The organism is Corynebacterium sp. MSK074 (genome assembly GCF_030229735.1).
Classification (GTDB): Bacteria; Actinomycetota; Actinomycetes; order Mycobacteriales; family Mycobacteriaceae; genus Corynebacterium.
This window is the reverse complement of sequence record NZ_JASPIX010000011.1, coordinates 1-57,671: the sequence shown is the minus strand read 5'-3', so window position 1 is coordinate 57,671 and position 57,671 is coordinate 1. Positions and strand designations below refer to the sequence as shown.

Sequence of the window (57,671 nt, the reverse complement as noted above, 5' to 3'; positions counted from 1 at the left end):
GCTGCAAGCTCAGCGCCCAACCGCAGCAGTAGGCGATAAGGCCCAACTGGGGGAAGCCGAGGAAAGCGCCCACGATGGTGGCAACCACACCGACTGCGAGCAGCGCAAAGGAGGAGTGCATGTGGCGATTAATACCTTGGGTCCGCCAGATGGAGGGGAAAAGGATGGTGAGAGAACCGGCCGCGGCCAAGCCGATGAATCCTCCGATATTGGCAGCTATATGGGCAAGCAGGAGTGTGGGATGTCCGGGATAAACGGCCAGCAGCCCGCCAAGGATGGCACCCACCGGCAGGCACAGGGCGGAAAGTACATAGGCGCCCACTACGGGGCGGAAGCGCTTATCTTTGGCACCGCGCCATTGCTGGAAGAGCGATACCGCATGCCAGAGCATCATCAGTGCAATGAGCGTGGCGCCCACCTGGGTGACAATCCAGTGCTGGGACCAGAACTCCATGAGGATTTGGCCGATTAACGCGAGGATGATTCCGGCATTGAGGCCATAGATGCGGGCCAATTGGGTAGGTCGAGTGGATTCGGGGAGGCGCTGTTGGGTGAATTTCTCCGTGAGGTGCTGGGACCACACGATGATGCTATTGCTTACCAGTCCGAGGGTAAAGAGGTGGATGAGTACCCACCGGTAGTTCGGGACCAAGGTATGCGTTGCACCCACGAGGATGAAGACCATCATCCACAGGGATACGGGACGGGAGGCCTTGCGGTGCCATGTCCGCGCCGACCACTTATTCTCAGGCATAAAACCGATTTTAGTCGGTTTTAATCTTGGTCCAAGTCAGCGCAGTAAGGGCGAGGGCTACGGCGGTGAAGAAGCCAATGAAGAGGGGCCACGACAGGGCGTCGAAAAGCAAGCCGGCACATGCGCCCACCACAGAAGAGCCAAAGTAATAGCAGAACACGTACATCGAGGAGGCCTCCGCGCGGTCGTGGGTGGCGATCTGGCCCACCCACCCGGAGGCGGTGGAGTGTACGGCGAAAAAGCCCACGGTAAAGGCGATCATTCCGAGAAGCGTCAGCGGAAGGTTACCGGCACACAACGCGATGCCCACAGTAAAAAGCGCGGCCGAGCCGCACAGGGTTTTTCCGTGGCCGATTCGGGCCACTAGCGCTCCAGCCCGAGCCGAGGACCAGGTGCCAGAAAGGTAGAAGAGGAAAGCCAAGCCGGCTAGCGAAGGGGCCAGACCAAAATCATCGATGAGCCGGAAGGTTAAGAAGTTATACATGGAGACAAACGTGCCCATGGACAGGAATGCGGTGAGAAAGAGCAAAGCCAAATCCCGGTTGGTCCAATGGCCCAAGAGTGCCCGGCTTTCGGTCTTGAGATGGATGGATTTAGGCCGGAAATTGCGTTGGGTGGGAAGCAGCAGCCAAGCCGTAATGGCAAAGGCGAGTGAGACCAGCGCCGAGCCGAAAAGCGCCCAGCGCCAGGTGGAAATCTCCACCAGCCCGGTGGGAATGAGGCGGCCGGTAAGGCCACCGACGGAGGTGCCTGCAATGTAGAGGCCCATTGCCCGCGGCAGGGCTTTGTCATCGAGTTCTTCAGAAAGCCATGCCATTGCCGTGGCGGGGGCGCCGGACAGCAGCGCACCCTGCAGGCCGCGTACCACGATGAGCTGCCACCCCTCCTGGGCGAGGGGAACAATGAGCCCCACGCCGGTCGCGGAAACGGCCGAAATAAGCAGGATGCGTCCGCGGCCGAAGCGCTCGGAGAGGATCGATGCGGGCACCACGCATAGGGCCAGCGCGCCCGTGGCGGCCGATACGGTCATGGCCGCTTCGGCGGAAGAAAGGCCCATGTTGTCTACCAGCGTGGGAAGAATGGCTTGGGTGGAATACAGGCTGGAGAATATAGCCAAGCCCACAAGGAGCATGGCCACCGTAGCGCGCCGCGTTCGAGTCATATCATTTAGCCTGCCCGGACACGCAGCATGTGTAAAATGTGGAAAATTACACTAATCGATGCGGAGTATGCATGAATGTGGAGGATGTTCGCGGCTTCCTCGCCGTGGTGGATCATGGTCGCGTGGGCGCTGCGGCCGATGAACTGGGGATCTCCCAATCCGCGCTGACTCGCCGCGTACAGCGCGTAGAAGCTAGTCTTGGCGCCCGCCTTTTCGAGCGCACTGGGCGCACCCTGCACGTGAACTCGCGCGGGAGGGCCTTCGCTGCAGCCGGGCGGGAAATGCTCCGCGCCTACCAAATAGGGCGGGACGATGTTGCCCGCCTCATGGATCCAGAACGCGGCACCGTGCGCCTAGATTTCATGCACTCGCTGGGAACCTGGTTGGTTCCGGACCTGCTCAAGAGCTATCGCGCGCAGCACCCGCACGTGGATATAAGCCTGCATCAAGGCGCGGCGCAGGAGCTGGTGAGCAGGGTGGAAAACGGCGAATCCGACCTTGCCCTCGTGGGCCCGCGGCCTGATGCAGCTCTGGGCTGGCACCAAATTAAGGTACAGCGACTAGGCCTTGCGGTGCCGGAAGGCCACTGGGCAGCGAACCTTCGGGAGGTGGAACTAGCGGAATTCGCTGCAGAACCGTTCATCGGCATGCTCCCAGGCTATGGCACGCGCATGCTTCTCGATGCCCTTGCGGACGACGCTGGCTTTAGCCCGCACCTCGTCTTCGAGTCGATGGAGCTTACTACCGTTGCGGGGCTGGTAGCGGCAGGACTCGGGGTGGCACTTTTGCCGTTGGATGATCCTTATCTACAGGTGGGGAGTTTGATTCCCCTTACGCCGCCGGCGTACCGCGAGCTCGGTTTAGTGTGGCGCGCCGGGGACGACGCACCCCCAGTGCAGCAATTCCGGGAGTTTATCCGGGCATAGAAAAAGCCGCCCCGAAGGGGCGGCCGAAGTAACTAAAAGGAGTTACTTGGTGGCTGCAGCGAAGCGCTCAGCAACGTCATCCCAGTTGAAGACGTTCCATACGGCCTTAACGTAGTCAGCCTTAACGTTCTTGTACTGCAGGTAGAAAGCGTGCTCCCACATATCCAGCATTAGCAGCGGGGTGAAGTTGATGGAGGTATTACCCTGCTGGTCGGTCAGCTGCTCAATGATGAGGCGGCCAGCAATGTGGTCGTAGCCCAGAACGGCCCAGCCGGAGCCCTGCAGGGAGGTAGCAGCGGCGGAGAAGTGAGCCTTGAACTTCTCAAAGGAGCCGAAGTCGCGGTTGATAGCCTCTGCCAGCTCGCCGGTTGGCTCGCCGCCACCGTTCGGGGACAGGTTCTTCCAGAAGATGGAGTGGTTGGTGTGGCCACCCAGGTTAAACGCCAAGTTCTTGGAGAGGGCACGGATGCGATCTGGGTTAGCCTCGCCGTTGCGCTCTTCCTCGAGCGCCTCGAGTGCGGCGTTAGCGCCAGCAACGTAGGTTGCGTGGTGCTTATCGTGGTGGAGCTCCATGATCTCTGCGGAGATGTGTGGCTCCAGTGCGTCGAATGCGTATGGGAGGTCAGGAAGTTCGTAAACAGCCATTTGTTAAATCCTTTCTTCGGGTACGTGTCCCGATGATAGGCACGGTTGAAAGATTTCGCCATGATTAATTCGAATTGTGGAACTAGCGAGAATATTAACTGGCCGCGGAATAGCTTTTCGCAGTACAACGTTGGGAAGAAGGAATAAGGAAGGAGCTATACCTCATGTGGATGTTTAAGCCGGAGCCCAAACTCGTTGCTGCAGACGAGGCTCTGCCGGGACGAACGGAGCCGATTGTGGACCCCGCCCCGCACGCCGTTCTAGGAACACCGATTACCGGGCCGTGGAAGGACGGGCAGCGCTCCATTCTTATTGCGTTGGGATGTTTCTGGGGTGCGGAGAAGATGTTTTGGGAGACCGAAGGCGTGGAGTCCACCTCGGTGGGCTATGCGGGCGGTACCACCCCGAATCCCACGTACTATGAGGTGTGCCGTGGGCTAACCAACCATGCCGAGGCGGTGGAGGTGGTCTATGACCCGCAGCGCATCAGCCTGCGCGATCTTGTCGTACAAGCCCTAGAAGCGCACGATCCCACGCAGGGTTTTCGCCAGGGCAATGATGTAGGAACGCAATACCGCTCTGCTTTCTACCCACGCACGGAGGAAAAGCGCGCGGAAATCCAGGGCATCGTAGATTCCTATGCAGAGAAACTCAAGGAATTCGGATTCGGGGATACCACCACGGAGGTCAAACTCCTCTCCGAAACTGATTCTGGGGAGTACTACCTGGCTGAGGATGAGCATCAGCAGTACTTATATAAGGTGCCTAATGGGTACTGCCCGCACCACAGTACTGGGGTGAAATGTGACTAAGCGTCGCGCCGGATAAAGCGGGCAATCTTCTTGGCCAACTTCGGCGTGAGCGATTGGCGGGATTGGGATCCTAAGACCTCATCCCAATACCAGAGCATTTCCTCAAAATAGTTGTGTCCGTGCCCGCCAGGGACGTTGAGGGAATTGATCTGGTCCAAGCCAATTTGCCACCAAGTAATGAACGGAACCCAATGCAGCTGCCGGAAGGTATCCGCGTGCAGCGCTTCCGGCTGCGGTTCATGAATCCAGGTGGGCCTGCGCACGAGAAGGTTGAGATCCCACCACACGATGGCGTCGGAAGCGTGCTGGGCAATGAGCATGCGGGGGCGGCGCCAGGTATGGGCGTAGTCATTGCCAAAGGCGTCGTGCAGCGTATGGTCAGGGGCCGCCGCGTAGCGCACATGCTTGCCGCCATCGATAACGGGCAGGCGTTCTAGGGAACCAATATCCCGGCGCAGGCGCTGGGTAAAGTGCGTCATGCGCGGGGGCCCAGAAAAGACCGCGCCATTGCACGAGGAAAGTAGGTCTTCCGCATTATGGTAGTTATCCATAATGGCGTAGGCGCCAAGCGATTCACCTGCGAAATAAAGCCGCGGGCGGTTTTCTTTAGGCAGCCTATCTATTTCTTCTTGTACCACCCGAATCAATTCGCGGGCCGCTTGCTTCGGTGCATTCTTATCCACGAGGTAGGAAAAAACCGAAGGCAGGTAGGAATACTGCATGGTGACGGTGACGCAATCACCGCCGGTCAAAAACTCATAGGAGCACGCACCCCAGTTATTGATCCATCCCGAGCCGGCGGGCATTTGGATGACGATAGTTTCGCGCCGCAGGGCACCGGTGCGTTCGAGTTCGGCGCGGATCTTTTCCGCGGATTGCTGGAAGGAGCGCCCTGGTATGTATCCGGCGTAGATACGGATGGGTTCCTTTGCATCGGTTCCCGTTACTGTGCGGATATCGCGGGCGCGGGGGCCGTTGGAGACAAAGCGGCGTCCCTGCTGTCCCAGCGCCGACCACGGCTCGAGCGACCATGGGCTGCCGGAGCGCTCCGGTTCCCAGGGCATGGAGGTTCCAGGGAAAATCTGCTTGTTTATTCGCTGCGCTTGGTGCGATAGCGAGCGTAGCCAGCGTCGAAAGACCACGCGGTCAGAAAGTGCAAACGTCGTGAGGCTCAGTCCCGCGGTAACCACCGGCCAAGCAATGAGTGCAGGCACCCAGCGGCCTAGCTGGCGTGACAGTTTAGTGACGGCAAGCTGCGTGGCCTCCCCGATGAGTAGGAGAGTGCCGTAGCCCGCGGTGCCCGCGGCCAAGCCGATGGCCGCCGTGGCGGGACCGCGCACGAGCTGCTTATTGACCAACTCCGCCTGCTTTTTCTGGTTGCGCAGCGAAAGCACGGCATTAAATGCAGTCCCGGCGCCAATAGCAAGGTGCATAATTTGTCGATGTTGTGGGCCGAGGCGGTCCTGCGGGCGCTTGCCAATGCTATTGAGCACGAAGCTTGTTGACGCTGCACCTAGATGCCCAATGCCCTGCCCGATTGCCACGTTGGCAGCGGTCACCCACCACGGGCGGGGAAGTAAGGAGGGCGAAACAGCAGCCCACGTAGCTAATTCCGCACCCAAAATTCCAGCCGACATATTGGGTGGTAAGGTTTGCCGGCTGGTCATACGGACGATGGGCGTGAGATCCGCGGCTACGCCAAGAGCGATTAGTGCAGCGCGGCGGAGTGCGCGTTTCATAATGCCCGATTATCCCAGATTTCGGTGGGATTTTCAGTGTGAGATTTAGCCCGTGCAAAAATCTTCAAAGAGTTGCACAATGGGGTCATGGCAAATCATGTAGGAAACAAAGTAGTTCTCATTGGTGCCGGCGATGTGGGAGTCGCTTACGCCTTCGCTCTCATCAACCAAAGCATCGTTGACCACTTGGCAATCATCGATATCGATGAAAAGAAGCTAGAGGGCAACGTCATGGACCTCAACCACGGTGTTGTCTGGGCCCCCACCCGCACCCGCGTCACCAAGGGCACCTACGCCGATTGCGCAGACGCCGATATGGTCGTCATTTGTGCCGGTGCCGCACAGAAGCCGGGTGAGACCCGCCTGGACCTGGTGGGCAAGAACGTCAAGATCATGAACAGCATCGTCTCCGATGTCATGGCGAATGACTTTGATGGCATCTTCTTGGTTGCCTCCAACCCAGTGGACATCCTGACCTACGCCGTGTGGAAGGCTTCCGGCCTAGACCACAAGCGCGTCATCGGCTCCGGCACTGTGCTGGACTCCGCTCGTTTCCGCTACATGCTGGGCGAGCTGGAAGATGTTGCACCGAAGTCCGTACACGCCTACATCGTGGGCGAGCACGGCGATTCCGAGCTGCCAGCCATCTCCACCGCGAATATCGCAGGTGTCCCGATGTCCAAGAAACTGGCTACGGATCCGGAGTATGCAGAGCGCATCGAGAAGATCTTCGAAGACACCCGCGATGCCGCCTACTCCATCATTGACGCTAAGGGCTCCACTTCCTTCGGTATCGGCATGGGCCTGGCCCGTATCACCGCCGCCGTCATCCAGAACCAGGACGTGGCGCTGCCAGTATCTGCTTACCTGCAGGGTGAGTATGGTGTAGAGGATCTCTACATCGGTACCGCTGCCATCATCAACCGCTCCGGCATCGTGCGCGCGATTGAGCTGCAGCTCAATGAGCACGAAAAGGAGCGTTTCGATGCTTCTGCCAAGACCCTGAATGACATCAAGGAAGAGTTCTTCGGCTAGTGAAGATTGTCGCTCATAGGGGATACTCCGGAAAATATCCGGAGCTATCCCCTCTAGCTTTTGAAAAAGCCCTAGATTTGCCAATTCACGGCGTCGAGTGCGATGTGCGCTTGACGCGCGATGGAAAAGTAGTGGTTCAGCATGATCCCACGTTGGACCGCACCGCGGGGCGCCCCGGCCGCATTTCCAAGATGGACTGGGAAGAATTGCGCGGCGTTGACATCGGTTCGGGCCAGCGTATGATGCTTCTCGACGAACTCTTGGAACTACTTCAGGGCACACCGCACCACCTTTATATCGAGACTAAGCACCCCTCCGGGCAGGGTGACATCCTGGAGGAGCAAACGGTGCTGCGCCTGCGTTATGCGGGGCTTTTCGACGACCCCCGGATCCACGTCATTTCCTTTTCCCACCACGCCATCCGCCGCATGCAGAACTTGGCGCCGCACATGGACCGGATTTATCTTCGTCGCGATTGGGAGCGCCATGTCAACCGTCCCGATGTAATGCTGTCCAAGCCCACCGCGCTCGGCGTATCGTTGCTGCGCGCGAAGCTGCAGCCAGCAATTATCGGCGCGCAGGGATTGCCTACCTACCTGTGGACTGTAGACAAGCCGGAGGATATGAAGTGGGCGTGGGCTAACGGGGTAGATATGCTCGCTACCAACCAACCCGAAGTGGCCCTACATGCCATTGAGCTCTAGTAAGCAGGTATCTTGGAGGCATGGCCAAGAAGAAAAAGAACAAGGAACAGCTGCCTGAGGGCATGTCCCGCCGCCAGGCAAAGCTCGCTGCCCGCGCCAAGGAGCGCGCCGCCCTGGAAAAGGATCCCCGCCCCTACGGCGGACTTGCTGCGGAGGCCTCCCTGGTCGCCATGCAGGAGTTCGTCCCCTCTGCTTTTGCCAAGCTTGACGTTAAAGGCTGCGATAAGAACGTGTATGTAGCCACCGTCCTGCCAGGTGCTTCTGCTGCGCTTATTCGGGACACCGAATTTGGCGGCGATGCCTTCGTGGGCCTGCAGGTGCAGTCCCACACCCACAACCCGGGCCGCGATCTCGCCTTTGCCCTCAATTGGGTGAAGAATAATGAGCCTGGCGCCACCCTGGAATCCACCGCGGCCGACGGTTCGGAGCCGAAGCTGGAGGAGCTTATCGATTCCTCTGCTACCCTCGACGTGCAGGTTCACCAGGACTTCGAATGGTGGATTCCGGAGGGAGCACAGGTCACCCCGCAGATTGCACAGTCGCTACGCGCCGCTAATGATTCCGTCATTGAGTCCTACCAGGTGGGCGAGAACATTACCGGTGCGGCCTTTTGGGCAAATGCCGGCGGCGGCAAGGCCCACATCCGTTGGGTCCGCCCGAATGATGATGAAGCCGCATTCCTGAACGCTTTGGCGCGCGTCGCCGCCCGCGGCGAGCTGAACTTGGGCGAGGGCACCAAGTTCGCCGGTGTTTTCCGCACCCACGGTCTCATCGCTCCGGTCTTCGACTTGGATCCAGAGGTTGACCACGCTTCCTATGAGGATCACCTCACCCGCGTGGACAAGGCCTTGGAGGAAGAAATCTCTAATGATGCCCAGCTGAACGCCGATGAGCGCAAGCAGCTAGAAAACATTAAGTCCCGCCAGGTGACCTTGCGCTAAAGACAGGAAAATGGCCCTTCCCCGGTAGAGGAAGGGCCATTTTTGATCGCTATTTGAGGGAATCCCACAACCCGGCGGCTGCTTCATCGTCCCAGAGGACGACGTTGCCTACCTCGGTATCTTGGAAACCGCCGATGGGGACGGTCTCGGTGTCTACGCCGGAGCCCATGGCTAGTGCCACGCGGGCGAGGTGCCAGACGTGGTCGTCCTCACCCACGATGAACGAGGAGGCGGTGTGGTTGACCAAGGAGAAGGCGCGGAATGGGTTAATCAGGGTGGCCGGGGAAGCAACCTTATCCAGCAATGCGGAGAAGAATTCGCGCTGTCGCTGCACGCGGTCAAGGTCACCCATGGCGGTGGCGCGGGTGCGCACGTAACCGAGGGCGTCGCGGCCCTTGAGCTTCTGGCAGCCATCTTGGAGATCAATGCCGGCCAGCGGGTCATTGATGGGTTCCTTCACGCACACGTCTACGCCGCCGACGGAGTCGACCACATTCGCTAGGCCACCCATACCGATCTCGGCATAGTGGTCGATGTGCAGACCGGTCGCGCCCTCGACGGTTTGGGTAAGGAGCTGCGGTCCACCGTAGGTAAAGGCGGCATTGATCTTGTCCATGCCAAAACCGGGGACTTCCACGTAGCTATCGCGTGGGATGGAAACGAGCTTGGCCTTGCCGGTGCGGGGGATGTGCAGCAACATGATGGTATCGGTGCGGCCCTCGCCCACATCACCACCGGTGCCGAGCTCCGCCTGCTGTTCCTCGCTGAGTCCCTGGCGGGAATCGGAGCCGACGAGCAACCAATTGGTGCCGGCGGTATTAGACACTTGTTCTTCTGGCAGCGCCTCCACGCGGGTGAGGCGGGCATCGGTCCAGAACATGAAGACGAGATTGAATACCAGTAGGACAACGAGCGCCAAGCCAACGCACCCGAGGGCGCGCTTGGCCGGATTGACCTTCTTGCGGCGGCTGTGCGGGCGCTGCCGGGGCGCCGGGCGCGGCTCGGTACGACGAGGCGGGCGCTGCTGCGCGCGGTACTGGCTGGGGTAGCGGCTCGGCGTTGGGGGCGGAGTGCGACGCGGGGGCTGTTGCTGTGGCTGCGGAGCGCGAAAGGATTGTTGCTCGGGTTCCACGCGCCGCGGCGTCGGGCGGGCGGAGGAACGGCGTCGAATGGGGCGGCCGTATCGATCCTTGAGGGGACGTCCATCGGCCCCAAGGACGAATTCAGTGGAGGAGTCGTCGCCGGCGCGGCGGGCCTCCCGATGCGGATCTCGTCCTGATTCAGTCATGCGCTATACCTTACAAGGAGCAGGGAGCAACGCCTGCTTCGCGACGTCCCCTACAGGGATTTTCACAGGAAGGAATAACCCACGAAAGCGATGGCGTCGATAAGAAAATGCGCTATGACCAAAGGCCATACCCGCCCCGTGCGGTGGTAGTAATAGCCGTAAATTAAACCCATGATGATATTGCCAAAGCCAGCGGAAACGCCCTGGTAGAGGTGGTAAGAACCGCGGAGAATGGAGCTTGCGGCCAGCGCTGCTGGCAGCGACCAGCGGGCCTGGCGCAAGCGCGTCATAAGCCACATCACCACCACGGTTTCCTCCGCGAAGGCATTGGCAGCGGCCTTGAGGAGGGAAACGGGGATTTCCACCCAAGCATTGGCGAAGTCGCCGGGGATGACCTCCTTGCTCCACCCCAATTGCACCGCCGCGACATACAGGGCGAGCCCCGGGATGCCAATGAGGGCGGCAAGCCCTGCGCCTTCTAGCCAGTCGCGGGCGCGGTGGGCACGGGGCACTATGCGGTCCTTGGCCAGCAGGAAAAGCGCTAAGGCTCCATAGGAAAAGAGCACGGCGGCCGAGCACAGCTGCAGTCCCATATCCACCCAGGCAAGGGAGGATTGGCTGGAATTGAGTGTGACCGATTGCTCGTCGAGTCGCTGCGGTGCGGCCAGGGAATTGATGAGGTTCAACACCGCCCGCACCCCGGAAATGCCAAAGGTGAGGGTGAGGACGATGAGTAGCTCGGCGCGTAGGGATTTGGTCATGGGTGGAGGATGTGGGCGAGGCCGAGCAGGGCGGCGTCGGAAAGCGTAATGCCTCCCAGGTGCACGCCCACCGGCGGGTGATTGGGAACGGCCCATGGCACGGAAATGGCTGGCAGGCGGGCCATGTTGAAGAGGGAACCCCACGGAGACCACCGGGTCTGGGCCGCGAAATTCTCCGCATGGGGCAGGGAAAGGAATGAACCAATACGCGGCGGGTCCGTGGTCAACATTGGGGTGAGGATGGTATCGACTCCCCACTCTTGGGCCAGCAAGCCAGGTAGCTGCCGGACATGCGCCCGCGCCGCGGCCAGCTCAGCGGCGCTAACGCGCCGGCCCTGTTTAGCAATCCACTCCGCATAGCCCGCCGCCGGGTTAAGCCCCGCCAGGCGGGAGGTAAAGGTCGTGCGGAAATATGCAAAGGTAGCTCGGGCCTGCGGATACGGGGAAATGGGCACCACGGTGAAGCCGGCTGCCTGTAGGCGTTGGGCGGCCTCGCGGGCGGCGCGCAGGTGGTGGGCATCGACGTTGGCATCACAAAACAGCGGCTCTACCAGCAGACCAATGCGGGCGCGCGGGGTGATCATTCGGTGGCCATGCAGAAAGGCATTATCGGCCACGGTCCGGGTGATAAAGCCCTGCACGCCCAGTTCATCACCTGCCGGTTTAAAGCCCACCACGCCGCATGCCGCGGCCGGCACTCGGATGGAACCGCCGCCATCGCTGGCGTGCGCCGCGCGCAGCAACCCCCGCGCGACCTGTACCGCCGCTCCGCCCGAGGAACCACCCGGAGTGCAGCCGGGATAGAGGGGATTATCGGGATGGGGCAGGCCCACCGGCTCCGTATCCACGCGCAGACCCAACTCCGGGGTGGAGGACTTCCCGATGATGCGCGCCCCCTGCTTCTCCAAGGCCTCGATAAAGGCATCGCTGCGCTCGGGGTAGTAAGTGCGATCGACATTTCCCAAGGTAGTGGGCATGCCGCGGACATCGCAGAGATCCTTAGCGGAGAGGACCCAGCCGCTCAGCCGGCCTCGACCGGAGGGCTCGCGGTCTACATCCAGGTAGGTGAAACCGTGCTCCTCGGGGACAAGGCCGTGCAGATCCGCGCGGAGTTGTTCTACGGAAAAGTCCATGGGGCACCAGTCTAGTGGGCTAAGGTGACGTGCATGACTACCACCATCGCCTTCCTCGGTCCGGCCGGCACCTTTACGGAAGCGGCTGTGCATAAGTTTGCCGCGCACCTGCCGCAGGTAGAGACCATGCCGGTTGGCTCGCCTTCGGAGGCCGTGGCCGCCGTGCGCGCCGGGCACGCCGAGTACGCCTGCGTAGCCATTGAAAATTCCGTCGATGGCGCTGTCACCACTACCTTTGATGCGCTCGTTGAAGCCGAACCGGTGCAGATTTACCGCGAGTTGGATGTCCCCGTGGCTTTTAGCATCATGACCCGGCAGGGCGCGGGTGACATTGCGCGGCTGAGCACCCACCCGGTGGCATTCCAGCAAATCCGCGGCTGGGTAAAGGACAATTTGCCGGAGGTAGAGTTCGTGCCGGCCAGTTCCAATGCCGCCGCGGCCGAGGCTGTAGTCCGTGGGGAAGCGGATGCGGCCGCAGCGCCGGCGCGGGCCGCCGAGATCTTTGGGCTGGAGACCATCGCCCAGGGCGTGGCAGATGTCGAGGGCGCCGCAACGCGCTTTGTCCTGGTGGGGCGTCCGGGAAAACCCACTGCGCGAACTGGCCAGGACCGCACCAGCGTCATCTTCACCCTGCCAAATGAGCCAGGCAGCCTGGTGGGGGCGTTGCAGGACTTTGCGCACCGCGGGGTGGACCTGTCCCGGATTGAGTCGCGGCCGACGCGGGAGGCCTTTGGTACGTACCGCTTCTACGTGGACCTCATTGGGCACATTGACGATCAGCCGGTGGCGGAGGCACTGCGGGCCTTGTGGTTGCGGGCAGAGGACTTGCTTTTCCTTGGCTCCTGGCCGGCGGCAACCCCGGCGGGCAAGCCACCGCGCGATCTGGCAGCGGCGGATGATTGGGTAGCGCGGGCACGCAGGGGCCAATAATCTAGAAGCATGCCCGGAAGAATTATCCTGCTGCGCCACGGCCAGACCTATTCCAATATTTCCCGCTTCCTCGATACCCGCCCGCCCGGAGCGGAGCTTACCGAGCGCGGGCGTGACCAAGCCACGGAGGTAGGCCAGGAACTTGCGCAGTTGGTGGGCGAGCGCGAGGTGGAATTTAAATGCTCCATTGCCCTGCGCGCTCAGCAGACCGCGATGCTGGCGGCACGCGCCTTTGAGCAGGAGCGCGGTATGCCGGAATTTTCCCAGCGCGTTGACGTAATCTCCGGCGTGCACGAAATTTTCGCCGGTGACTGGGAGATGGACGGTAGCGAAGATGCCCATCGGTCCCACATGGTGGCTATGCGTGGCTGGTGCGATGGCGAGCGCGGCGCCGGGATGGAGGGCGGCGAGACCTTGGATGATGTGCTGGCGCGCTACCAGCCGGTGCTGGAGGGCATTGCGAAGCAGCTTGGCGACGACCACGATGTCATTCTCGTCAGCCACGGCGCCGCTATCCGCGTGGTCACCAAACACGCCACGGGTGTTGATGCCGACTTTGCCTATACCGGCTACCTGGCCAATTGTCGCTTTATGGTGATAGAACCGCGCGGCAAGGACTTTGGTGAGTGGACGTTAACTCGGTGGGCGGATACGGAGCTCTAGCCCCAGCCCAGGCGGTGCAGCTCCTCTTCTTCGAGGCCAAAGTAATGGCCGAGTTCGTGGAATACGGTGATCTTGACCTGCTCTGCTAATTCTTCCTCGCTGCCGGACCAGCGCTGCAGCGTGTTGCGGTAAATGAAGATCGCATCGGGCAGGAAACCGGTGTGATCGAAGGTGCGGTGCGGCAGTGCGACGCCCTCGTAGAGCCCTAGCAGCATAGGGTTATCGGGATTTTCATCTTCGACCAAGATGACGAGGTTGCGCATGCGGCGCACGAATTCCTCGGGGACTTGATCCAGCGCCTCGTTGACCATCTCATCGAAGCGCTCTTCTGATACCTCGACCATTAGGGCGCTGGGGCCGGTGCGTGGGCGGCGGACTCGGGTGCCGGACTATTGTCCTTGTCCTCACGCAGTGGATTGCGCTCGGGGCGTTCCTCCGGCGGTTGGCCGTCGATAGTCAGTGCTTGGCGGCCACCGGTAGCGGAACCGGTGATGGCAGAGAAACCGCCGCCTTCGCGGGCATGCACAAGGGAGCAATTGACGGACTTGGTGCCGCCATTCCACGAGGCCTCGGTGATAGAGCCCCAGAATGGTTGCAGCGTGGACTGGTAGAGCTGTTCCTCGCCGCCAAGGTAGTCCTCGGTGGCGGCGGTACACGTATCGGATAAGAACTTGTCCATATCCTTGCCATCCGGGTAGCCGTCAGGGAACTGCTTGCCCACATCAATGACGGAAACGGTCTCCATTTGGTGGGGCTTAGCGCAGTCAACGACGTGCGGAACCTGCTTGTCATCGATGGCTAAGCACTCGCCCGGCTTGGCGAGGTTTGCCTGCTCGGAGGCCTCGACGTTGCCGACGGTAAGCTGCGGTACGCCGTGATCATCGGTGGTTTGCAGGCCGCACAGCAAGGTGCGGTCGCCGCGATCCCAGGCGGACTGCGGCGGCAGAATGGACGCCACATCGTACTTACCATTCGGATCCCACTTACCGTGCAGGTAGCCCACAGTGGCGGATTCGCACAGCTCATCGCGCAATTGGTGTTGGCGGGTTAGCGCTGGGCGGGTGGCATCAGGGCCGAATTCGCTAGTGGGGTAGATGCTTAGGTCTTCGGTCTTGGAAACCTCGAAGCGGTGCTGTTCCGAGCACGGCACTTCCTTGAACCCAGTGGCGGAGCCATCCTGGGCGATGTCCCACGTCAAGCAAGCGCCGGCGGCCGCAGCGGTGAAAGGCTCCGGTTTAGGAGCGGCGGTTTCTGAAGTATCCCCGCTATTGTGCTGCTGGGCGGCGGTAGTATCGTCGCCACCAGATTTGTGGGAGCTGATAACGCCATAGATGCCCATGAAAACGGCCGCCGCGATTGCCGCAATCAAGACAATCTGGACGGCCACAGCGGAACGCCACGCAGGTGATTTCTTCATAAGGCCCTTAATCTTACCTGTTAAGCAGGGTGCTGGCTAGATACTGTTCTCCCTAGCCACCCGGGTAGTCAGGCGGTAGCGGTCGGTGCGGTAGACGGAGGAACACCACTCCACCGGCCTATCGCCCGAGCGGGAGTAGCGCACGATGTGCAGCAGTGGGGTGCCCAGGGGGACGTCGAGAAGCGGAGCAGTGTCCGCATCGGCTGAAATCGCGGAGACCGTTTGATCCGCATCGGTGATAGGGACGTCAAAGACGGAGTCGAGAATGGCGTAGACCGAATTGTAGGTGTCATTTTCTAGCAGGCTGGGCGCATACGTGGAGTTATACCAGCCGTCATCAATGGAGTAGGGCTCGCCATCGCCCAAGCGCAGGCGGCGCAGATGAATATGTTCGGTTTGGGCAGGGGTATCAAAAAAGAGGGCGGCATCCTCCGGGGCGCTGCTGCGTCCGCTGGTAAGGATTTTGGAGGAGGCAGTGACGTCTTGTGCGCCCATCTCATCCGAGAATGAGGCGAGGTGGAGCCGGGAGACAAGGGGATTGGGCGCTACGAAGGTGCCCTTTCCGCGGACGCGCCGCAATTTTCCGGCCGCGACAAGATCTCCGATGGCGCGGCGTACCGTGATCCGTGACACGCCATAGGTTTCTTCAAGAAGCCTCTCGCCAGGCAGGATATCGCCGGGTTTGAGGGTCGTGCGGCACAATTCTTCGAGGATATCGTGCAATTGGGTGTGTTTTGGAACGGAACCGTCCGTAATTGTGCGGGCGGGGAGCTGAACGGCGGACATAAAGCCATCATAATTCGCTGGTTATTACCACCGCAAGATGTTGCCAATACGCTAAACTTACATTCGTGATTGATCTCAAGCTACTCCGCGAAAACCCCGACGTTGTCCGTGCTTCCCAGGTGAACCGAGGTGAGGATCCCTCCCTCGTAGACCAGCTCTTGGAAGCTGATGAGCAGCGCCGCGCTGCTATCCAAAAGGCCGACGAACTGCGCTCTGAACAGAAGGCTTTTGGCAAGAAGATTGGCCAAGCCTCCCCAGAGGAGCGTCCGGCACTGCTGGAGGGCTCCAATGAGCTGAAGGCCAAGGTCAAGGAGGCGGAAGAGGCACAGTCTGCCGCTGAGGCCAAGGTGGAAGAGCTGCAGTACAAGCTCGATAATGTGGTCGAAGGTGCCCCGGCCGGCGGCGAAGATGACTTCGTAGTGGTAGAAGAAGTAGGCCAGATTCCTGAGTTCGACTTCGAGCCAAAGGACCACCTCGAGTTGGGCGAGTCCCTCGGCCTCATTGACGTCAAGCGCGGCGCTAAGGTAGGCGGCGCTCGTTTCTACTACCTCACCGGCGATGGTGCCTTCCTGCAGCTGGGAATGCTGATGCTCGCGGCGCAGAAGGCACGCGAAGCTGGCTTCAAGCTGATGATCCCGCCAGTCCTGGTTCGCCCAGACATTATGTCCGGCACCGGTTTCTTGGGCCAGCACTCCGATGAGGTTTATTACCTGCCGGCCGATGATATGTACCTCGTCGGTACCTCTGAGGTGGCCCTTGCCGGTTACCACAAGGATGAGATCATCGACCTCTCCAACGGCCCGCTGCAGTACGCTGGCTGGTCCTCCTGCTTCCGCCGTGAGGCTGGCTCCCACGGTAAGGACACTCGCGGCATCCTGCGCGTCCACCAATTCGACAAGCTGGAGATGTTTGTCTACTGCAAGCCGGAGGACGCGGAAGAAATGCACCAGCGCCTTCTGTCCATGGAAAAGGACATGCTTGCAGCCATGGAACTGCCCTACCGCACCATCGATATTGCCGGTGGCGACCTCGGTTCTTCGGCGGCCCGCAAGTTCGACAATGAGGCTTGGGTTCCTACCCAAGGCACCTACCGTGAGCTAACCTCCACTTCGAACTGCACCACCTTCCAGGCACGCCGCCTGTCCACCCGCTACCGCGACGAGAACGGCAAAACCCAGACCGCAGCTACCCTGAACGGCACGCTGGCGACTACCCGCTGGCTCGTAGCCATTCTGGAAAACCACCAGCAGGCCGACGGCTCCGTCGTTGTCCCTGAGGCCCTGCGCCCCTTCGTGGGCAAGGATGTCCTGACCCCGCAGTAAGTCCGCCGTCGTCCTGGAGAGTTATGAACGCTGCGACGAATTTCCTGTACCGCCAGATCACCCACATTGGCAGGGGGGTGACTCTGGCACAGGGGTTAAAAATGCGCCTTTCGGGGGAAGAAAATATCCCCGATCAGGGCGGCGCGGTGTTGGTCTGCAACCACACCGGCTACATGGATTTCCTCTTCGGCGCCTTTTTGGCCTATCGCAAGAAGCGTCTGGTGCGCTTCCTGGCTAAGGCTGGAATCTTTAAAGCACCGGTGGCGGGTCCGTTGTTAAAGGCCATGCACCACGTGCCCGTTGACCGTATCGATGGCAGCGCCTCCTTCTTCCAGGCGGTACAGCTGGCCAAGGACGGCGAGCTCGTGGGCGTGTTTTCTGAAGGCACAATTTCCCGCAGCTTTGAAATCCGCAGCATGAAAAGTGGCGCCTCCCGCATTGCCTATGAGGCGGGGGTGCCAGTAATCCCACAGGTCATTTTTGGTTCGCAGCGCCTGTGGACCAAGGGGCACAAAAAGAACCTGGGACGGACCAAGACCCCTGTCTTTATTACCGCCCTCGAACCGTACTATCCCACCGGCGATGCGGAGGCTGACACCGCGGAGATTCGACGCCGCATGCAAGAGGCGTTGGAAGGGCTATGGGAGCAGTACGAAGCCGAATTTGGACCCATGCCTGCCGGTGAATACTGGGTGCCCGCCCGTAAAGGTGGTGGGGCCCCTACCCTTGAAGAGGCAGAAGCCCGCGATGCTGAAGTGGAAACCGAACGCCACCGCGTACGCCGACTGCGCGACGATCTAGTGGGCCTCAAAGAACGCGTCTCCGTTACTACGGTTGACTTGGTGCGCAACCACATGGCCGCCGCCAAGGGAAAAGACGGGGAGGAGCCAAAGAATAAGGCGCGTACCGCTCCGGAGACCCTGGAGTGGATCAAGAACAACCTCAACGCCGTGGTAGAAGAGGCAACCCGCGGCTTGGATGAAGGTCGCGATAAGGTCGCGGATGTCATGGCGCAGCTGAAGTCGGAGGTCGCGCAAACCCAAGCGTCCATCGCGGCCAGCAGTAAGGAGATATGGGCCGGTTCCGTAGTAGAGCAGGGCCTGTTGGCGGCAGCTACCCAATCCCGGCTTATCGTCTCGCGCTTGCCGCACCGCGTGAAGGCGCAATTCTCTTCCATACCCCGCGTGGTGGTGGCGCAGAGCAGCGCGCTGAATTGGGAGGATGGCGCGCTGACTCCGCGATTGCACAAGGCTTTGGCAGATATCTACCCGGCAGCCGAAGTCCTGATTGTGATATCACCCGCCGGTGAGGTGGAAGTTCCGCAAGCCGTGTGGAGCGTTGTCCTTGATGAGGGTGCTGTGCAGCCGCGTCTCGATACCGCTGCACTGTCCGTCACTGCCGCGACCGCGGTACAAGGCGTGGAGCGCATCCTCGAGGATCTGCAAGCTAAGCCGGAAGAAGTTTTGGTCTTTGCTAACGAGCAAGGGGATGAGGATTTCCTCGACTGGATGTCGGTAGTGGCTTTGGAAACTGCCCCTATTGAGGTGGTTAAGGGTGCCCAGGCGGTCACTTATTCTGCCGAGAAAGCCGGAATGTCCGAAGTGCTTGAAGCAATGGCGCGGTTAGCGCAGAAATAGCGCGGGCTTTCCGTCCGCTTTACACCCCCGCGAGGGGGTGTTTTTTCTTTTTGAATGTCTAAGTATTTTAGGAAAACTGACTGCTTACGGGCCTGAAACTTACGTGTGAGTAACCACATGTGTAACTCACGTCCGTGACCCCTAACATAGATTTCAGGAGATAAAGTCTCTGCAGTCGCGGTGCGAATCTTTCCACCGAAACCACAATTTAACTGCTTTTAGCTGTGCTTTTGCCATCTCATTCATGGATTTATGGCGCAGGCACATGCTAGCACCAAGGAAGGAGATGCGGTCAGCAATGACCCAGCAAAGCAACCAATCCTTTAACCCCGAATACTTTGAAAATCTATGGAATGGGTACGCGGATGAGGAATACGACGTAGTCATCATCGGTGGCGGTTCCGTAGGCGCCGGTGCGGCAGCGGACGCCGCTACCCGTGGCCTCAAGACCGCCGTCATTGAGGCGCGCGACTTCGCCGCAGGTACCTCTTCCCGTTCTTCCAAGATGTTCCACGGTGGCCTGCGCTACCTGGCCATGTTTGACTTCCGCCTGGTGGCAGAGTCCCTCAAGGAGCGCGAGCTGAACATGTCCACCCTGGCACCCCACCTGGTGAAGCCGCTGAAGTTTATCTTCCCGCTGACCCACCATGTATGGGAGCGCGTGATGATGTTCGGTGGCTTTACTCTTTATGACCTCATGGGTGGCTCGAAGAGCGTCCCAATGCAGAAGCACCTCACCCGCAAGGGCGTGCTGAAGGTGACCCCGGGTCTGAAGGACGATGCCATTGTGGGCGGCGTGCGCTACTACGACACGTTGGTTGATGACGCCCGCCACACCATGACCGTGCTGCGTACCGCCGCCGAGTATGGCGCCGATGTACGTACCAATACCGAGGTCATTGGCTTTGACAAGGACCGCGGCGGCCGCATCGTAGGTGCCAAGGTACGCGATACCGCCACCGGCCGCGAGACCACCGTGCGTGGCAAGGTCTTTATCAACGCCACCGGTGTGTGGAATGACAAGATTCAAGAGATGGCCGGCGTGGAGGGCAAGTTCACCGTTCACGCCTCCAAGGGCGTGCACATCGTCGTGCCGAAGGATGCGCTCGATGCAGAGGCAGCCCTGTGCTTCGTCACCGAAAAGTCCGTTCTCTTCGTTATCCCGTGGGGCGAGTACTGGATTATCGGTACCACCGATACCGATTGGGAAAAGGGCCTCTCCTTGCCAGATCCGGCACCAACCAAGTCCGATATTGACTACATCTTGGATCAGGTTAACCAGCGCGTGCGCCGCAAGATCACCCGCGATGACATCGTGGGCGTCTACTCCGGTCTGCGCCCGCTGTTGTCCGGCAAGTCCGATTCCACCACCAACCTTTCCCGTAACCACGCGGTTGCACGCGTGGCCCCAGGCATGGTTTCTGTTGCCGGCGGTAAGTACACCACGTACCGCGTCATCGGTAAGGATGCCGTGGACCTGGCAGTGGAGGAGCTGGATACCAAGGTCCCGGAGTCTATCACCGAGCAAACCCCGATCCTGGGCGCCGCCGGCTACCACGCCTTGGCCAACCAGGTCCCTTCCTTGGCTCGTCGTTACAACCTGAGCGAGAAGTTCATTGAGCACCTGCTCGGCCGCTATGGCTCCCTGCTGGGCGAGGTTTTGGCACCGGCAGCTGAGGACGCCTCCCTGCTCGAGCCAGTTCCTGGTGCCGAGTCCTACCTGTGGGCCGAGGTCCGCTACGCCGTCACCCACGAGGGTGCATTGCACTTGGAAGACATCCTGTCCCGCCGCCTGCGCATCGCCATCGAGTTCGGCGACCGCGGTGTGAACGCCGCCCCGGCCGTTGCTGATTTTGTGGCACCGCTGCTGGGCTGGAGCGACGCCGACAAGGAGCGCGAGGTATCCCAATTCAAGGCCCACACGCAGGCCGAACTTGAAGCAGAAGCTGCGGTAACTGACCGCGAAGCCAATGACATTTTGGTGCGCGCAGGATCCGCCCGACCCACCCAAAACGAGGTATAAGTTATGACCGGATTTGATGCATTCCTGTGGGAGTTTATCGGCACTGCGTTGCTGCTCCTTCTAGGCAACGGCGTATGTGCACTGGTAAACCTGCGCACCTCTGGCGCACGCGGCTCCGATTGGATAGTTATTGCCCTGGGCTGGGGCATGGCGGTTTTCGTCGGCGCGAGCGTGGCCGATCCCACGGGCGGGCACCTTAACCCCGCCGTCACCGTAATGTTGGCCGTCAATGGCTCGCTCGAGTGGTCCCTGGTTCCGTACTACTGCCTGGGCCAGATCCTCGGCGCTATCCTCGGTGCCATCCTGGCGTGGGCTGCCTTCAAGCAGCTTTTCGACGCCAATAATTACGACGACGCCGGAAACGTCACCGGCGCCAATAAGGACACCAACGGTATCTTTTTTACCAAGCCGGCCCACCCTAAAAATGGCTGGAATGCGGTGACGGAGTTTATCGCTACCTGTGTGCTGCTGATGTTCATCGCCTTCGGCCCAACCGGCGGTGAGCTAGGCCCAATGAGCTACTTCGCTGTTGCCTTCGTTGTTGTGGCAGTCGGTCTGTCCCTAGGTACCCCCACGGGTTATGCCATCAATCCGGTCCGTGATCTGGGCCCGCGAATTGCCTATGCATTCATCTTGCCCATCCAGGACAAGGGCAGTGCGAACTGGGGCTATGCTTGGGTCCCTATCGTGGCCCCGTTGGTCGCGGCTGTAGCCGTTGGCCTGTTGTCCGTTGCGCTCTAATTCCATCTTCGTATAGGAGACTAGACACATGACTAACAAGATATACGTCGCCGCTATCGACCAGGGAACCACGTCGACGCGCTGCATCATCTTTGATCACAACGGCGAGCAGGTTGCCGTTGGCCAGCTCGAGCACGAGCAGATCTTCCCGGAAAAGGGCTGGGTAGAACACGACCCAGAAGAAATCTGGAGCAATACCCGTCGCGCCGTCGGTGAAGCACTTGCAAACGGCGATATCACCGTGGAAGACATTGACTCGGTAGGTATCACCAACCAGCGTGAGACCACCGTGGTGTGGGATAAGCACACCGGTAAGCCGGTCTACAACGCCATTGTCTGGCAAGATACCCGTACCACCGCCATCTGTAAGGAACTCTCGGGCGAGGAAGGGCCAGAAAAGTGGCGCCGTCGCACCGGTCTGATTATCAACTCCTACCCGGCGGGACCGAAGGTGAAGTGGATCCTCGATAACGTCGAAGGTGCCCGCGAGCGTGCTGAGGCAGGCGACCTGCTCTTCGGCACCATTGATAGCTGGCTGCTGTGGAACCTCACCGGCGGCGCCGAGGGCGATGCCGGCCGCGAAGCGTTGCACGCCACCGACGTCACCAACGCCTCCCGCACCTTGCTGATGGACATCGAAAAGCTGGAGTGGGATGAGGAACTGTGCAAGGAAATGGGCATCCCGATGTCCATGCTGCCGGAGATTCGCCCGTCCCTGGGCGATTTCCGTACCGTGCGTGAGCGCGGCTCGCTTTCCGGCGTGCCTATCCGAGCCATCCTGGGTGACCAGCAGTCCGCGATGTTCGGCCAGGGTTGCTTCCGCGCAGGTTCCGCAAAGAATACCTACGGAACCGGCCTGTTCCTCCTGCTGAATACGGGTACCACCCCGAAGTTCTCCGAGAACGGCCTGCTGACCACCGTCTGCTTCCAGCGCGAGGGCGAGCGCCCCGTGTATGCCCTCGAGGGCTCTGTATCCATGGGCGGTTCCCTGGTGCAGTGGCTGCGCGATAACCTGCAGATCATTCCCAACGCTGCGTCCATCGAAAACCTCGCGCGTGAGGTTAAGGACAACGGCGGCGTCTATATCGTGCCGGCCTTCTCCGGACTCTTCGCTCCGTACTGGCGCCCGGATGCCCGCGGCGTCATCGTGGGCCTGACCCGCTTTGCTAACCGCAAGCACTTGGCTCGCGCCGTGCTCGAATCCACCGCGTACCAGACGCGCGATGTTGCCGACGCGATGGTGGCGGATTCCGGCGTGGAGATTACCGAGCTGCGCGTGGATGGTGGCATGACCATGAATGAACTGCTGATGCAGTTCCAGTCCGATATCCTCGGCGTGGAAGTACACCGCCCGAAGAATATCGAGACCACCGCCACCGGTGCTGCCTTCGCGGCAGGCCTGGACCATGGCTTCTGGGATGACCTCAGCGTCCTGGGTAGCCAGGCCGGAGACATGAAGGTATTCAAGCCGAAGCGCGATAAGGAAGAGGTAGAGGGGCTCTACCGCGATTGGAAGCGCGCAATTAAGCGCTCCCTGGAGTGGGAGGATAACGAGGACGAGGACCTGAACTTCTAAGTCCTGACGTAAACTCGCGGGTATGGAGAATTTCCCAGCCCGCGCGCCTCGCCTCATCGCGAGCGATATTGACGGCACTCTGCTGGACCGCAACCACCGCGTCCCGCGTCGCAACCGTGACGCCGTGGCGCGGGCAGTCCAACAGGGTGCCTATTTTGCGCTTTCTACTGGCCGTCCGTTTCGCTGGATAGCCCCGGTGCTGGAGCAGCTGCCCGTGCGGCCGGTATGCGTGACCTCGAATGGTGCTGTGTTGTATGACTCCGCGGAGGATCGGGTGATGTCCGCCCATGAGCTTTCGCCCGCCGCGTTGGCGGAAGTGGTGGACGTGGCCCAGACCGTACTGGGCACCGTGGGCTTTGGCGCGGAGCGGGCTGGGGGCTCGCTTGCCGACGCCGTCGAGGACCTCTTCGTAGTCGAGCGCCACTACTCCGAAAACGCCCTGTTTGAGGGCTTTGGCGTGGTCAGCATGGGCGAACTTGTAGGGCAGCCGGCGGTAAAATTCCTCATCCGCAATACCGATTATTCCGCGCCGGAACTCTACGACCTTATTTCCCCGCACATTGATCCAGAATTGGCCCATGTGACCTACTCGATTAATGAGGGCATGTTGGAAGTTGCCGCACCGAAGGTCACCAAGCGTCGCGGGGTGGAATGGCTCGCGGATCATGCAGGCGTGGATCAGACCGAGGTCATCGCCTTTGGGGATATGCCCAACGATATTGAGATGCTGACGTGGGCCGGCTGCGGAGTGGCCATGGAAAACGCCCACCCGGAGGTTAAGGCGGCCGCGGATGCGGTCACCGTGGCTAACCACCAGGCGGGCGTCGCTAAGGTGCTAGAGCGCTGGTTCTAGTCGGTGAAGATGTCTACCTTTTCCGTTTCGGTGTTGTAGACAATCTCGCCACCCTGGAACTTCACGCGGATTTCCTTGCCATTCTTTTCCTCGTTGGAGGTCGGCAGGCCGAGCTTGGAGGCATTATCGCCCTCGGACCACTTCTTGGCAATCTCACCCGTCAGCGCCTTGGTGCCGGACTCCTTGGAGGAGAGCACCACGCCATTCTGGAAGAGCTGGTAGAGGATTTTGCCGCCATCGGTGGTGTCCGGGCCGCCGACTGCCAGGCCTAGGACTGGGCCGAAAGCGTTGAGGACGGAGGTCCAGGATTCCTTCAAGCCCTCGTTGTTGGAGACTTGGACAACCTTGTTGACAATCTCCGGGATATCCCCGGTGGTCAAGTTGCCCGTCACCTTCTGATCGGTATCAGGCTTCTGCAGGCGGTCGTTGGCGATGAGCACCCCGAAGACGGCGGCAGCGATTCCAGCGAGGGCGGAGATGGTCGAGACTGGGACCTCGACGTCGCCAAGCGAGGACATGATTTCTTCGCCCGTCTGCTGCGGGGTCTTGGGGGCATTGGGCTTGGGAGACTTTTGCCAGTTCAGATCCGTACTGTTTTTACCGGACTTGATGGAATCCGCCTTGCGCTTGGTGTTCTTACGGATTTCATCCCAATGACGCGTGGTGTATTGGCCCGGGCAGGCCGTGTAGTGAAAATCATTATGGCCCGCGAACGCCGGCACGGTGGCCATGGTTCCCGCAGGGAACTTGGAGCCGTTGAATCCGCCGGAGTACAAGCTGGCCTTGCCCATTGGATCGATGCCAGAAATAGCGGCCTTCCAGCCAGCAATCTCGGCCACGGAGTTGAGCATCTCGCGGGAAGGCTCAGCCTGCTCGTAGTTGCCAATCGTGGAAATGCCCCAGTTATTGGAGTTGAAGCCACCCACGTGGGCACCTTGTACGGCCTTGTCCAAGCCGCCGTAGCGGCCTTCATAGATGGTACCGAACTTATCTACCAGTACGTTGTAGCCGATATCGCACCAGCCCAGGGTCTGCGCATGGTAGTCGTAGGCACCGCGTACCTGTGCCGCCGCCTGCGCGCGGGTGTAGTTATTGCTACCCGCGGTGTGGTGCAGGGTCATGGCCTTGATGCCATCGTCGTAGGTTGGCTGCTGGCAGCGCTTAGATTCGTCTGCTCCCCAGCCGGCGCGGGTGACTACCTTGGGCATGCCCGCGGTTTCTGCGGTGGGCTCGATGGCTTCGCCTTCTTGGGCGTTGCCGTCGATAAACACGGCGTCGAGATCCGCAACCTGGGTGCGCTCATCGGCCACGGGGGAGATATCGCCGACGTTGTACGCAAGCGGCGCGGGGCGGTTGGCATCAGCGCCCTTGGCGGCCTTGTCCAGGAGGGAGTCTTCCTTCTTGTCGAGGTTGGAACCGGTCACGAGGTCAACGTTGGCCATAGAAACCTGCACATCGTTGGTATCGCCCACGAAGATGAGTTCGGTGCCGTTCTTGCCCTCGGTGTAATTCATTGCATCCATGGGCAGCCACTCGCTCCAGGAGCCGTCCTTCTGCTTGGAGCGCACAAAGGAGTTGACATCGCGCTTGCCTTCCCACGTGATGGCGAACATGTTGAAGGTATCGTCGCGGTGGAATTGCTTGACCGCGCGGCGGCCTTCGCCGTCGCCCTGCGCGGCTACGGCGGGGTCATCGACGACGATGGATTCACCATCGCTGAAGCTAGCGGAGGCGTTTTTGACCTCAATGGGCCCGCCATTGTTGGAGTCCTGGGTCTTAAGCACCTGCTGGCCGCCGAATGCGGCGGTCGCGGCGAGCGCGATAGAGGTGACTGCCGCGATGACCGGGGTGGACCACTTGGACCTGGTGGGTACTAGTCGACGTCGTTGTTGCACTGTTATCTCCCTGGGGTTGTGCAGCTGTAAAAACGGTTGCCAAAAGTTAAGAATTGATTGTGATGGTACGTTTGTGACTTCTGTGAAACTTGTTGCGACACGCCGTAGTACCGTGTCGGTTGCCGAAGTGCAATAAACTGGGGCCATGACTTCTTATGATCTCATCGTTGTTGGCTCTGGATTTTTTGGTCTAACGGTTGCCGAGCGTGCCGCTAGTCAGCTGAATAAGAAGGTGCTCATTGTGGAGCGCCGCAATCACCTCGGCGGCAATGCCTACTCCGAGGCCGAACCCACCACCGGAATCGAGGTGCACAAGTACGGCGCGCACCTCTTCCACACCTCTAATAAGCGCGTGTGGGATTACTGCAATAAGTTCACCGACTTCACCGACTACCAGCACCGCGTGTTTGCCATGCACGATGGCACCGCCTACCAATTCCCGATGGGCCTGGGTCTTATCAACCAGTTCTTCGGCCGCTACTACTCCCCGGATGAGGCCCGCCAGCTCATTAAGGATCAGGCCGGCGAATTCTCCCCGGAAGAGGCGCAAAACCTGGAGGAGAAGGCCATCTCGCTCATCGGTCGCCCGCTGTATGAGGCCTTCATTCGCGATTACACCGCAAAGCAGTGGCAGACCGATCCGAAGGAGCTGCCGGCCGCGAATATCACCCGCCTGCCGGTGCGCTATACCTTCAATAACCGCTACTTCAACGACACCTATGAGGGCCTGCCTGTAGACGGCTATGCGGCATGGCTAGAAAACATGGCCGACCACGACAATATTGAGGTCCGCTTGGATACCGATTGGTTCGAGGTTCGCGAGGAGCTGCGTGCCGAGTCCCCAGATGCGCCCGTGGTCTACACGGGCCCACTGGACCGCTACTTTGATTTTGCCGAGGGCGAGCTGGGCTGGCGCACCCTCGACTTTGACTTGGAGGTGCTGGATACCGGCGATTTCCAGGGCACGCCGGTGATGAACTACAACGATGCGGACGTGGACTATACCCGCATCCACGAATTCCGCCATTTCCACCCGGAGCGCAAGGATAAGTACCCGAAGGATAAGACGGTCATCATGAAGGAGTATTCGCGCTTTGCCGATAAGGGCGATGAGCCGTACTATCCAATCAATACCCCAGAGGACCGCACCAAGCTGGAGGCTTATCGCAAGCTCGCCGCCCAGGAATCGAAGGAGAACAGGGTTCTCTTCGGCGGCCGCTTGGGTACCTACCAGTACCTGGATATGCACATGGCTATTGCCTCCGCGCTGAGCATGTTCGACAACAAGCTGGCTCCGTTCTGGAACGAGGGCAAAGCGCTTGAGCAGGAGCGAGGCCACTAAGAGCTATGCTTAATCACCTCTGAGGAAAGGAGGTGACGGCATGGCTGACCGCCGCATGTGGAAAATGTCGCCGGAGCGGCTGCAGGAGCATCTGAAATTGCGTAGCCGCGCATCGCGCATTCCCGATAAAAAGAAGGAACAGTCCAAGAAGGCCTGCCGGAACTCCCGGCGGGCCTTTCCGCTTTTTGGTGCAGAAACTATTGGGTTATTCCCAACCGTTTGACTTAACCCAACATTAACTATTAAAGTTAACTGTAGGTTAACAATTAGCAAACGGGACAATAATCCGAGAAAGGGGATAACAATGAACCAGTTTGAAACCCTGCGCCAGGATCTGCACGAGAACTACGGCCACGAGTACACGGCCGTGGAAATCGATGCCAAGCTCGATGAGGTTATTGCCAAGCACACCAAGAAGGCGGAGCTCGATGAATTCGTGCCGCTTTTGGTGGAGCGCGAGGTGCGCGAGTACTTCGGTAATCACCGCATTCACGTCCGCTTTGCTGCTGGGACGAATAGTGCTCTGGCCCAAGCGGCAGCGGAGCTCACCCGCAAGCACGCCGGCGACGCCCTCTTTGTAGATACCGCCGTTGCTCACCCAGAAAACGAAGCGGAAGGCCACCTTGCCCACGTCATGAACGAGCGCGGCATGGGTGAGGCCCCGAATAAGTACCTCGATGAGGTGCGCACGGTAGCGATGCCGGATTACATCGTGTTCTTGGGCCGCGAGATCGAGCGCGATGAGGCGGGCAAGGACATCAAAATCTGGGATATCCCTGCCGCAGATACCGTGGAGGAGGCGCGCGAATTGGCTGATGACCTCGAAGCCCGCGTGCTCTACATGCTCAATAAGCTGGGCATTGATCCGGTAGCCGAACCGGTCAACGCCTAGAAGCGGTACGGGTTGGGCAGCTGGGAGGAGACGTTATTATTGGCCACCCAGAAGCCCGCAAACCTATAGGGCATGTAGTGCGTGCCCATGCCGGGGCGCCATTCCCGCGTGCCCAAAAGTGGGGGAGTTTTGCGGTCGCGCTGCGGATATAGCCGTTCTGGCAGCGCGCCCACCATGGGGTGGTAGTCCTCGAGGACGCGAGCGAAGGCGGAGTCGAAGTCTTCCCGCGACAGATCCTGAGACAGGTCATTAATGCGCTGCGTTATCTGGCGCAAGCTGGCGTTGTCGGGCTGGCGGGAGAGCGCCGCTTGGGCGTCACCAAGCAGCCATTGCACCTCGCCTGCGCGCACCGCGGTATCGCCGGCGCAGAAATTTTCCAGGGAATCTATCTGCGCTGCGGCCGTATTGATCTGCTTGAGCGCTTTGTAGGCCTCCTTGATGGAGGCAGCGTGCAGGGAATAGTCCTGGATGTTCTCCAGTGCCTTGAGCGTCGGCCGCGCATCGGTGTACTGATTGACCAGAGAGCGCCACTGTACCTTCAGATAGTCGCCCGCCAAGGGGGAATGCAGGGCGTCAATCCGTGCCTCCGTGCGCTTGATGAGTTCCTCAGCCCCGTCGCGAGCGCCCTTAATATAATCGAAGCGCGTGCGCACTCGGGCGCGGCGGATGAACAAGTAAGTAATGAGGCCAACCGCACCAAGGACCACGATCGCTAACGTAGCAGCAATGAACACGGACCACGTGGGCGCATTCTGTGTATATTGCCGGCGCACGGTGGTATCCGCGGCGGCGCGCGTCGCCAAGATCATGCCGACGGTATAGTCATCGTCCGCCAGCGCCGGCCGCATCTGGTCCAAGATGCCGTCCATGCGGCCCTCGTCATAAATCTTGATGTCTTGGCACACCTCTGTGCCGCAGTGCACAGCCATACTATTGGGCTCAAAACCTACCGCGATGACGAGCACATTTTTCTGTAACTCACTTCCGCTGATGAAATGTGGATGCTCGCGGGCCAAGTCTTGGAATAGAGTCCGGGAAAAATCCTCGCCTGAATTCGGATACGTAGCGTAGAGAACCTCGTGCACGGAATCCGGCAAATGCATGGACTGTGCTTGCGATTTAATGGCGTCTTCGTCCGAATTGCTGAGGATTTGGGCGTGGTCCAGAAACTCCACCGCGGGCTTTTCCTCTGCGATAGCGGCGGGCGCGCTGGCTACAGTGAGAAGACCTACTGCTGCCACGCAAGGAACCCATCTCATGAGGTTCCATCATACGGGCTCCGCGTGTAAACCGTAGTACTTATGCAAAAGCAACTACGCTAAATCGCTGACTACTGTTTATACCGTTTGGAGAATCGAAGCTATCGTGACTGCCAACAACACCCAGGCCCATGAGCCCCTGCAGCGCATCCTGCTGCCTAAGCGCGGCGAGCCCTTTGATGTGCGGATGCTCTACCTCATCGAGGCCGAGCAAAACCGTGAACGCCTTAGCTGGTTTGACCGCACGTCCGTAACCATCCCTGCCGGCGAGGAAGCCTCTTTTGAGACCTACTTCAATGCCTTCCCGGCTTCTTATTGGCGCCGTTGGTCGCAGCTGCGCTCCGTCATTCTCAGCCTAGACATTGAGGGCCAGGCAAATATTTCCCTCTACCGCTCCAAGCAGGATGGCCAGCGCATTTCCGTGGCCAACCACCTAGTGGGCTCCGGTCACCACGAGTTTGAGCTGCCGCTTAAGAACTTCGAGGACGGCGGCTGGCTGTGGTTCGATATCACCGCCGAGCAGGAAACCACGCTTGCCGACGCCGCCTGGTGCTCCCCCCACGCCCCCGGCCCACAGCTGCTGCCGGACGGCACCGAGCAACCAGCGCAGGACAAGCGCGTGGCGGTTGGCATCCCCACCTTTAACCGCCCGACCGATGCCGTGGCAGCGCTCAAGACGCTGGCCGAGGACCCGGTGGTAGATGAGATCATCGAGTTCGTCCTCATGCCGGACCAAGGCAACCAGCACCCGGCCGATGAGCCGGGTTACGACGAGGCGGTGGCCCACTTTGGCGACCGCTTCCGCGAATTCCGCCAGGGCAACCTGGGCGGCTCTGGCGGCTACTCCCGCATCATGTACGAGGCGCTGGAAAATACCGATTCGCCCTTCATCCTGTACATGGACGATGACATCGCTATCGAGCCGGACTCCGTACTGCGTGCGGTTCAGGCGGCCCGCTACGCGGCCAAGCCCATTATCGTCGGCGGCCAGATGCTCAACCTACAGGAGCGCTCCCAGCTGCGCACCACCGGCGAGCAGGTCAACCGTGCCGATTTCATGTGGGGCGCGGCGCCGCACGCCGTCTACGACCACGACTTTGCCAAGTACCCGCTGCGCGCCATCGGCACCCGCGAAACCCACCTGGATCCGAAGAAGTATGATTCCCGCGCGCTGCACCGCCGCGTTGACGTGGAGTACAACGGCTGGTGGATGTGCCTCTTCCCGCGCATCGTGGCAGAAACCAACGGCCAGCCGCTGCCGCTGTTTATCAAGTGGGACGATACCGAGTACTCCCTGCGCGCTGCGCGCAATGGCTTCCCCACGGTGACCTGGCCGGGCGCCGCTATCTGGCACATGGCCTGGGCCGACAAGGACGATGCCATTGACTGGCAGGCCTACTTCCACCTGCGCAACCGCCTCATCGTTGCCGCGATGTACCATGAGGGACCGGCCAAGGGCATTACCAAGTCCATCTTTAAGTCCACCCTCAAGCACACCATGTGCATGGAATACTCCACCATGGCCATCCAAATTGAGGCCATGCGGGACTTCCTGGCCGGGCCGGACCATCTCTTCGACATCCTGGAGTCTTCGCTGCCGCGCATCGCACAGATCCGCAAGAACTATTCCGATGCCGTCATCCTGGAATCCGCCGATGAGCTGCCGGCTCCCACCGGCGCGCCGGGCGTGCCCACCCGCAATATCGGCGGCCGTCTGGCCAAGATTAAGAAGATCCCGTGGGCCATTAAGGGCCTCAAGCATCTCGTCAGCAAGGAAGACGCTGCGCACCATGAGGCGCCGCAGCTCAACCTCACCCCGGACGAGGCCCGCTGGTTCACCCTGTCCCGCGTAGATTCGGCCACCGTGTCCACCGCGGGTGGCACCGGCGTGGCCTTCCGCAAGCGGGATCGCGACCTAGCCAAGGACCTCGTGACCCAGACCCGCGAACTGCTGAAGGAAATCGAGGAGAACTTCGACGACCTGCGCGCCGAATACCGCGCGGCACAGCCGGAGCTGACCTCGCGCGAGTCCTGGAAGAAGGTCTTCGATGCCCAATAAGCTTTCCGTAGCAGAATCGCGCGTCCTCGAATCCATCCAGGGTGCGGCCTTCGACGTGCCCGGCGTGCTTCCCACCGCCCGCGGGCTTAGCCACTGGGGCGAGCATGCCTTGGGCTGGATGGGCAGCGCTGCGGTAGGGGCGGGCGTCGACAAGCGCCGCCGCGAAGGCTGGATCCGTGTTGGGGCCGCCGCCTTCCTCGCGCACGCCGCCAGCGTGGTGCTCAAGCGCATCGTACGCCGCAAGCGCCCGGATTATCCGTACGTGCGCGTGGGGGTAAAGACCCCCTCCAAGTTGTCCTTCCCCAGCTCGCACGCGACTTCGACCACCGCATTCCTGGTGGCGGTAACCCGCCTGACCGGCCGCAAGGCGCCCCTTCTCGGCGTGCCGGTAATGATGGCATCGCGTATGGTGCTCGGAGTGCACTACCCAACAGATACGGCCGTGGGTGCGGCCATCGGCGCTGCTACCGCGGAGGTCGTGATGAAAGGAATGAAGCATGAGTGATGATGGAAACCAGCACTTTTTCCATTCGGAACCGCACACCTCTGGCGTAGATACCGGCCGCAAGCGCAAGCCGCCGAAGAATCTTGTCGATGGCATGATTAAGGCCCTGCGCCCCAAGCAGTGGGTCAAAAACGTCCTGGTGCTGGCCGCCCCCGCTGCGGCCGGCGCCGAGGCGCTGTTCCATGGCCGCGTGCTTCTCGACGTCCTCTTGGCCTTCGTCGTCTTCTGCCTCGGCGCTTCCTCCATCTACCTGATTAACGATGCGAAGGACTGGCGCGAGGACCAAGAGCATCCGACCAAGCGCTTCCGCCCGATTGCCTCGGGCGTGCTGCCGATTAAGCTCGCCTATGTCATGGCCGTAGTGCTCATCGTCCTGTCCATCGGCCTGTCTTTCCTTGCCACTGCCGGCCCGCAGCTGGCTATCGTGATGGCGATTTATATCGCGTTGCAGTTGGGCTATTGCTTTGGCTGGAAGCATATGCCGGTGATCGATATTGCGCTGGTGTCCTCCGGTTTCATGCTGCGCACTATGGCCGGTGGCGTAGCCGCAGGCATCGAGCTGTCCCAGTGGTTCTTGCTGGTGGCGGCCTTCGGTTCGCTGTTTATGGCCTCCGGCAAGCGCTACTCGGAAATCCTGTTGGTAGAACAGACCGGCGCGAAAATCCGCAAGTCCCTCGAGGGGTATACGCCCACCTACCTGCGCTTCGTGTGGACCCTAGCCGCCACCGCGGTGGTCATCTGTTACACCCTGTGGGGCTTCGAGCTCGCTAACGACGCCCAGACCGGTGGCGTGTGGTACCAGATTTCCATGGTGCCGTTTACCATCGCCATCCTCCGCTATGCGGCCGATGTGGACCGCGGCCAGGGCGGCGCACCGGACGAGATTGCACTGGAGGACCGCACTTTGCAAGTCCTCGCCTTGGCCTGGCTCGCCTGCATTGCCATGGCGGTTTATATCATGCCGTTGATCTAGACACAGCGGAATCGATGTAGAAATTTTCTGCGGGGCTGATAAACTTTCTCCCCGTGCTTAACATCGACCACAAGAGTATCGCCCGCTGGAGTACCCCAGCGGCCGTTCTTGTGATCGGTGTTTTATCTTTCTGGGGCGGCTTCGCTCGCCGCTGGATTTCCGATGACGGCCTCATCGTCCTGCGTACCGTGCGCAATCTCGAAGCTGGAAACGGGCCCGTGTTCAATATGGGCGAGCGCGTGGAGGCCAATACTTCCACGCTATGGCAGTACCTCATCTTCCTCGTGCGCTGGGTCTCCCACGCAAACCTGGAAGGCATCGCCATTTACTTGGGCCTCTTCTTGGCGGTAGCGGCAATGGTTGTCGGCACGGGGGCGTCGGCAAGCATGCGCTCTGGCGCCGTCCTTCCGGCCGGCGCACTTGTGTATTTGGCCCTGCCACCGGCCCGGGATTTCTTTACCTCCGGCCTGGAATGGGGCCTGTGCATCTTCTACCTTGCGGTGCTGTGGTGGCTGTTGCTGCGGTGGTCGCGCCCGCGCCGCCACTCCGGGAGCAATAGCGACGCCTATTGGCTCGCCTTCTGGGCCGGACTGTCCTGGCTGGTGCGCCCAGAGCTCGCCCTGTACGGCGGCCTGGTGGGAATCGTGCTGCTCGTATCCCACCGCTGGTGGAAGATACTTGCCGCCGCAGTGCCGTTGCCGTTGGCCTATGAGATTTTCCGCATGGGTTACTACGGCTTGTTGACCCCGCACACGGCCGTGGCCAAGTCCGCGGCGGGTTCCGAATGGAGCAAGGGCTTTAGCTACTTAGCTGATTTCGCCGGACCGTACTGGCTCTTCCTGCCGCTTGTCGTGCTTGCCATTGCGGGTCTGTGGAAGGCGGACCTGCGCCCCACGGCTCTGCGATCCACCGCCACTGCCACGTATCTTTTTGTGGGCGCGGCGCTCATCCATACGCTTTACGTCTTGCGTGTGGGTGGAGACTTTATGCACGGCCGCATGCTGCTGCTGCCACTTTTTGCGTTTCTGCTTCCGATTTTTGTCGTTAGCGTACGCATGTGGATCGTCTCCGTCCTCTGCGCGGTGTGGGCGCTGGTTATCGTTCTGCGCGGCCATCCGGTGGATCGCAGCGTCTATGCGGATGAAATTTCCATCGTGGACGAGCGCGATTTCTGGACCTATGCCACCCAGCGTCAGGATCCTCCTATGCGGGCCGAAGAGTTCCTTGGTGCCAAGTTTATGGAGGACTACCAGGAGGGCATCGACGAGCTAGAGGCCGGCGACGCCATGACCTTCCGCTATATCAAGGGTGAAGATAGGTTCTCGTGGATGGCCACGCCTGCGGACCCTTCGCGCACCGATCCGCCGACCGTTTACCTGCTCAATTTGGGTCTGTCTTCCATGAATGCGCCGCTGGATATTCGCGTGCTGGACAATATCGGCCTCAGCAACCCTTTGGCGGCGCGCCAGCCGCGCATCGTGGGCGGGCGCATTGGGCACGACAAGAGCTTGGATATGTCGTGGCAGGTGGCAGATTCCGCGGCCGATATCGACGAGATCCCGGCGTGGATTGATAAGCACGAGGCGGCGAAGGCTCGCGCCGCGCTTGGCGACGCCGATTTTCAGAAACTCTTCGCCACATACAGGGAACCCCTAACTTGGGACCGTTTCTGGAAAAATATTAAATTCTCCCTGACCGACGGCCGGACCCTCACTTTTTCTTCTAATCCCTCTGACTACCTGCATTAATCCCTTCAAATGCAGACTTTAGGGGGAACCTAAGTTACACTATTCTGTGACATTGTTATCGATCCGTGACGTTAACGGTATACAGGTTCCGGACGATAGAACTTAGTGACAATCACCGAGTAGTTTGAAGGAGAAAGATGACTGCATCCATCAAGGGTCGCGTCCTTTCAGTCATCATGGCAGTTGCCGTAGCTTTGGGCCTAGCCGTCGTGGCGGGGTCCCAGCCGGCAGAGGCAGCCAACCGCGATTGGCTGCGCCGTGACGCCACTGGTACATGTGAGTGGGACAAGGTCGGCTGGTGGGTCCAGCGTTGCGACGTTTGGTCCCAGGCTATGGGCCGCACCATTCCGGTGCAGGTTCAGCCGGCAAAGCGTGGCGGCAATGCTGCCCTTTACCTGCTGGATGGTCTGCGCGCTACCAATCGCACCAACGCGTGGGTAAACGACGTCAATGCTGCCAAGACCTACGAGCCGCATAACATCACCCTCGCTATGCCCGTCGGTGGTGCTGCTTCCTTCTACGCTGACTGGCAGGGTCCTGCTACCTACGACCTGGAAAATCCGGTCAACTACAAGTGGGAGACTTTCCTGACCAGCGAGCTCCCTGGCTACTTGGAGCGTAACTTCGGTGTTGCCCGCAACAACAACTCCATTGCTGGCCTGTCCATGGGCGCCGGTGCTGCTCTGACCCTGGCCGCTAAGCACCCGAACCAGTTCCGTCAGGCGCTGTCCTACTCCGGCTTCCTGACTACAACTGTCCCCGGTGCACAGACATTCATGCGTCTAGCCATGTTGGATGCGGGCGGGTTCAATATCAACGCTATGTACGGTTCCCTGTTTAACCCGAAGCGTTTCCAGAACGATCCGCTGCTGCTTATCCCGAAGTTGCGCAATACCAACCTGTACATCTCCGCAGCCTCTGGTGTCCCAGGCGCCGGCGATAGCCACTACCTGCCGGAGCACCAAGCGGCAGGTGCCGCACTTGAGGTCGGCTCCAATATCACCACGCGCGTGTGGGAAGGCGCCGCTCGCCTGCAGGGTCTCAATCCAACCGTGAGCTACCCGGCCCAGGGGCTGCACAACTGGGAGCAGTTTGGCTACCAGCTCAACCGCTCTAAGCCACAGGTGCTTAACGTTATGAACGCCTGGTAATTCTCGCGGCCTGATCCTCCTTCCTGATGGAAGGGGGATTTTCTTTTGCGCTGTATATCGCACAAAGATTCGTCTAACTATTGCAGGTGTCTCGGCATTGCGGTATTCTATGGGTGTCAGTTCGATTGGGTGTGCGAAACTATTTAGAGGGGGAGCTTTTGTGACTACTGCTACCGCACCACCAAAACAGGCGTATTTTTCTACCAATGACCTGGAAGACGCCGTGTGTGTCATGGCCATGGTGCAAAGAATTCAATCATGGCAACTGTTCCAGGCAGTGTTGCCACAGTTGGAAGACGACGTTGATTGCACACTGGCTGTATTGTCTAAGAAGCTCGGTCTTTCGCGGTGGCGGGTATCAAGTGCGATCCAAGCTCACTTTCGGATGCGCGAGCTGCCGCTTACTACCGCAGTGCAAACGGAACATTGGATTTTGGACCTTCCGCGGCTCCAAGTCATTGACGCGGAATTGCGCCCCCTCGGCGAGGATGAAGCGCAGATCCAACTGGTTGATGCGGCCTTGGCAGATTTCCTCACGCCCAAAGATCCAGGACAGCACGTGCCGACGGAACCGGAAATCCGAAATTTCCTGCGCGGATTCATTGATGGGCTGCTGAAGCCAAATTTGTCGGCGCAAATTGAGCGTGCGGTGTCGGTGTCCTATTCGGGTGGACAGGCCACGGTCGTGTTGAAGACAGATAAGGCCACTGCGGCGGCAATTTCTAGACATATTGATAAAGCGGCAGCACAAGAGGGAGTTTCAAAGGCGGAGGCGCTGGAAAGTCTGATCTTCAACCGCACTAGTACCAAGGTGGTGATTAACACCTATCGCACCGGGGAGGATCCTTCCCGCGTCTTTATTCCTAGCGCAGGATGGTGCGATCTGGGGGAGGACTTAGCACATGACTCTGCGGTGCGAACTCTAATCGCCGAGGACGTCAAAAAGTATGTCCCCTCAGAGGAAATCCGTGCCTGGGTGCAGGGACGGGACGCGACCTGCCGGTGGCCAGGGTGCTCAATGCCAGCGCACTATTGTCAATTGGATCACCGCGTGGAGTACGGCGACAAAGGGCCTACCAGTGTGGGAAATCTGGTGAGCTTGTGTCAGCATCACCATAACGTGAAGACGGATGGTCGGGTGCGATACATCATGGACCCGTTTACCGGAGATATTGTCTGGATGTTTGAGGATGGTACTTATGAGGTGGACCGAGCGGCAGGTCCTCTGGCGCCCCGGAATATTCATTGGAAGCTGACGTGGGAGCGATTCCTCAAGCTTAGGAGGGGATGATTGCAAGGCTTGTGAGTTGGGACTATACAGGGGCGCATGTTCGCTATTGAGAATCCAAACACAGGCAAGAGTGAAGACCAGTTTGAACGTATCGATGATTCGCAGCGTGATGACATCCTAGACCGCTCCACCGCGGCCTATGATGCATGGCGGACCACTCGCATCGAGGAGCGTGCTGCGGTTTTGTCCCGCGCGGCTGATCTTTATGAAGAGCGCATTGATGAATTGGCCGATCATATCGGCCGCGAGATGGGCAAGCTGACCCGTTGGGCCAAGGCTGAGGTACAGATTGTTGCCGATATTTACCGCTATTACTCCGAGCACGCGCACGAGCTGCTTGCCGACGAGTACCTGCCGGCACAGAATGCCGACAAGACCGTAGTGCGCAAGGAGCCGATCGGTCCACTGCTGGGCATCATGCCGTGGAACTTCCCGTACTACCAGGTAGCCCGCTTCGCGGCGCCTAATCTGCTGCTGGGTAACACTATTGTGCTCAAGCACGCTTCCATCTGCCCGCTGTCTTCCCAGGCGTGCCAGGACATCCTGGAAGAGGCTGGTCTACCGAAGGACGCGTACATCAACATCTACGCTTCCGGTTCCCAGATGGATGCCTTTGTAGCGGATAAGCGCATCAAGGGTGTTTCGCTGACCGGTTCGGAGGCTGCAGGCTCTGCCGTGGCCAAGACCGCCGGTGAAAATTACAAGAAGTCCGTGCTGGAGCTGGGCGGCAACGATCCGTTCCTGGTTATTGATGATGAGAACTTGCAGTGGGTACTGGATCAGTACAACCTGATCCGCATGTACAACACCGGCCAGGCCTGCAACGCGCCAAAGCGCCTCATCGTTCTGGAGGACTTCTACGACCGCACCGTGGAGTACCTGGAAAAGAAGATTGGGGACATGAAGGTCGGCACTTATGACGACGAGAATGCCGACATTGGTCCGCTGTCCTCCATCGATGCTCGCGATGAGATTGTGGAGCGCCTGGAAAAGGCCGCGGCCAATGGTGACGCCAAGATTCGCGTAGGCGGTAAGAAGATTGACCGCGAGGGGGCCTACATGGAGCCTGCACTGCTTACCGACGTCGACCCATCCACCGACGTTGGCTGTAACGAGATCTTCGGCCCTGTGGCTATTGTCTACAAGGCCAAGGATGTTGAAGAGGCTATCGAGATTGCCAATAACTCGGAGTATGGTCTGTCCAGCTCCGTGTGGGGTACCGACCTGGATGCCGCATTCGAGGTAGCAAACCAGCTCAACGATGGCATGACGTTTGTCAACGAGGCGTCGGTAACCGCAGCAGGCCTGCCATTCGGTGGTGTGAACCGCTCCGGCTACGGCCGCGAGCTGGCACGCTGGGGCGTCGGCGAGTTTGTTAACGAGCACCTGTACCGCGTCAGCGGACAGGATAACCCGGGCAACTCCCCGGCAATGTAGCGGCGTGTCAGTCTAGCGTAAGTCTCAAGTTCAACTTAAACTTGAGCACACGATAGACAGCTCACGCCGCAGGCATCGGTCCGGGGGAGGGGAACCCTCGGAAAGGTACCGCGGCAAATCTTCAAGGATGTTTACCTATGCGCAAAAGCACTTCCCCGAGCAAAGCTCGCAAGGGCCTTGCAGTGGCCGCAGTACCTACCGCTATTGCCGTGGGTTTGGCTCTGCTGCCAAACGCCACCGCACAATCTTCCGTAGGTGATCTCTCTTCCGCAATCGGCGGCGATTCCAGCCTGTCCGATCATTTCGCGCCCAAGGAGCCGCCCGCTCGCACCCCGCTGAACACCGAATACCCGGATGTTAAGGGCCTGCCGGAGGGCGTGAAGATCAACCGCGTGGAGTACCTGACCAACCGCCACCTGATGGTCTACATCAAGTCCGCGGCTATGCCGGACAAAGAGCAGAAGGTGCAGATCCAGCTGGCTCGTGACTGGTACTCCCACCCGGAAAAGAAGTTCCCAGAGGTATGGGCGCTCGACGGCCTGCGTGCACGTGACGATGAGTCCGGCTGGACCATCGAGACCAATATTTTGAACCAGTACGCTGACCGTAACGTCAACCTGATTATGCCGGTTGGCGGCGAGTCTTCCTTCTACTCGGACTGGGAGCAGGCAGACCGCGGTAAGCGCTACATGTGGGAGACCTTCCTGACCAAGGAACTAATCCCCATTTTGGACAATGAGTACCGCTCGAATCACAAGCGTGCGGTCACCGGCCTGTCCATGGGCGGCACCGCCGCGATGAACTTGGCTGAGCGCAACCCGCACCTGTTCAACTTTGTGGGTTCCTTCTCCGGTTACCTGGACACCACTACGCGCGGCATGCCGGAAGCCATCATGGCTGCGCAGCGCGATGCCGGCGGTTATGATTCCCGCAAGATGTGGGGTGAGCCAGGTTCCCAAAACTGGATCGACCACGATCCGAAGCTGGGCATTGAAAACCTGAAGGACATGAAGGTCTATGTCTCTGCAGGTTCGGGCAAGGACGATTTTGGCAACGCCAACTCCGTAGCCAAGGGCCAGGCCAATCTCGCCGGCGTAGGCTTGGAGGTCATTTCCCGCATGTCCACCCAGACCTATGTGGACTACGCAAAGCGCGCCAAGATTAACCCAGTGATTAAGTTCCGCCCATCCGGCGTGCACAGCTGGGAATACTGGCAGTTTGAGATGCAGCAGGCATGGCCCTACATCGCAGATGCCCTCGAGATGGACAAGGCTGATCGCGGTGCGGACTGTGAGGCCATCGGCGCCATCGCCAAGGAGACCAAGAGCGGCGTCATTGGCTCTTGCTTGAATAACGAGTACGACGTCGCCAAGAAGGGCAAGGCCCAGGACTTCGAGTCTGGTACCGCTTACTGGTCCCCGGATACCGGTGCGCACGCCCTCTTCGGCCGCATTGGTGCTCGCTACGCCGAGATCGGCGGGCCCACCTCCTGGCTGGGCTTCCCTAAGACCGGTGAGTCTAAGACCCCGGACGGCAAGGGTCGCTTCGTGCACTTCGAGCACGGCTCCATCTACTGGTCCCCGGAGACCGGTGCTTGGGAGATTACCGGCGATATGTTCCAGGCCTGGGGCAAGAACGGCTACGAAAAGGGCGACCTGAAGTACCCGACCGGCCCAGTCAAGAAGGTCGGCGAGGGCTACATGCAGGAATTCCAGGATGGCATCCTGACCCGTAATCCGGATGGCTCCAACCAGGTAGTCCACGGTGCTATCGGCGCCAAGTACAAGGACATGGGCGGCGCTGAATCTGCGCTCGGCTTCCCGACGTCCGGTGAGAACGCCGTCAATGGCGGCTTCTTCCAGACCTTTGAGAAGGGCAGCATCTACTGGTCCCCGAAGACTGGCGCGCACTACATTCTGAAGAGCAAGATCATGGACCGCTGGGGCCAGGCTGGTTGGGAGCAAGGCGAGTTCGGCTGGCCTACTTCTGACTATTCTGAGATTGCCGCTGGCGGCCTGAGCCAGGAATTCCAGCACGGCAAGATCAGCGAGGTCCTCGGCCAGGTTCGGGCCGAGAAGAAGTAGCTATGCGCAAGCTAGTAGTTGTGGGCGCGGCGCTGTGCCTGGGTCTTGCGGGCTGCGATTCCGCCACGGTGGATAGCGAACCGCCGCAAGAGACCGAGGTCGCGCCCCTCGAGCGGGAGTCCGAGACCCCTTCCTCTTCTTCGGAGACGGCCACCTCTAAGTCGCAAGAAGACCGCGGTGCGCGCGAGATCTCTGAAATCCCGTCCGCTGAGGTGCCGGAACAGGATGCCAAGTACTTGGACAAGCTCAAGGACGCCGGCGTTGACGTCGATGGCGTAGAGGATCAGCTCCTTGGAGCCGGCAAAGCGGCTTGTGACGAGAATGAGGTCACCATTTCTGCGGTTGCTGGCCAGCTCATCGAGCAGCAGCGCGCCACGCAGAGTTTTGAGGAGCTTTCCCAGCTCATCAAGGATTCCGCACGTTCAGGGATTTGCTAGGTTTACCTGGTACAACTAATCCATGCGAAAAACTATTACCGTTGTCGCGGCCCTCGTCGTTTTAGCTGTCATCGGCGTGGGCGCGTCGCGTTACCTCAACCAAGGCACTGATTCCCCTGCTCCGCACACCACGGAGCAGGCTGCGCCGCCGCAACCGCAGCAGCCCGAGTGGTGCCCCCGTGTGGAGTTCATTTCTGCCCCGGGTACCTGGGAGTCCGCGGCTGACGACGACCCCATTAATCCTTCTGCGAACCCGCGCTCGTTCATGTTGTCTATTACGAAGCCGCTGCAGGAGGCCTACGGGGACGACGTGAAAGTCTGGACTCTTCCCTATACCGCGCAATTTAAAAACATTAATGCGCAACATGAGATGAGTTACGACGATTCCCGCAATGAGGGAACCGCCAAGATGAATGACGAGCTGCGTAGCGTTCACCAAAGCTGCCCAGCTACCAAGTTCATTGTGAGCGGCTTTTCTCAGGGGGCCGTGATTGCTGGCGACGTTGCCGATGAGATTGGTGGCGGCCAGGGCGTGGTTCCGGCGGAAAACATCGCAGGCGTGGCCCTTATCGCTGACGGCCGCCGTCAAAATGGCGTCGGGCAAAACCCAGGCCGCAAGGTGGGCGGCGTGGGTGCTGAAATCGCCCTTCAGCCGGTATCCGGATTGGTTCAGCCCATCGTGCCGGGGGCTTCCATGCGTGGTGCGCGCCAGAATGGGTTCGGTAGCCTCGCGGATCGCACTTTCCAGATTTGTGCGCCCAATGATTCGGTGTGTGATGCCCCGCCAAACGTGACTAATGCGCTAGAGCGCGCGCAGGGGTTGATTGCCGCGAATGGCGTGCATGCGCAGTACGCCTCTAATAGTGGCGTTATCGATGGCACGACTGCCAACCAGTGGGTCGTGGGCTGGGCCCGCCAGCTTATCGACGCCGCGTAACAACCATTCCCCCAACTCCGATAGTTTTATTACCGAAACCATTTACCTAAGGAGAATCGATGGATCTAAAAGCGCAGATGGGGCAGTTCTTAGCGCCCGAGTTCACCTTGGCCCAGTTGGCAGAGAAGCTCTTCCAAGCGGAGACCGACCCAGACCGCGTGGTGATGCGCCAGTGGATCTACGGTGAGGAAGAAACCTGCCGGGAGCTCACCCGCGCACAGGTCAATAACCGCATCAAGGTGGTGGCGGCGCGCCTGCAGCAGGTGGCAGAGCCTGGTACCCGCGTGGCTATCTTGGCTGGTAATTCACCAGAATACGTCTTCGGCTTCTTGGGCGCTCTATACGCGGGCATGGTGCCGATTCCGCTATATGACCCCAACGAACCGGGGCACTCGGACCACCTCAAGGCCGTATTTGGTGACTGCGAACCGTCCATCGTGGTGACTAACCGCGTATCGGCGGCGGCAGTGCGCACGTACTTTTCCGCTCAACGCGAGCGCCCGCGCATCATTTCCCTCGACGCCCTTCCTGATTCTTTGGCTTCCTCCTGGACTCCTGTGGAGGGAACCGCAGAAGACACTGCCTTCCTGCAGTACACTTCCGGTTCCACCCGCACCCCGGCCGGCGTGGAGCTCACCAATCGCGCGATTATTACCAACGTGGCGCAGATCTTCCAGGCACTGCAGCTGCAGATGCCTGCCCGCATCGTTTCTTGGCTGCCGATGCACCACGATATGGGTATCATCCTTGCCGTATTCGTCACCATTTTGGGCCTCGACTTCGAGATGATGACCCCGCGCGATTTCATCCAGCACCCGGATCGCTGGGTCCGGCGCCTCACCGCGGGCAAGCAAGCCACCTATGCCGCCATCCCGAACTTTGCCTTGGAACTCGCCGCTCGCCATGCCAAGGATGCAGATTTCTCGCACGTGGGCGGCATCATTATCGGTTCCGAGCCGGTGACCGAATCGGCCGTGGACTCCTTCCTCGAAGCCTTCAGCGTGGACCGTTCCGTACTGCGCCCGTCCTATGGTCTGGCAGAAGCGGCGCTTATTGTGTCTACCCCGCAAACTGACAAGCGCCCGGTCATCTCGCACTTTAACCGCGCGGAGCTAGCCGCAGGTCGCGCCGTCATCGAGGATAAATCCGATGACACCGTCGCTTACGCCTCCAATGGACAGTGCGTTCCGCACCAGCACCTCGCCATTGTGGATCCGGAAACGCGCGCCGAGGTAAAGGACGGCGTTATCGGAGAAATCTGGGTCCACGGTCCCAACATGGCCACCGGCTACCTCAACCGCCCAGAGGAAACCGCTGCGACCTTCCGCAATACCCTGGGTGAGCGTCAACAGGATGGCCTGCCGGAAGACGATTACTGGATGGCCACCGGAGACTTGGCGGCCATCGTGGATGGGGAACTGTATATCACCGGCCGCCTGAAGGATCTCATCGTCATTGCTGGACGCAACCATTATCCGCAGGATATTGAGGGCACGGTGCAAGCCGCTTCCACGCAGGTTCGCCCGGATTCCGTCGCAGCCTTCTCCGTGGAAGGCAATGACTCTGAGTCCCTCGTCCTGCTGGTGGAGCGAGCCGATGATGCGCAGCCGTCCGGCGATGCCGAGGCCACCGAGGCCATTCGCACCGCGGTCACTGCCCACCATGGCATCACTCCGGATGACATCGTGTGGAAGGCGCCTGGCGAAATCAACCGCACGTCCTCCGGCAAGATTGCGCGCCGCGTAGCCAAGAAGAACTATGTGGGATTCTGATATATCGCTAACAAAGTGACAAAATATAGCGATATACCCCTACGCCATTTAGTATTTTTCCGTAACGAAAGACCTTTTTATGACCATCGAGCAACTGCGAGCATGGCTGCGTGACTGGGTCGCCCAGGCCACCGGTGTTTCCGCCGAAGAGATCCTAGATTCCAAGCCTTTGGAAAATTATGGCCTCTCCTCGCGGGATGCTGTAGTGCTATCCGGCGAGCTGGAAAACCTTCTGGGCACCCGCCTCGATGCCACCGTGGCATATGAGTATCCCACCATCGAGCTGCTGGCGGACCGCCTGCTGAACGCACCTGCGGCGCCCCAACCAGAAGAGCACGCCCCGCGGATCGCGCAGGGATCCGACGTTGCGGTCATTGGTCTTTCCGGCCGCTTCCCGGGCGCCAAGAACGCCCAAGAGTTCTGGTCTATGTTGGCGGAATCCCGCGCAGGCACCGGCCCGTTGCCAGTGGGCCGGTGGTCCGAGTACTCCGCCGATCCGGTCATGAGTGAGAAGGTCGCTCAGCAGAATACCGATGGCGGTTACCTTGAAGATATCGCCTCCTTTGACGCGGAATTTTTTGGCCTGTCCCCACTTGAGGCCGCCAATATGGATCCCCAGCAGCGCATCCTATTGGAGCTGGTGTGGGAAGCGCTAGAAAACGCCGGTATTCCCGCCAATGAGCTGCGTGGCACGCAGACCGGCGTGTATATGGGATCGACCAATAATGACTACGGCATGCTCATCGGCGCGGATTCCGCCGAGATGCACCCGTATGCGCTAACTGGCATTTCTTCTGCTGTGGTGGCCAACCGTATTTCCTATGCCTTGGATTTCCGCGGCCCTTCCATCAACGTGGATACGGCTTGCTCCTCCTCCCTCGTGGCGGTGAACCAGGCGATGAAGGATCTGCGCACGGGAAGCGCGGACGTGGCGCTGGCCGGCGGCGTGAATATTCTGGCCGCCCCGCATGCGTCCACGGCGTTCTCGGAGTTGGGCGTTACCTCTCCAACGAGCGCCATTCACGCCTTTTCGGATGACGCCGATGGCATCGTGCGTGCCGACGCCGCCGGCGTCCTCGTGCTCAAGCGCTTGGAGGACGCGGAAGCGGACGGCGACGATATCCTCGCCGTCATCAAGGGCTCGGCCGTCAACTCCGATGGCCACTCCAATGGCCTGACCGCCCCGAACCCGGAGGCACAGGAGGATGTGCTGCGCCGCGCCTATGCTGATGCGGGCGTAAATCCACAGGACGTGGACTATATCGAGGCCCACGGCACCGGCACCATTCTGGGCGATCCGATCGAGGCCTCCGCCCTAGGCCGCGTGCTCGGCGCGGGGCGTGGGGTCGATACTCCTATTTTGCTCGGCTCGGCCAAGACCAATATCGGTCACTCCGAATCCGCCGCGGGCGTGGTAGGCCTCATTAAGGTCATCCAGGCCATGCACAATGACGTGATTCCGGCCAATATCAATTACTCGGCGCCGAACCGCTATATCGATTTCGAGGCCGAGCACCTCGAGGTAGTCGAGGATCCACGCGAGTGGCCCGAGTACTCCGGCCACAAGGTCGCTGGCGTATCCGGCTTTGGTTTCGGCGGCACCAATGCACACGTTGTGCTCACCGATTACCGCGGCACCCCGGCCGAGCGCGAGCCCCAGCTTTCCACCGAAACGGTGGCGTTGCCGGTCTCTGGCCTATTGCCTTCGCGCCGGGCGCGCGCTGCGGCCCTGTTGGCAGACTTCATTGAGGCGGAAAAGCCCGCGCTTGTCGACGTCGCCCGAACTGTCGCCCGCCGCAACCACTCCCGTTCCCGCGCCGTCGTGACGGCTAGCTCCACCGAGGAAGCGGTCAAGCGTCTGCGCCAGGTAGCTGAGGGCAAGGTTTCCGTTGGCATCGCCGCTGCGGATTCCCCGCAGGTCCCGGGCCCAGTATTTGTTTACTCCGGTTTCGGATCCCAGCACCGCAAGATGGCCAAGGACATGATTGCGCTCTCGCCGCAGTTCAAGGCCCGCTTGGAAGAGCTCGATGCCATCGTGGACTTTGAGTCCGGCTGGTCCATCCTGGATATCGTCAACGACGACGCCCAAACCTATGACACCGAGACCGCCCAGGTAGCCATCACCGCTATCCAGATTGCATTGACGGACTTGCTTGCTTCCTTTGGCGTGCGCCCAGCCGGCGTGATGGGCATGTCCATGGGCGAGATTGCTGCGGCCTATGCCGCAGGTGGCATCTCCGCAGAGGACGCCATGGTTATTGCCTGCCACCGCGCGCGGCTGATGGGTGAGGGTGAGGCGTCGCTAAGCGATGCCGAGCAAGGAGCCATGGCCGTCGTAGAGCTCTCGGCCGAGGATATTGCCGCGCTCGACGGCAATATCGAACCCGCCGTGTATACCGGACCCGGTATGACCACCGTGGGCGGCCCCCGCCAAGAGGTGCTGGACCTGGTGGAAAAGCTCGACGGCGAGGGCAAGTTCGCCCGTGCGCTCAATGTGAAGGCCGCCGGGCATACCTCGGCCGTGGACCCCATCCTGGGCGAGCTGCATGCAGCCATCGCCGGCATGGAAGCCAAGCCGCTGCACACCCCGCTGTTTTCCTCCGTAGATAAGGGCGAGGTTTATCGTCCTGGTACCACCGTGCACGATGAGGATTACTGGCTGCGCATGACCCGCCACTCGGTCTACCTGCAGGATGCCACCGAGGCGGCCTTCAACGCCGGCCACACCCAGCTGGTAGAAATCTCGCCGAACCCGGTAGCGCTGATGGGCCTCATGTCCACCGCCTTCGCCGTGGGCAAGGCCGATGCCCAGCTGCTGTATGCGTTGAAGCGCAAGGTGGAGCCCACCGAGTCCTTGCTGGATCTGCTCAGCAAGCTTTATGTTGCCGGCATGCCGGTAGATTTTGGCGCGGTCTTTGGCTCTGGTGCGCGCGTAGAGGCGCCCTATACCCAGTTCAACCGTCAGCGCTTCTGGACCAACGCGCGTCCGTCGGCCGGCGTATCCGGCCTGCCGGGCGCACGCGTCAACCTGCCAGAGGGAAAGGTGGCCTTCTCTACCAATGCGGACCAGGCACCTTCCGCGCTGGCCATCGTGGAGGCCGCGGCCGAGGCTGTCAAGCCTGGGGCGCGCATCATCGCTACCGAGGAGCATGCCGATCTGCCACCGCGCGGTGAGGTCACCACGGTGGTAAGCCAGTCCATCGGTGGCATGTCCGTGGCCGTCTACGCTGTCCGGGGTGCGCAGACCGAGCTTTTGGCGGAAGGCTTTGCCTCCGCCTTGGACTTGGGCGTGGCGCCCATCCCGGGCGTGGCCGATGTGCCTGAAAGCGAGCCTGCAGCAACCGCAGAAGTTGATGCCGTGCGCTGGGATCCCGCGGAGGAAACCGTGGAAGACCGTCTCGCGCTCATCGTGTCGGAATCCATGGGCTACGACGTCTCTGACCTACCGCGCGAGCTGCCGCTCATTGACTTGGGCCTGGATTCCCTGATGGGCATGCGCATTAAGAACCGCGTGGAAAATGACTTCCAGATTCCGCCGCTGCAGGTGCAGGCGCTTCGCGACGCCTCTTTGGCCGACGTCATTGCCATGGTGGAAGAGGCCGTAGCCGGCGGCAGTGTGGATACCAGCGACATTGCTTCTGCGGACACCCCTGCACCAGAAGAAGACGAACCCGGCCAGGGCGTCGGCGTTGCCCCGCGCGATGCCTCGGAGCGCATGGTCTTTGGCACCTGGGCCACCTTTACCGGTAAGGCAGCTGCGGGCGTTACCTCGGCGCTGCCTGAGGTAAGCGATGAGGTAGCGACCCAGATCGCCGAGCGCCTCACCGAGCGTGCCGGCATCGAGGTCACCGCCCAGCAGGTCCACGAGGCTGAGGCGCTAGAGACTTTGGCCGACCTCGTCCGGGAAGGATTGGAGACCGAGGTAGAAGGCAATATCCGCGTCCTGCGCGAGTCTGATGGTCCTGCCGTATTCATGTTCCACCCAGCTGGCGGCACCACTGTGGTCTACCAGCCACTGACGCGCCGCCTGCCTGAGGACGTCGCAGTCTACGGCGTAGAGCGCATTGAGGGCTCGCTGGAGGAGCGCGCCGAGGCTTATATCGAGGACATCCTGCACTACGCTCGCGGCCGCAAGGTCGTGCTCGGCGGATGGTCCTTCGGTGGCGCGCTGGCCTACGAGGTGGCCTATCAGCTGCATCAGCGCACCCAACGCGGTCAGGATTCGGCGGACGTGGCGTTCATCGCGCTACTGGATACCACCCAGCCGTCGAACCCAGCGCCGGATACCCCGGAAGAAACCCGTGCCCGGTGGGAGCGCTACGCGGCATTTGCTAAGAAGACCTACGGCCTGGATTTCGAGCCGCCGTACGAGATGCTTGAGACCATGGGCGAAGATGCGCTCATGACCATGTTGGCGGAGTTCCTCGCTACTACCGACGCCTCCGAGCACGGTCTTGCCGCCGGCGTACTGGAGCACCAGCGTGCTTCCTTCGTGGATAACCAGATTCTGGCCAAGATCGACTTCCATCGCTGGGCCGATGTCACCGTGCCGGTTCTGCTTTTCCGTTCCGAACGCATGCACGACGGTGCGATTGAGCTGGAGCCGCGCTACGCTGAGATTGACCCCGACGGCGGTTGGGGAGTTATCGTTAAGGATCTAGAAATTGTGCAGCTGCAAGGTGATCACCTTGCAGTGCCCGACGAGCCGGCCATCGGCATCGTGGGCAAGCATATGGACGAATGGATCGAGGAGAAGATACGTGGCGGCCAAGCAGACAACCGCTGAGAAACTCGCTGACCTGCGGGAGCGTCTGGACAAGGCGCAGGACCCAGGCAGTGAGCGCTCCCGCAAGCGCCGCGACGAGGCTGGGCGCACCACGCCTCGTCAACGCATCAATGAATTGCTAGATGAGGGTTCCTTCGTCGAAACCGGCTCCTTGGGCAAGACCCCAGGTGACCCTGACGCCATTTATTCCGATGGCGTGGTCACCGGTTATGGCCGCATTTCCGGCCGCCCAGTGTGTATCTACGCCCACGATAAAACCGTCTACGGCGGCTCAGTCGGCGTGACCTTTGGTAAGAAGGTCACCGAGGTCATGGACATGGCCATCAAGATTGGTTGCCCGGTCATCGGTATTCAGGATTCCGGCGGCGCCCGCATTCAGGATGCAGTCACCTCGCTGGCCATGTATTCCGAGATTGCCCGCCGCCAGCTCCCGCTGTCCGGCCGCAGCCCGCAGATTTCCATCATGATGGGCAAGTCCGCCGGTGGCGCCGTCTATGCTCCTGTGACCACGGACTTTGTCATTGCCGTGGACGAGGAAGCGGAAATGTATGTCACCGGCCCGAACGTCATCCGTGAGGTTACCGGTGAGGACATCACCTCCGCCGAGCTGGGCGGTGCTCGCCAGCAGGAGCTCAACGGTAATGTCTCGGCGGTCGTCCCTTCCGAGGACGACGCCTTTGATATGGTCCGCGATCTCCTCGATCACCTGCCGCTGACCTGTTTTGATGAGGCGCCGGAGTTTGCTGCGCCTGCCGACGCCGAAGTGGCCGAAGACGAAGAGCTCAACGCCTTCATGCCGGATGACACCAATGCTGGCTACGACATGATGGACTTGTTGACCCAGCTGGGCGATGACGAGGATCTCATCGAGATTCAAGAGAACTTCGCGCCCAATATGATCACCGCCTTTGGCCGTATCGATGGCAAGACCGTTGGCTTTGTGGCCAATAACCCCATGCACCTTGCGGGCTGCATTGATGCCGACGCCGCCGATAAGGGCGCGCGCTTCATCCGCATCTGCGATGCCTACAATATTCCGCTGGTCTTCGTAGTGGATACCCCGGGCTACCTGCCGGGCGTGGAACAGGAAAAGGTGGGACTTATCCACCGCGGCGCCAAGTTTGCCTTCGCCGTGGTGGAAGCCACCGTGCCGAAGGTCTCGCTCATCGTGCGCAAAGCCTACGGCGGTGCCTATGCGGTGATGGGCTCGAAGAACCTGACCGGTGATATCAACCTGGCGTGGCCGACCGCGCAGATCGCCGTGATGGGCGCGGCCGCTGCCGTGGTGATGATCGCCGGTAAGCAGCTCGAGGCCGCCGAGACCCCGGAACAGCGCGAAATGACCAAGAAGATGTTCATGGACTTCTATGATGAGACCATGACCGCTCCTTATGTTGCGGCCGAGCGCGGCTATCTAGACGCTATGATTCAGCCGAATCAGTCCCGCTTGGCGCTCCGTCAGGCACTGCGCCAACTGGCCACCAAGCAGGAAAGCGATCTGCCGAAGAAGCACACTATTGCCCCGATGTAATGCCTTGTGCTTGGATAGCATATAAAGAGCTAATCCTAGTGAAGGAGTTATCTATGATTTTGTCTAGCGCTGTGGACATCGTCAGCGAACTTATCGGTTTCATCGTCGATATTCTCAATCAGGCAGGCGTACCGGTAATCTCCAAGTAAGTGGAGCAAAAAATAAGGAGGGTTAAACCCTCCTTATTTTTATTTGCGGGCGAAAAGCCGCCAGCCAAAGAAAAATAGTGCGGACATCACCGTCGCTACGATAAGGAAGCTCCAGTGCGGCAGGCGGCCGTTGACGAGCATCCACAGCGCCATGCCGCCCACGACGGCGCCTAGCCAGACGATGCCGCCTTCCTTCCACTTGCCTTGCGCTTTGGTAGCCAGGATGATGGCCCAGCCGATAAGCGCGCCTACGGCCCAGGGCCAAAAGGCATCTACCCAGGTGGAAAAGCTCAATCCGCCGTGGGCGAGGCGGGCAGCCACGGCGAAGAGCATCAGGGCGATGATATCGATAATGGGAGCGATTCTCATGCGTTTTCCTTTCGGTTCAAGGCGGCGTAGGTAATGCCCTTGCGGGCATAGTGCCAGAAGTAGATTAGCCAGCCAATGATGGTGATCAAGGCAAAGGAGATAAGGCGGTAGATGATGGCCGCGCCGGTAGCGTCCACCGCGGTCATGCCCGTGGCCACCAGAGTGGCGATGATGGCGGCTTCCACCGTGCCGAGGCCGGCCGGCGTGACCTGAGCAGAGCCGGCCAGCTTAGCGGTGAGATAGGCCAGCGCCACGCCGGCCATCGTCGTGGTGTCCTCGCCAGCGTGCAGGGCGGGCAGGTGGCCGGTAACGGCCCACACGCAGCCCCATAGCGAGACCATGTCGATCAGGCGGTTGGCCAAAGAGTAGAAGGACACCCAACCGAATTGGCGGCGGGTAAGGTGAACTTCCTCCAGATTCTTGACCTGGTCCAAGAGGGCTTCGCGCTTGGAGCCCTTAATGAGCTTTTGGCGGTTGAGCCAGCGCATGATGGTATCCGGATGATTGGTCAGCCAGAAGAGGCCGCCAGAAAGCGCCAGCATGAGCACCAAGGTGCCGATGAGGGACCAGAGCGCCATATCCGCGTTCAGAAAGAGCACGCCGCCCAAGCCGATGAGCACGAGCCACATCGTGGAAATGGCAGAGGACAGCACGAAGAACCAGCCGCACAGCATGACGGACGCGCCCCATGTGCGCTGCACGTAGAAGGTGAGGATGGCGGAAAAGGCCGGGCCAGCCGGAAGAGTGGTGGACCAGGCATTAGCGGCCAACGTCAGTGCTGCGGTTTCTGCGGCCGGCACCTTGATGCCGCCGGCTCGAATGAGCAAGCGCATGACCTCGCCCATGGCGAGTACCGCCATGATGGATGCGAGGATCACCAGTGCTATCGCGGCCGGGTTGGAATGAGACAGCCGCGAGAAGCCTTCGCGCAGGAAGTCCAGCTCATCGCGGAAGACATAAACCAAGACCAGCAGGACGATGAGCGAGGCGATGAGGCGCAGCCAATTCTTCACTTACTTACCCCCTTCGAGGCGTTGTTTGAGTTCAGTGAAGGGAACAGTCTTGCCGCGGTGCGTCGCACCGCCAGTCAAAGTGGTGGTGGCGTGGCGCAGCCAGCTAGGGGCCCACCAGTTATCCTCGCGCAGCAAGTGCATGACGGCCGGAACGAGGAGCATGCGGACAATGGTGGCGTCGATAAGCAGGGCAAAAATCATGCCGTAGGCAATGTATTTCATCATCACGATATCGGAGAAGCCGAAAGCGCCGGAGACCACGATCATGATGAGCGCCGCTGCGGTAATAATGCCGCCGGTATGCGCGGTGCCGGCCGCAATAGACTCGTCGGTGGAAGCACCGCGTCGGCGGGCCTCCACCATGCGGGAGACCAAAAAGACCTCGTAATCGGTGGACAGGCCGTAGACAATGGCGATGATGAGCACCAAAATCGGGCTCATGAGCGGGCCGGGCGTGAAGTTGAGGATGTCCGAGCCCAGGCCGGCAACGAACATTAACGTCAGGATGCCCAGCGTTGCGCCCAAGGTCAGCAACGTCATCACAATGGCCTTGAGCGGCAGTACAAAGGAGCCGAAGACTAGGGCCATGAGCAGGAATGTAGCCAGCACCACGTAGAGCGCCATCCACGGCAGCGTGTGGAAGAGTGCATCGAGGGACTCCACCTCCATGGCGGGAGTACCGCCCACGTAGAGGTTCACACCCTCAGGGGCCTTGACCTTTTCCAGTTCGTGCACAATCTTCGCGTAATCATCGCGGTCTTCAATGCCGGCGGAAAGGACGGTAGTGCCGTCCTTGGTGGCAGTCGTCGGCGCCATGGGCTCGGTGAGGCCGTCGAGGCCGCGGACCTGCATGACGACGTCGACAAGCTGCTGGTTCGAGGCATTTTCTACCACGAGCTTGACCGGCTCCGTGCGGAAGGCCGGGAACTCTTCGTTGAATTTATCCTGTGCCACGCGGGTGTCCTGGTCAGGCGGCAGGTAAGACTCGTTGATGCCGCCAAAGGTGATGCTCATAATGGGCAGGGTCAGGGCAATGAGCAGGCCGCATACCGCGATGGTCAGCCCGCGGGCATGGCGCATGGCCCAGCGCGGGAGCTTATACCACCAGGTGTCCTGAATAGTGCGTGCCGTCCGCGAGGTGCGGCGCACGGACCAGGTATCGATCTTGGGGCCGAGCATGCCAAAAATGGACGGCAGCACGGTGACCGAAAGGAGCGCGGCCAAGCCGACTGCAGAAATGGATCCATAGGCCACGGATTTCAGGAAGGCCTGGGGGAAGAGGAAGAGGCCGGAAAGCGCAACGGCGACCATGGCCGCGGAGAAAACCACGGTTTGGCCGGCGGTTGCGGTGGTGGTGGCCACCGCCTCCTCCGTGGAGCGGCCCTTGTCCAGCTCTTCGCGGAAGCGCGAGACCATAAAGAGTCCATAATCGATGGCTAGGCCAAGCCCCAGCAGCGTGACGACGGCCTGGGCAAAGACATTGACCTGCGAGAAGCCGGCCAGGATGGACAAGATGCCCAAAGAGCCCAAGATGGAGAGGCCGCCGACCACCAGCGGCATGCAGGCCGCGACGACGGAGCCAAAGACCACCAGCAGGAGAATACCTACCAGTGGAAGGGCGGCCTTTTCGGCGCGGGAAATATCGTGGGACATTCCCTCATCCAAGGCATCAGCAACCGCCGTGGCACCCGCAATCTCCACCGGTGCGGTGGTATCCGTGAGAGCGCCCTCGATGGCGCGGAAATCCTTCAGCGTCTGCTCGTCATCGCCTTTCAGGCCGATGGAGGCGAAGGCCAGCGAATGATCAGCATTGACCAGGTTCGGGTTCTTCGTGTCGAAGTAGCTGGTCACGGAGTCAATCTGGTCCGGATACTCCGATTTCAACTGCGCCAGGTGCTGCTTGGCAGCATCGAAGTTCTCATCGGGGGAATGGAAGAGCAAGATGACATCGCCGGAGTTATCGCGGCCGAATGCTTCCTGCTCGATCTGGGCCGCGCTTGTCGACGCCGCATTGGGATCCTCCCAGCCCTCCTGGCTCATGCGGTCATCGAGCTGCAAGCCAAAGCCGATGAAGAGCGCAAGGATTGCGGCGACGATGACGGCGGGGATGAGCCGGCGGTGCGCATAGGAAAAACGTCCCCATTTTTCAAACATTGGGGCAGCCTCCTAGCGGTTATTAAGCAGCGCAGCCAGGGGACGGAATGGCTGCAGCCATGCACCACCCTCGGGCAGGTTATCCAGGTTCACGCGCGGTAGCGGCTCGCGGAATACACCCTCGATATCTTCCAGGTCCACAAAATTGATATCTGCGTGGCCTACGGCCCACGCGGCATGCTCATGGAAACCGAGGACCGTCACCGGAAGGCCTGCCGCGATGAGCTCTTCCAAAGGTTCCTGGAAATTCTGGCCATCGGCGGAGGCAACAATCACGCCGGCTAGATCATCACGGAGGCTTTCGATGTGGTCAAGCATATCCGGATCCACGTCATCATCTTCGTGGATCTTGGGCTTGGCAAAAACGCCGAAGCCTACGTTGCGGATGGCTTCAACCCATGGGCGGATGACATCGGCGCCGCCCGGGGTGACATTAGTAAAGACATCGGCGCGCGGCTCCGCATCAACGTCCTGGGCAAGGTGTACCAGCCAGCGGCCGATGGCGTCGAAGCGCGGGCGGTGTGCAGCGGTGGGGCGGCCACCGAGCAGGGAGCCTAAGCCCATGTCCATATTGGGCGCATCCCAGACAAGTAGGTAGGTGCTCATTTATTTCTTCTCCCAGAGATACTCCGTGATGACGTGTTCTTTATCTAGGCCCTTGCCCTCAAACTTGGTGATGACCTGACGGTCCACCAACTGCGGGCACTCTGGCCACGGCCAGCCCTTGTAATCCAGGCTCGGCTCTACGTCCACAAGCTCATCGATCCACTCGGCGTATCCGGCATGGTCGGTAGCAACGTGCAACACGCCGCCCTTCTTCAGGCGGGAAGCAAAAAGATTGAGTGTGCCCGACTGGATGATTCGGCGCTTGTGGTGGCGGGCCTTTGGCCAGGGATCCGGGAAGAAGACGCGGATGCCATCAAGAGACTCCGGGGCAAACATGCGCACCATGACCTCGATGCCATCGCCGCGAATCATGCGGATATTGTCGATGCCCTCGCGCTCGACCTGGCCCAGTAGCTTGGCCAAGCCCGGCTTGTAGAGTTCGACGGCGATGATATTGGTATCGGCTTCTTTCGGCGCCATGGCGGCGGTAGAGGTACCCGTGCCGGATCCGATTTCCACGATGGTCTTGGCGCCGCTGCGGCCAAACCAGGCGTCGAGGTCAATGACCTCGTCTTCCAGTGTGCGGCCTAGTTCTGGCCAGCGCTTTTCAAAAAGCTCATGCTGATTTTCGGTCAGCGTGCCGCGGCGGAAGGTGACGTTGCCTAGGCGTGGGTAGTCGAGCTCGTTGTTGAATACGGCATTGAAGTCGGTCTGTGGTGGGCGACCTGGAGGCATTTCTCCAGCGCGGGTGTTTTGAGAGTTATCTGTGTTATTCATTGCGGCCTATTTTTCCCTGCTTAGCCCTGTCAAGCAATACGCCGCGCCGTGGGTCACGTGTGGCGAGGGCAATCCGGGTATAACCAGTGGTCCCGGTTGGGGGTGGAAGATGATCGTTTTGATTGCCGCTGGGGAGGGTAATAGACCCCCAGACAGGGGGATGAGAAAAGGCGATTTTTAACACAGTATCTGTGGTTGCGCTTGGTGAAGTTCTGGTAAACGCGGTGGATATAACCGGTGTGGCAAAATCTGCGCAAATTATTCGGACAAGCACGTTAATCTTGAGGTGGAAGGCACAGTTGGGGATTTATTTCCCCAATTTTCACACCCACCCTCAGGAGAATTACTAATGACCGCCACTATCCCAGGGCTCGTCGGAGAGCTGCCGACTAAAAACGAAAAGCTTATCGGCTGGATCAGCGAGAACGTTGAGCTTTTCCAGCCGGACCAGGTGGTCTTTGTAGACGGCTCCCAGGACGAGGCTGACCGTTTGGCCGCAGAGCTGGTGGAAAAGGGCACGCTTATCAAGCTGAATGAGGAAAAGCGCCCTAATTCCTACCTGGCTCGCTCCAATCCTTCCGACGTTGCCCGTGTGGAATCCCGCACCTTCATCTGTACTGAGAATGAAGACGGCGCTGGCCCCACCAATAACTGGGCACCGCCAGCTGCGATGAAGGAAGAAATGACGGAGGCATTCCGTGGCTCCATGAAGGGCCGCACCATGTACGTGGTTCCCTTCTGCATGGGTCCGATTAGCGATCCGGAACCAAAGCTGGGCGTGCAGCTGACTGACTCCGCCTATGTGGTGCTCTCCATGCGCATCATGACCCGCATGGGTGCGGAAGCCTTGGACAAGATTGGTGTCGACGGCGATTTCGTCCACGCCCTGCACTCCGTGGGTGCCCCGCTAGAGCCAGGCCAGGAAGATGTTGCGTGGCCGTGCAATGACACCAAGTACATCACCCAGTTCCCTGAAACCAAGGAAATCTGGTCCTACGGTTCCGGATACGGCGGCAACGCCATCCTGGCGAAGAAGTGCTACGCGCTGCGCATCGCTTCTGTCATGGCCAAGGAAGAAGGCTGGATGGCTGAGCACATGCTCATCCTGAAGCTCACCAATCCAGAAGGTAAGAAGTACCACGTTGCAGCCGCCTTCCCCTCGGCGTGCGGCAAGACCAACTTGGCCATGATTACCCCGACCATTCCGGGCTGGAAGGCTGAGGTCGTCGGTGACGATATTGCCTGGCTGCACCTGCGCGAGGACGGACTTTACGCAGTTAACCCGGAAAACGGTTTCTTCGGTGTGGCCCCTGGCACCAACTACGGTTCCAACCCGATTGCCATGCAGACCATGGAGCCAGGCAACACCATCTTCACCAACGTTGCGCTTACCGACGACGGCGATGTCTGGTGGGAGGCAATGTCCAAGGAGGCACCAGAGCACCTCATCGACTGGACCGGCGAAGACTGGACTCCGGAATCTTCTACAAAGGCAGCGCACCCGAATTCTCGTTACTGCGTCCCGATTTCCCAGTGCCCGAGCGCCGCTCCGGAGTACGACGACTGGCAGGGCGTGAAGATCGACGCCATCCTCTTCGGTGGCCGCCGCAAGACCACCGTTCCACTGGTAACCCAGGCCTTTGACTGGAACCACGGCACCATGATTGGTGCCCTGTTGGCTTCCGGCCAGACCGCTGCAGCAGAGGGCAGCGTTGGCACCCTGCGCCACGACCCGATGGCTATGCTGCCGTTCATTGGCTACAACGCTGGTGACTACTTGCAGCACTGGATCGATATGGGTGAAAAGGGTGGCGACCGCATGCCGTCTATCTTCCTAGTTAACTGGTTCCGCCGTGGCGACGACGGCCGCTTCCTGTGGCCGGGCTTCGGCGAGAACTCCCGCGTGCTCAAGTGGATCATTGACCGCATTGAGGGCAACGTTGAGGCCGAGGAAACCGTCGTGGGCCACACCGCTCGCGCCGAGGATATCGACCTCCAGGGCATCGACTTCGATATCGAGGACGTTCGCGCCGCTCTTGCCGTCAACCCGAAGGACTGGGAAGGCGATATGCAGGATAACGCCAGCTACCTCAACTTCCTGGGCTCCCGCGTGCCGTCCGAGGTGTGGGACCAATTCCACGCCCTGAAGGAGCGCGTAGAAAACGCCTCCTAAGCACTAGGCTCAGCCAACCCCCAGCGCGTTGAACTGCTCCCCATTAGTTGGACTGAGAAATCAGTTTCCGATTAGTGGGGAGTAGTTTTCATTGAGAGCTCGAAGTTTGGTGAGTGAGCATCAGCGGGAGCAGTTGGTTGAACTATTTGAGCAAGGCGTGGGCTATCGTGCCGCTGCTACTGCTCTTGGTGTCTCCACATACGCCGCCCGTATGCTCTGTCGTCGGTTTAAGCTGCATGGCAGACTATGTCTTGTGGAAAAACCGACTAAGCAGCAGTATTCGTTCGAAATCAAGAAGGAAGTTGTCCAACGCCACCTTTCTGGTGAGACAGCGATGAATCTTGCGCGCGAGTTTGGCCTGTCATCAGAGAAGCTGGTCGGCGGATGGTCGAGGAAATGGCGTAAAGGTGGCGATGAGGCACTAAAACCGAAGCCGAAGGGCAGGCCCAAGGGTTCGGGCACGCCGAAGCCGCTCTCGGAGGA

At 60.1% G+C, this 57,671-nt stretch carries 48 protein-coding genes (1 of these 48 running past the window's edge); 31 read left to right on the top strand and 17 right to left on the bottom strand.

The features are described from left to right. A protein-coding gene (locus QP965_RS09360; protein WP_284844754.1) for a copper oxidase crosses the window boundary here: on the bottom strand, window positions 1–754 show its 5' portion. It extends 545 nt beyond the left edge of the window; the window shows 754 of its 1,299 coding nt (coding positions 1–754); the start codon lies at window positions 752–754; its stop codon lies beyond the left edge, outside the window. Window positions 755–764: 10 nt separating this feature from the next. Beyond that, window positions 765–1,916: an MFS transporter gene (locus QP965_RS09355; RefSeq protein ID WP_284844753.1), complete on the bottom strand. Its 1,152-nt coding sequence runs from the start codon at window positions 1,914–1,916 to the stop codon at window positions 765–767. A 71-nt stretch (window positions 1,917–1,987) separates the two neighbouring features. On the opposite strand from QP965_RS09355, the gene QP965_RS09350 reads away from it, so the two are divergent. Further along, window positions 1,988–2,842, top strand: a complete 855-nt coding sequence (locus tag QP965_RS09350) for a LysR family transcriptional regulator (protein WP_284844752.1) — start codon at window positions 1,988–1,990, stop codon at window positions 2,840–2,842. Between the two features lie 42 nt (window positions 2,843–2,884). Here the strand turns inward: QP965_RS09350 and QP965_RS09345 are convergent, their stop codons facing one another. After that, on the bottom strand, window positions 2,885–3,487 hold the full coding sequence (locus tag QP965_RS09345) for a superoxide dismutase (RefSeq protein ID WP_005325362.1): 603 nt from the start codon (window positions 3,485–3,487) through the stop codon (window positions 2,885–2,887). 164 nt (window positions 3,488–3,651) lie between these two features. Here QP965_RS09345 and msrA point away from each other — a divergent pair, with 164 nt between their 5' ends. Continuing rightward, complete coding sequence (gene msrA / locus QP965_RS09340) at window positions 3,652–4,299, top strand: peptide-methionine (S)-S-oxide reductase MsrA (protein WP_284844751.1); 648 nt, start codon at window positions 3,652–3,654, stop codon at window positions 4,297–4,299. Here the strand turns inward: msrA and QP965_RS09335 are convergent. Continuing rightward, a complete protein-coding gene (locus QP965_RS09335; protein ID WP_284844750.1) occupies window positions 4,296–6,038 on the bottom strand; it encodes an alpha/beta-hydrolase family protein in 1,743 nt (580 codons plus the stop codon). The genes msrA and QP965_RS09335 overlap by 4 nt on opposite strands. A gap of 87 nt (window positions 6,039–6,125) precedes the next feature. Here QP965_RS09335 and QP965_RS09330 point away from each other — a divergent pair, with 87 nt between their 5' ends. From QP965_RS09330 to QP965_RS09320, 3 genes are read left to right on the top strand one after another with little or no spacing between them, the layout of a single operon-like run. Then, entirely contained in the window at window positions 6,126–7,073 is a 948-nt protein-coding gene (locus tag QP965_RS09330; RefSeq protein WP_284844749.1) for an L-lactate dehydrogenase, read from the top strand. After that, the gene (locus tag QP965_RS09325) at window positions 7,073–7,777 is read left to right on the top strand and encodes a glycerophosphodiester phosphodiesterase family protein (RefSeq protein ID WP_239278628.1); all 705 of its coding nucleotides are present in this window, start codon (window positions 7,073–7,075) and stop codon (window positions 7,775–7,777) included. Before QP965_RS09330 ends, QP965_RS09325 begins: the two co-directional genes overlap by 1 nt. Window positions 7,778–7,797: 20 nt before the next feature. Beyond that, window positions 7,798–8,718 (top strand): DUF5926 family protein, encoded by a 921-nt coding sequence (locus tag QP965_RS09320; protein WP_284844748.1) that lies wholly within the window; start codon window positions 7,798–7,800, stop codon window positions 8,716–8,718. A gap of 49 nt (window positions 8,719–8,767) precedes the next feature. Here the strand turns inward: QP965_RS09320 and QP965_RS09315 are convergent, their stop codons facing one another. The 3 genes from QP965_RS09315 to QP965_RS09305 form a co-directional block, all read right to left on the bottom strand. Continuing rightward, window positions 8,768–10,006: an LCP family protein gene (locus QP965_RS09315; protein ID WP_284844747.1), complete on the bottom strand. Its 1,239-nt coding sequence runs from the start codon at window positions 10,004–10,006 to the stop codon at window positions 8,768–8,770. A 62-nt stretch (window positions 10,007–10,068) separates the two neighbouring features. After that, a complete protein-coding gene (locus QP965_RS09310) occupies window positions 10,069–10,767 on the bottom strand; it encodes a CPBP family intramembrane glutamic endopeptidase (RefSeq protein WP_284844746.1) in 699 nt (232 codons plus the stop codon). Next, window positions 10,764–11,900, bottom strand: a complete 1,137-nt coding sequence (locus QP965_RS09305; RefSeq protein ID WP_284844745.1) for an amidase — start codon at window positions 11,898–11,900, stop codon at window positions 10,764–10,766. Before QP965_RS09305 ends, QP965_RS09310 begins: the two co-directional genes overlap by 4 nt. Window positions 11,901–11,933: 33 nt before the next feature. Between QP965_RS09305 and pheA the strand changes: the two genes are divergently transcribed. Together pheA and QP965_RS09295 are read left to right on the top strand one after the other, a co-directional pair. Beyond that, window positions 11,934–12,830 carry a prephenate dehydratase gene (gene pheA, locus QP965_RS09300; RefSeq protein ID WP_284844744.1) on the top strand — a complete coding sequence of 299 codons (897 nt, stop codon included), beginning with the start codon at window positions 11,934–11,936 and terminating at the stop codon, window positions 12,828–12,830. A 9-nt stretch (window positions 12,831–12,839) separates the two neighbouring features. Beyond that, a complete protein-coding gene (locus QP965_RS09295) occupies window positions 12,840–13,493 on the top strand; it encodes a histidine phosphatase family protein (RefSeq protein ID WP_239278620.1) in 654 nt (217 codons plus the stop codon). Here QP965_RS09295 and QP965_RS09290 read toward each other — a convergent pair. The 3 genes from QP965_RS09290 to QP965_RS09280 are packed head-to-tail and all read right to left on the bottom strand — an operon-like array spanning window position 13,490 to window position 15,696. After that, complete coding sequence (locus QP965_RS09290) at window positions 13,490–13,837, bottom strand: metallopeptidase family protein (protein WP_239278618.1); 348 nt, start codon at window positions 13,835–13,837, stop codon at window positions 13,490–13,492. The two genes, QP965_RS09295 and QP965_RS09290, sit on opposite strands and share 4 nt — an antisense overlap. After that, complete coding sequence (locus QP965_RS09285; protein ID WP_284844743.1) at window positions 13,837–14,910, bottom strand: septum formation family protein; 1,074 nt, start codon at window positions 14,908–14,910, stop codon at window positions 13,837–13,839. Before QP965_RS09285 ends, QP965_RS09290 begins: the two co-directional genes overlap by 1 nt. A 36-nt stretch (window positions 14,911–14,946) precedes the next feature. Further along, the gene (locus QP965_RS09280) at window positions 14,947–15,696 is read right to left on the bottom strand and encodes a GntR family transcriptional regulator (RefSeq protein WP_284814985.1); all 750 of its coding nucleotides are present in this window, start codon (window positions 15,694–15,696) and stop codon (window positions 14,947–14,949) included. 65 nt (window positions 15,697–15,761) lie between these two features. On the opposite strand from QP965_RS09280, the gene serS reads away from it, so the two are divergent. The 6 genes from serS to QP965_RS09250 all read left to right on the top strand — a co-directional run bounded on the left by serS (window position 15,762) and on the right by QP965_RS09250 (window position 23,848). Beyond that, entirely contained in the window at window positions 15,762–17,018 is a 1,257-nt protein-coding gene (gene serS / locus QP965_RS09275; RefSeq protein ID WP_049359893.1) for a serine--tRNA ligase, read from the top strand. Between the two features lie 101 nt (window positions 17,019–17,119). Further along, a complete protein-coding gene (locus QP965_RS09270) occupies window positions 17,120–18,655 on the top strand; it encodes a lysophospholipid acyltransferase family protein (protein WP_284844742.1) in 1,536 nt (511 codons plus the stop codon). A 298-nt stretch (window positions 18,656–18,953) separates the two neighbouring features. Then, complete coding sequence (locus tag QP965_RS09265) at window positions 18,954–20,678, top strand: glycerol-3-phosphate dehydrogenase/oxidase (protein WP_284844741.1); 1,725 nt, start codon at window positions 18,954–18,956, stop codon at window positions 20,676–20,678. A 3-nt stretch (window positions 20,679–20,681) separates the two neighbouring features. Continuing rightward, entirely contained in the window at window positions 20,682–21,419 is a 738-nt protein-coding gene (locus QP965_RS09260; RefSeq protein WP_284766606.1) for an MIP/aquaporin family protein, read from the top strand. Between the two features lie 28 nt (window positions 21,420–21,447). Next, window positions 21,448–22,995: a glycerol kinase GlpK gene (gene glpK, locus QP965_RS09255; RefSeq protein ID WP_284844740.1), complete on the top strand. Its 1,548-nt coding sequence runs from the start codon at window positions 21,448–21,450 to the stop codon at window positions 22,993–22,995. 22 nt (window positions 22,996–23,017) lie between these two features. Beyond that, window positions 23,018–23,848, top strand: coding sequence for an HAD family hydrolase (locus QP965_RS09250; protein WP_284766609.1), 831 nt, complete (start codon window positions 23,018–23,020; stop codon window positions 23,846–23,848). Here QP965_RS09250 and QP965_RS09245 read toward each other — a convergent pair. Next, window positions 23,845–25,743: an N-acetylmuramoyl-L-alanine amidase gene (locus QP965_RS09245; RefSeq protein WP_284844739.1), complete on the bottom strand. Its 1,899-nt coding sequence runs from the start codon at window positions 25,741–25,743 to the stop codon at window positions 23,845–23,847. The two genes, QP965_RS09250 and QP965_RS09245, sit on opposite strands and share 4 nt — an antisense overlap. A 145-nt stretch (window positions 25,744–25,888) precedes the next feature. On the opposite strand from QP965_RS09245, the gene glf reads away from it, so the two are divergent. From glf to QP965_RS09230, 3 genes are all read left to right on the top strand, one after another. Next, window positions 25,889–27,085 carry a UDP-galactopyranose mutase gene (glf, locus tag QP965_RS09240; protein WP_284844738.1) on the top strand — a complete coding sequence of 399 codons (1,197 nt, stop codon included), beginning with the start codon at window positions 25,889–25,891 and terminating at the stop codon, window positions 27,083–27,085. Window positions 27,086–27,125: 40 nt separating this feature from the next. Then, window positions 27,126–27,308 (top strand): DEAD/DEAH box helicase, encoded by a 183-nt coding sequence (locus QP965_RS09235; RefSeq protein WP_239278600.1) that lies wholly within the window; start codon window positions 27,126–27,128, stop codon window positions 27,306–27,308. An 81-nt stretch (window positions 27,309–27,389) separates the two neighbouring features. Beyond that, window positions 27,390–27,977, top strand: a complete 588-nt coding sequence (locus QP965_RS09230; protein WP_284844737.1) for a three-helix bundle dimerization domain-containing protein — start codon at window positions 27,390–27,392, stop codon at window positions 27,975–27,977. Here QP965_RS09230 and QP965_RS09225 read toward each other — a convergent pair. Beyond that, window positions 27,974–29,218, bottom strand: coding sequence for a TPM domain-containing protein (locus tag QP965_RS09225; protein ID WP_284844736.1), 1,245 nt, complete (start codon window positions 29,216–29,218; stop codon window positions 27,974–27,976). The two genes, QP965_RS09230 and QP965_RS09225, sit on opposite strands and share 4 nt — an antisense overlap. Before the next feature lie 124 nt (window positions 29,219–29,342). On the opposite strand from QP965_RS09225, the gene QP965_RS09220 reads away from it, so the two are divergent. The 13 genes from QP965_RS09220 to QP965_RS09160 all read left to right on the top strand — a co-directional run bounded on the left by QP965_RS09220 (window position 29,343) and on the right by QP965_RS09160 (window position 49,947). Beyond that, window positions 29,343–31,295 (top strand): glycosyltransferase, encoded by a 1,953-nt coding sequence (locus tag QP965_RS09220; protein ID WP_284844735.1) that lies wholly within the window; start codon window positions 29,343–29,345, stop codon window positions 31,293–31,295. Continuing rightward, a complete protein-coding gene (locus QP965_RS09215; RefSeq protein ID WP_198492186.1) occupies window positions 31,285–31,800 on the top strand; it encodes a phosphatase PAP2 family protein in 516 nt (171 codons plus the stop codon). Before QP965_RS09220 ends, QP965_RS09215 begins: the two co-directional genes overlap by 11 nt. Next, complete coding sequence (locus QP965_RS09210; protein WP_284844734.1) at window positions 31,793–32,773, top strand: decaprenyl-phosphate phosphoribosyltransferase; 981 nt, start codon at window positions 31,793–31,795, stop codon at window positions 32,771–32,773. Before QP965_RS09215 ends, QP965_RS09210 begins: the two co-directional genes overlap by 8 nt. A 53-nt stretch (window positions 32,774–32,826) precedes the next feature. After that, window positions 32,827–34,521, top strand: a complete 1,695-nt coding sequence (locus tag QP965_RS09205) for an arabinofuranosyltransferase AftB family protein (RefSeq protein WP_284844733.1) — start codon at window positions 32,827–32,829, stop codon at window positions 34,519–34,521. A 137-nt stretch (window positions 34,522–34,658) separates the two neighbouring features. Then, window positions 34,659–35,672 (top strand): alpha/beta hydrolase, encoded by a 1,014-nt coding sequence (locus tag QP965_RS09200; RefSeq protein ID WP_284844732.1) that lies wholly within the window; start codon window positions 34,659–34,661, stop codon window positions 35,670–35,672. Window positions 35,673–35,832: 160 nt separating this feature from the next. Further along, complete coding sequence (locus tag QP965_RS09195; RefSeq protein ID WP_284844731.1) at window positions 35,833–36,963, top strand: HNH endonuclease signature motif containing protein; 1,131 nt, start codon at window positions 35,833–35,835, stop codon at window positions 36,961–36,963. 36 nt (window positions 36,964–36,999) lie between these two features. Continuing rightward, window positions 37,000–38,400, top strand: coding sequence for an NAD-dependent succinate-semialdehyde dehydrogenase (locus QP965_RS09190; protein ID WP_284844730.1), 1,401 nt, complete (start codon window positions 37,000–37,002; stop codon window positions 38,398–38,400). Between the two features lie 137 nt (window positions 38,401–38,537). Next, window positions 38,538–40,484: an alpha/beta hydrolase-fold protein gene (locus QP965_RS09185; RefSeq protein WP_284844729.1), complete on the top strand. Its 1,947-nt coding sequence runs from the start codon at window positions 38,538–38,540 to the stop codon at window positions 40,482–40,484. A gap of 2 nt (window positions 40,485–40,486) precedes the next feature. Beyond that, a complete protein-coding gene (locus QP965_RS09180; RefSeq protein WP_284844728.1) occupies window positions 40,487–40,921 on the top strand; it encodes a hypothetical protein in 435 nt (144 codons plus the stop codon). 22 nt (window positions 40,922–40,943) lie between these two features. Beyond that, a complete protein-coding gene (locus QP965_RS09175; protein WP_284766623.1) occupies window positions 40,944–41,858 on the top strand; it encodes a cutinase family protein in 915 nt (304 codons plus the stop codon). A gap of 59 nt (window positions 41,859–41,917) precedes the next feature. After that, window positions 41,918–43,630: an AMP-binding protein gene (locus QP965_RS09170; RefSeq protein ID WP_284844727.1), complete on the top strand. Its 1,713-nt coding sequence runs from the start codon at window positions 41,918–41,920 to the stop codon at window positions 43,628–43,630. A 79-nt stretch (window positions 43,631–43,709) separates the two neighbouring features. After that, window positions 43,710–48,416 carry a type I polyketide synthase gene (locus QP965_RS09165; protein ID WP_284844726.1) on the top strand — a complete coding sequence of 1,569 codons (4,707 nt, stop codon included), beginning with the start codon at window positions 43,710–43,712 and terminating at the stop codon, window positions 48,414–48,416. Continuing rightward, window positions 48,391–49,947 carry an acyl-CoA carboxylase subunit beta gene (locus tag QP965_RS09160; protein WP_049377556.1) on the top strand — a complete coding sequence of 519 codons (1,557 nt, stop codon included), beginning with the start codon at window positions 48,391–48,393 and terminating at the stop codon, window positions 49,945–49,947. Before QP965_RS09165 ends, QP965_RS09160 begins: the two co-directional genes overlap by 26 nt. Before the next feature lie 188 nt (window positions 49,948–50,135). Here the strand turns inward: QP965_RS09160 and QP965_RS09155 are convergent, their stop codons facing one another. The 5 genes from QP965_RS09155 to trmB are packed head-to-tail and all read right to left on the bottom strand — an operon-like array spanning window position 50,136 to window position 55,015. After that, window positions 50,136–50,465: a DUF3054 domain-containing protein gene (locus QP965_RS09155; RefSeq protein WP_284844725.1), complete on the bottom strand. Its 330-nt coding sequence runs from the start codon at window positions 50,463–50,465 to the stop codon at window positions 50,136–50,138. Further along, entirely contained in the window at window positions 50,462–51,478 is a 1,017-nt protein-coding gene (locus tag QP965_RS09150) for a lysylphosphatidylglycerol synthase transmembrane domain-containing protein (protein ID WP_284844724.1), read from the bottom strand. The genes QP965_RS09155 and QP965_RS09150 overlap by 4 nt, the downstream gene beginning before the upstream one ends. Next, on the bottom strand, window positions 51,479–53,632 hold the full coding sequence (locus QP965_RS09145; RefSeq protein WP_284844723.1) for an MMPL family transporter: 2,154 nt from the start codon (window positions 53,630–53,632) through the stop codon (window positions 51,479–51,481). It lies immediately after the preceding gene. Between the two features lie 12 nt (window positions 53,633–53,644). Continuing rightward, complete coding sequence (locus QP965_RS09140) at window positions 53,645–54,238, bottom strand: NYN domain-containing protein (RefSeq protein WP_284769120.1); 594 nt, start codon at window positions 54,236–54,238, stop codon at window positions 53,645–53,647. Then, a complete protein-coding gene (gene trmB / locus QP965_RS09135; protein ID WP_284844722.1) occupies window positions 54,239–55,015 on the bottom strand; it encodes a tRNA (guanosine(46)-N7)-methyltransferase TrmB in 777 nt (258 codons plus the stop codon). 349 nt (window positions 55,016–55,364) lie between these two features. On the opposite strand from trmB, the gene QP965_RS09130 reads away from it, so the two are divergent. Next, window positions 55,365–57,188 carry a phosphoenolpyruvate carboxykinase (GTP) gene (locus QP965_RS09130; RefSeq protein WP_284769122.1) on the top strand — a complete coding sequence of 608 codons (1,824 nt, stop codon included), beginning with the start codon at window positions 55,365–55,367 and terminating at the stop codon, window positions 57,186–57,188. Window positions 57,189–57,441: 253 nt separating this feature from the next. Then, on the top strand, window positions 57,442–57,671 hold a 230-nt coding region (locus QP965_RS09125), incomplete at its 3' end, for a helix-turn-helix domain-containing protein (RefSeq protein WP_502869259.1).

What these genes read in the sequence shown, in the direction of transcription:
- QP965_RS09175 (WP_284766623.1), top strand. Translation starts at nt 40,944, where the DNA reads ATGCGAAAAACTATTACCGTTGTCGCGGCCCTCGTCGTTTTAGCTGTC.
- QP965_RS09285 (WP_284844743.1), bottom strand. Translation starts at nt 14,910, where the DNA reads ATGAAGAAATCACCTGCGTGGCGTTCCGCTGTGGCCGTCCAGATTGTC.
- QP965_RS09250 (WP_284766609.1), top strand. Translation starts at nt 23,018, where the DNA reads ATGGAGAATTTCCCAGCCCGCGCGCCTCGCCTCATCGCGAGCGATATT.
- pheA (WP_284844744.1), top strand. Translation starts at nt 11,934, where the DNA reads ATGACTACCACCATCGCCTTCCTCGGTCCGGCCGGCACCTTTACGGAA.
- QP965_RS09140 (WP_284769120.1), bottom strand. Translation starts at nt 54,238, where the DNA reads ATGAGCACCTACCTACTTGTCTGGGATGCGCCCAATATGGACATGGGC.
- QP965_RS09310 (WP_284844746.1), bottom strand. Translation starts at nt 10,767, where the DNA reads ATGACCAAATCCCTACGCGCCGAGCTACTCATCGTCCTCACCCTCACC.
- QP965_RS09335 (WP_284844750.1), bottom strand. Translation starts at nt 6,038, where the DNA reads ATGAAACGCGCACTCCGCCGCGCTGCACTAATCGCTCTTGGCGTAGCC.
- QP965_RS09350 (WP_284844752.1), top strand. Translation starts at nt 1,988, where the DNA reads ATGAATGTGGAGGATGTTCGCGGCTTCCTCGCCGTGGTGGATCATGGT.
- QP965_RS09190 (WP_284844730.1), top strand. Translation starts at nt 37,000, where the DNA reads ATGTTCGCTATTGAGAATCCAAACACAGGCAAGAGTGAAGACCAGTTT.
- glf (WP_284844738.1), top strand. Translation starts at nt 25,889, where the DNA reads ATGACTTCTTATGATCTCATCGTTGTTGGCTCTGGATTTTTTGGTCTA.
- QP965_RS09145 (WP_284844723.1), bottom strand. Translation starts at nt 53,632, where the DNA reads ATGTTTGAAAAATGGGGACGTTTTTCCTATGCGCACCGCCGGCTCATC.
- QP965_RS09130 (WP_284769122.1), top strand. Translation starts at nt 55,365, where the DNA reads ATGACCGCCACTATCCCAGGGCTCGTCGGAGAGCTGCCGACTAAAAAC.
- QP965_RS09230 (WP_284844737.1), top strand. Translation starts at nt 27,390, where the DNA reads ATGAACCAGTTTGAAACCCTGCGCCAGGATCTGCACGAGAACTACGGC.
- QP965_RS09330 (WP_284844749.1), top strand. Translation starts at nt 6,126, where the DNA reads ATGGCAAATCATGTAGGAAACAAAGTAGTTCTCATTGGTGCCGGCGAT.
- trmB (WP_284844722.1), bottom strand. Translation starts at nt 55,015, where the DNA reads ATGAATAACACAGATAACTCTCAAAACACCCGCGCTGGAGAAATGCCT.
- glpK (WP_284844740.1), top strand. Translation starts at nt 21,448, where the DNA reads ATGACTAACAAGATATACGTCGCCGCTATCGACCAGGGAACCACGTCG.
- QP965_RS09235 (WP_239278600.1), top strand. Translation starts at nt 27,126, where the DNA reads ATGGCTGACCGCCGCATGTGGAAAATGTCGCCGGAGCGGCTGCAGGAG.
- QP965_RS09185 (WP_284844729.1), top strand. Translation starts at nt 38,538, where the DNA reads ATGCGCAAAAGCACTTCCCCGAGCAAAGCTCGCAAGGGCCTTGCAGTG.
- QP965_RS09290 (WP_239278618.1), bottom strand. Translation starts at nt 13,837, where the DNA reads ATGGTCGAGGTATCAGAAGAGCGCTTCGATGAGATGGTCAACGAGGCG.
- QP965_RS09295 (WP_239278620.1), top strand. Translation starts at nt 12,840, where the DNA reads ATGCCCGGAAGAATTATCCTGCTGCGCCACGGCCAGACCTATTCCAAT.
- QP965_RS09180 (WP_284844728.1), top strand. Translation starts at nt 40,487, where the DNA reads ATGCGCAAGCTAGTAGTTGTGGGCGCGGCGCTGTGCCTGGGTCTTGCG.
- QP965_RS09270 (WP_284844742.1), top strand. Translation starts at nt 17,120, where the DNA reads ATGCGCCTTTCGGGGGAAGAAAATATCCCCGATCAGGGCGGCGCGGTG.
- QP965_RS09320 (WP_284844748.1), top strand. Translation starts at nt 7,798, where the DNA reads ATGGCCAAGAAGAAAAAGAACAAGGAACAGCTGCCTGAGGGCATGTCC.
- QP965_RS09260 (WP_284766606.1), top strand. Translation starts at nt 20,682, where the DNA reads ATGACCGGATTTGATGCATTCCTGTGGGAGTTTATCGGCACTGCGTTG.
- QP965_RS09315 (WP_284844747.1), bottom strand. Translation starts at nt 10,006, where the DNA reads ATGACTGAATCAGGACGAGATCCGCATCGGGAGGCCCGCCGCGCCGGC.
- QP965_RS09355 (WP_284844753.1), bottom strand. Translation starts at nt 1,916, where the DNA reads ATGACTCGAACGCGGCGCGCTACGGTGGCCATGCTCCTTGTGGGCTTG.
- QP965_RS09280 (WP_284814985.1), bottom strand. Translation starts at nt 15,696, where the DNA reads ATGTCCGCCGTTCAGCTCCCCGCCCGCACAATTACGGACGGTTCCGTT.
- QP965_RS09165 (WP_284844726.1), top strand. Translation starts at nt 43,710, where the DNA reads ATGACCATCGAGCAACTGCGAGCATGGCTGCGTGACTGGGTCGCCCAG.
- QP965_RS09170 (WP_284844727.1), top strand. Translation starts at nt 41,918, where the DNA reads ATGGATCTAAAAGCGCAGATGGGGCAGTTCTTAGCGCCCGAGTTCACC.
- QP965_RS09210 (WP_284844734.1), top strand. Translation starts at nt 31,793, where the DNA reads ATGAGTGATGATGGAAACCAGCACTTTTTCCATTCGGAACCGCACACC.
- QP965_RS09200 (WP_284844732.1), top strand. Translation starts at nt 34,659, where the DNA reads ATGACTGCATCCATCAAGGGTCGCGTCCTTTCAGTCATCATGGCAGTT.
- QP965_RS09155 (WP_284844725.1), bottom strand. Translation starts at nt 50,465, where the DNA reads ATGAGAATCGCTCCCATTATCGATATCATCGCCCTGATGCTCTTCGCC.
- QP965_RS09215 (WP_198492186.1), top strand. Translation starts at nt 31,285, where the DNA reads ATGCCCAATAAGCTTTCCGTAGCAGAATCGCGCGTCCTCGAATCCATC.
- QP965_RS09265 (WP_284844741.1), top strand. Translation starts at nt 18,954, where the DNA reads ATGACCCAGCAAAGCAACCAATCCTTTAACCCCGAATACTTTGAAAAT.
- msrA (WP_284844751.1), top strand. Translation starts at nt 3,652, where the DNA reads ATGTGGATGTTTAAGCCGGAGCCCAAACTCGTTGCTGCAGACGAGGCT.
- QP965_RS09345 (WP_005325362.1), bottom strand. Translation starts at nt 3,487, where the DNA reads ATGGCTGTTTACGAACTTCCTGACCTCCCATACGCATTCGACGCACTG.
- QP965_RS09305 (WP_284844745.1), bottom strand. Translation starts at nt 11,900, where the DNA reads ATGGACTTTTCCGTAGAACAACTCCGCGCGGATCTGCACGGCCTTGTC.